The organism is Segatella copri DSM 18205, from assembly GCF_025151535.1.
Lineage (GTDB): Bacteria > Bacteroidota > Bacteroidia > Bacteroidales > Bacteroidaceae > Prevotella > Prevotella copri.
On sequence record NZ_CP102288.1, the window covers coordinates 3,190,001 to 3,245,676 of the forward strand.

Consider the following 55,676-nt stretch of genomic DNA (forward strand, 5'->3'; position numbering starts at 1 on the left):
CTACGATAAATCTAGGTGAGACCAACGAATTGAAAATAGATGCCACATATTATTTGACAGGTGGATACAATATTCGACTGAGAAATCCGTTCTTAACAATAAAGCCGTCTGTTCTTGTTACAACAGATGGTACCACATGGCGAGGCGACCTGACAGGAAGATTGGTTTACCAATATGAAAAACGGATGTTGTATGGTGGAGTAACCTATAGTCCGGACAGATCGGTAACCGTGCTGGTAGGCGGTAGTTTCCATGGGGTAGTGCTTGGTTACAGTTACGAGGCATACACCTCTAAACTCAGTGCCGGAAATGGCAGTCATGAACTCTTTGTAGGGTATCAGACCGATATCAACCTGACCAAGAAAGGCAGAAACCGTCATCAGAGCGTCAGAATATTATAATGTAAATAGAAATAAGAACATAGTAGAATCATAAAACAATGAAGAAAAGTATATTGCTCCTTAGTGCATTCGCTATATTGCTCACCTTGAGCGGCTGCTTCGGTGCCAAGCAAGCTTCTGTTGCAGGCAGAGGTGGCGAGGTGGTTGGCGTGAGCGGTAGAAGCTTTGTAGAGCCAGCCCCTTATGGTATGGTAAAGATAAACCGTGGCTTCCTGAAAATGGGATTGGAGACCCAAGATTCACTCTGGGGAATAAAAACACCACGCAAGGATGTGTCGGTGGATGGATTCTGGATGGATGATACCGAAATCACCAATTCTGAATATAAGCAGTTTGTGGCTTATGTGCGCGATTCTATTCTTCGTACCCGTCTGGCTGATCCTGCTTATGGAGGCGACGAGACTTACATGATTACTGAAGATAAGAATGGCAATCCGGTTACGCCTCATGTAAACTGGAAGAAAGCACTTCCTAAGAAACCTAATGAGGATGAGCAGAGAGCTTTTGAAAGTTTGTATGAAACCAATCCGGTTACAGGAGAAAAACTCATCGACTGGCGCCAGCTCAACTATAAATACGAAATCTATGATTATACAGCTGCGGCTCAGCGTAAGTTCCGTCTGAATCCCCAGGAACGTACCTTCAACACCGATGTGAAGATAAATCCGGACGAGGTGGTGATGATTTCGAAAGATACCGCTTATTACGATGATGAGGGTAGAGTGGTGCGTGAGACTATCAACCGTCCGCTTTCAGGACCTTGGGATTTCCTGAATACCTATATCGTGAATGTTTATCCTGACACTACCTGTTGGGTAAACGACTTCAGAAATGCAGAGAATGAAACCTATCTGAGAAGTTATTTCAGCAATCCTGCGTATAATGACTATCCGGTAGTCGGTGTTACCTGGGAACAGGCAAATGCCTTCTGCGCCTGGAGAACAGACTATCTGTTGAAGGGCTTAGGTCCTGAAGCAAGATATGTGCAGCGTTACCGTCTGCCAACCGAGGCAGAATGGGAATATGCTGCAAGAGGCAAGAACCAGAATGAATTTCCTTGGGACAATGCGGATGTGAAGAATGGGGATGGCTGTTTTTATGCCAATTTCAAACCAGACAGGGGCAACTATACCAAAGACGGCAACCTGATAACCAGCAAGGTGGCTATCTATTCGCCAAATTCTAATGGTCTTTTCGATATGGCTGGTAATGTGGCAGAGTGGACAAGTACCGTTTATACAGAGGCGGGTGTTGACGCTATGAGCGATTTTAACCCAACTTTACAGTATAATGCTGCCATAGAAGATCCTTACCGTTTGAAGAAGAAGAGTGTAAGAGGTGGTTCCTGGAAAGACCCTGAGTCGTTTATCCGTTCGGCATGGCGCACTTTCGAGTACCAGAATCAGCCTCGCTCATACATCGGATTCCGTTGCGTGAGAAGTCTTGCTACTACGGCAAGCGGAAAACAGAAACCATTGAAGAATAAGAATAGGAGATAAATAATATGAGCTATTATAGCAAATTCAATATCGTATACCGCTTGCAGAAGTGGATGGATAGTGTGCCGGGTCAGACATTCCTTAACTATGCTTACAGCTGGGGTGCCTCTATCGTAATCGCTGGTACCCTCTTTAAGTTGACCCATCTTCCTGGTGCCAATCTCATGCTTTTCTTAGGTATGGGAACCGAGATTCTCGTGTTCTTCCTTTCTGCTTTCGACCGTCCTTTCGACAAGACTGCCGAAGGTAGAGACTTGCCTACCCATGCTACAGAGGAGTATTTGGAAGGAAAGGTGTCGGCTGAAGAAATGATGACTGCCAAGAATCGTTCTGAAACCATTCAACCTCAGGTTGCTTCTCCTGTCTCTCCTGTAATGACTGCTGCGCCAGAACTGACTCCACTTAATCCTGAGGTGGTGGAAGTTCAGAACAGCTACGTAGAACAGTTGAAGAGCCTGGTTGAAACCTTGAGTAAGGTAAACGAACAGAGTAGCCGACTGACTCGTGACAGCGAGGAGATGGAGAATCTGAACCGTACCTTGACAGGTATCAGCAGGGTATACGAGATGCAGCTGAAAAGTGCCAGCCAGCAGATTGGTACCATTGACCAGATCAATGAGCAGACCAAGATGATGGCAAAGCAGATAGAACAGTTGAACAAAATTTATACCCGTATGATTGATGCCATGACCATCAATATGCGTGTGGCGGCTCCTCATGTAACAAGTGAAGAGTAAAGACGAAGAAAATAAATAGAATCAAGCAAATTTATATCCATGGCAATCAAGAAAAGACCGGTTTCGCCTCGCCAGAAGATGATTAACCTGATGTATGTCATCCTGATGGCTATGTTGGCGCTGAATACTCCTACAGATGAGGAATTCGGTGTCAAAGGCAAGTCTGTTGTCGAGAAAATCAAGAAAAGTCTTGCCGATGATGGGAAGAAATCGGATGAGGAGAAGAAAAATATAGATCTGGTAGAACTGAATGTGAATGAACTCGATGCATTCGTTATTCCGGAGAAAACAACCCTCTATGCCGGTGAACGTTTCAATTCGCATGTGGTGATGGCTGCAATAGACAGTACACAGCGCCCGGAAATCTATGTGAATGGTAGCAGGCTGAATGCCGAGAATGGCAGATACAGTTTTGTGGCAGGTGGCGTAGGTGAGCATCAGTTTGGCGGTTATATCCTGATGAAAGGCAAGAATGGCGAGATGATGCGACGCAATTTCGTTCAGAAATACACCGTATTGCCTGTTCCAAATACAGCTACCGTTGCTGCAGACCTGATGAATGTGCTCTATGCAGGCTATGCCAATCCTATCAGCATCAGCGTTCCTGGTGTTCCGGCAAATGCTATCTCTGCAACCATGACAGGCGGTTCTTTCGTGGCTAAGGGCAATGGTCATTTCGTGGCTACACCTTCAGCGGTGGGTAAGGATGTTACCATCCATGTGACAGCCCGCGATAAGGGACAGGTGAGAAGTCTGCCTCCATTCGTATTCCATGTAAGAAAACTTCCTGACCCAACAGCTTATATTGCGATGGGTACAGATAGATTTAGAGGTGGTGCTCTATCGAAAGGTGCTCTGATGGGTGCTCCAGGCATTCATGCAGCCATAGATGACGGACTCCTTGATATTCCGTTTAAGGTGCTGGGCTTCGAAACCGTATTCTTCGATAATATGGGAAATGCCATACCTTTGGCTTCGGCGGGTTCCAATTTCTCAGAACGACAGCGCGAAGAGTTCAGAAAACTGTCAAGAAACCGACGCTTCTATATCTCGCATATCAAGGCTGTAGGTCCTGATGGAATTACCCGAAATCTGCCGGCAGCAATGGAAGTTATCGTCAGGTAAGTGAAGAGTGAAGACGAAGAGTGAAGAAACAACGTTCGGCGTCCGAAGGAAAAGCCAATTCAACGGCTTTACTTATCATAAAGTTCAAAGTTCAATGTTCAAAGTTCAATGTAATGAAAAAGATATTATTCATATTCATGCTTTTGGGAATGGTGCAGAGCATCATGGCACAGCCAGCGGCTCGCAGAAAGCAGGCTCAGCAAAAGGCACAACAGTCGAATGCTGACAATATTACCTTGCGTGCCAAACTTTATTTCCCTACAGCCATCCCGATGGATGAGGACGTGGTTTGGAGAAGAGACATCTATCGTGAACTCAATCTCACAGATGATGCCAATGCTGCCTTGTATTATCCTGTAGAGCCAACAGATGGTAAGATGAATCTCTTTACCTATATCTTTAAACTGATGTTTACGGGTAGAGTGCCTGTTTATCAGTATCGTATGGATGGTAATGAAGATTTTTCTGCCGCCAACCGTCTTACTCCGAAAGCATTCGTAGATAATTATCATATCTACTACGAGAAGACTGATAATGGAAAGGTGCATATTGATGACAGCGATATTCCATCAGCAGAAGTGAAGGCGTACTATGTGAAGGAGACTTCTTATTATGACCAGAAAACAGCTTCTTTCCATACCAAGGTATTGGCTTTGTGCCCTATCATGACCCGTAATGATGACTTTGGAGATGTAGGAAACAAGTATCCGCTCTTCTGGGTGAAGTATGATGATCTGGCTCCTTTCCTGGCTAAGCAGCAGCTGATGACCAGTAATGTGAACAATGCTGCTGTGATGAGTGCAGAAGATTATTTTACCAAGAATCTGTATCAGGGTAAAATCTACAAGACCAATAATATGCAGGGCAATACCCTGGCACAATACTGTCCTTCGGATACAGCTATGGCGAAGGAACAGAAACGCATAGAAGCTGAGTTGGCTGCCTTTGAGAAGAATATCTGGGGTAATCAGGCTCGGAAGGATTCTCTTGACAGTATTGCCAAGGCAGAAAAGAATATGGATGCCAAGACTCTGAAGAAAAGCCGTAACAGAAGAAGTGGTTCTGCATCTAAACCAGCTAAGACTTCTACTGTTAAAAAACGCAGATCAGGAGGAAGCAATGTTTCTTCTGGTGGCTCAGCTAGGGTAACGGTTCGTAGAGAGCGTCATTAGTTTATATAAGAATTAAAGTAAATATAGAATGAAGAAAGTTTTATCAGTATTAATGGTTGTAGCAGCCATGATGTTTGCTACAAATGCTAATGCCCAGATTAAGTTTGGTTTGAAGGGCGGTTTGGATGTTACTAACATGTCTTTGAGTAACGATGTATTCGATGCATCTAACAAGACAGGTTTCTTTGTTGGTCCAATGGTAAAGGTTACTATCCCTATTGTTGGCTTGAGTTTTGATGCTGCTGCCTTGTACGATCAGAAGGAAGCTAAGGTGTCTGTAAAGGATGCAGAGACAACGATGACTCAGAAATCTCTTAATATTCCTGTAAACGTACGTTATGGCTTCGGCTTGAGCAGCTTGGCTAATGTTTTCGTCTTCGCTGGTCCACAGTGGGGTATCAATGTTGGTGACAAGAACTTCAAGTGGAATGATAATAGTTCTTATTCTTTGAAGAAATCTAACTTCAGCGTAAACGTAGGTTTGGGTGTTACCCTGCTGAGCCATCTCCAGCTCTCTGCAAACTATAACATCGCTTGCGGTAAGACTGCTGATGCAACCTGGAAGGATGTAAGCAGCAATGTTATTGAGAAGGGTAACAGTAAGAATAACTGTTGGCAGATTGCTTTGGGTTATTGGTTCTAATCTCGTAAAAGAACAGGACAGATTATGGGTGAGAACATCGTATGGTCTCGTCTAGTACATCTTAAAATATATAAAAGCAGGTATCCGATGATGGGTATCTGCTTTTTTTTTGCTAACTTTGCAAGTCGAAAGCCTGAATGATGGATATTTCAAGGTTAAAGAAGATTAGATATGAAATATGTAGATGTGATATTACCCCTTCCGCTCGACGGAACCTTTACTTATTCTGTCCCTGATGGGATGGAAGGGAAAGTTGTGCCTGGGGTACGCTTGCTGGTTCCTCTTGGTAAAAGTAAGAAATATATCGCAATGGCTACCCGGCTGCATGATGATAAGCCTGCATTCTCCTGCAAACCAGTCGAGGCGGTACTTGACAATACGCCTTCGCTGTTGCCTCAGCAGATGAGATTGTGGCAATGGATTGGCTATTATTATATGGCTCCGTTAGGCGATGTCTATAATGCTGCTATGCCCGGTGGACTGAAGTCTACAGAAAAATTCAAGCCCAAGATGGAACTCTATGTGGAACTTGCCAGTACGTACCGTAGTGAGCAGGCACTTCATGTAGCGCTCAACCTGGTGCAGAGAGCCTTGAAGCAAGCCAAAACTTTAACCACCTTTCTGAGTCTCTCGCATTGGGACAGTCTTGATGGCGATACGCCTAGGGAAGGCATAAAAAAAGTGACCAAGGAAGAACTGATGAACGAGAGCCATTGTACGGCTGCTGTTGTCAAGGCGCTTATCGACAGGGGAATTCTCTTTACTTATGAATTGGAAATAGGACGATTGAATACGAATGGAGAATCTCATCTTGACTTGATTAAACCTCTCTCCTTGGCTCAGCAAGATGCCTATAATGGTATCCTGATGCAAATGATGAAAAAGGATGTTGTATTGCTTCATGGTGTGACATCCAGCGGAAAGACGGAAATCTACATTCATCTTATCAGAAAAGCCATAGAGGAGCATAAGCAGGTGCTCTATCTTCTGCCGGAAATCGCTCTGACCGTACAAATCATGGAACGCCTTCATAGAGTTTTCGGTGACCGGCTGGGCATCTATCATTCTAAATATAGTGATGCTGAGCGTGTAGAAATCTGGCAGAAACAACTCTCTGATCATCCCTATGATGTAATCCTGGGTGCAAGAAGTGCAGTCTTCCTGCCTTTTAAGAATTTGGGACTTATCATCATAGACGAAGAGCACGAGACTTCCTTTAAACAACAGGATCCCGCTCCGCGCTATCATGCCAGAAGTGCTGCCATTGTGCTTGCCAAGATGTATGGGGCTAAGACTTTATTGGGTACGGCTACGCCTTCGATGGAGAGTTATTATAATGCGCAGCAAGGTAAGTATGGACTGGTAGAACTGAAAACAAGATACAAAGGTATTCAGTTGCCGGAAATTCAGGTGGTAGATGTAAAAGACTTGCGCCGCCGTAAGATGATGAGCGGTCCTTTCTCTCCACAGCTTTTGGCTGCAGTAAGAGAGGCTTTGAAGAATGGGCAACAGGCAATCCTCTTTCAGAATCGTCGTGGTTTTGCGCCGATGGTTGAATGTAAGGTATGTGGTTGGGTGCCGAAATGTAAAAACTGTGATGTCTCGCTTACGTTACACAAAAGCATTAACTTGCTGACTTGCCATTATTGTGGTTACACTTATCCGGTTCCTACGGAATGTCCTAACTGTGGCAGTACGGAAATCATGGGACGTGGTTTTGGTACCGAGAAGATAGAAGACCAGATAGCGGAAATCTTTCCGGAAGCCAAGATTGCCAGAATGGATTTGGATACAACACGTACACGAAATGCCTACGAACGTCTTATCGCAGACTTCTCTGAAGGCAGAACGAATCTTCTCATAGGCACGCAAATGGTTTCTAAGGGTCTCGATTTCGATAAGGTGAGTGTAGTAGGCATCCTGAATGCTGATTCTATGCTCAACTATCCCGATTTCCGCGCCTACGAGCATGCTTTCATGATGATGGCACAGGTGAGTGGTAGAGCTGGAAGAAAAGGTAAGCGTGGCTTGGTGATTCTACAGACCAAGAATCCTAACTTGCCTGTCATCGGACAGGTGGTGCATAATGATTATGAAGGTTTGTATCAGGGTATTCTGGAGGAGAGAAGAACTTTTCATTATCCACCTTTCTTCCACCTGATTAATGTGTATGTAAAACATAAATATGATAAGGTATGCGAACAGGCTAGCCATGAGCTCAGCAAAACGCTGAGAAGCTGGTTTGGCGAGCGTGTGTTGGGACCCGATAAACCTGCTGTGGCAAGGGTTAAGACGATGAACATCCGAAAGATTGTTATCAAACTGGAAAATGGTATTGATCAGCAGAAGGTGAGAGAATATCTGAAGTTTGCCCAGCAACAGATGGGAAAGGATCCGAGATATGGAGCTCTGCAGATTTATTATGATGTAGACCCATTGTAGTTTCCTGCCCATCCTTTTCTCTGGCAGAATAGAAGAAAATAAGATTGGTAAATAAAATGAAAAAGGCTATCCGTTACTTGTTGCAAGAACGGGTAGCCTTTTAATTATGATAATTGTAGTTATGTTTAGAAGTTGATGTCAAGACCTACTGCGAAAACGTTGTTGTTACGTGTGTAGTCTGAACTGTAGTTGATGCTCTTTTCAGCAGAAAGCTGAACCTTCTCAGAGGTCTTCTTGTGCTGATAGAAGGTGTGGAAGTAAGCCACGTTCAAATCCATCTTCTTATTGATGTGATAAACACCACCGACTGCTACAGAGTTTGAACTGACAACGAATGATTTGTCGTCCATGTATTCATCGCTTAAGCCATAGTTGGTATTCTGCCAACCTGTACTCAAGGTAATCTTCTTGTTGACATCCACTTCAACACCTGCGTTGTACTCCAAGGTACCGCGCTTCAACTTTTCCTGTCGGTTGTTGTAAGATGTAGCGTGCTTGTCATCGAACCAATGGAAACCTACGTTTACTCTAACTGCATCGACAGGGCTATAGCCAACACCGAGTGCCAGATAAGCAGGCATATCACCAGCAATCTTCTTGCCATCTTCGTATTCGCCGATAGCCTTTTCGAGCTTGGCGTCGAACTCGGTCTTCAAGCCAGCCATTGTCTTTACTACATCATCGTTAGTCAAAACAGCTTGAGTAGTATTTGCTGCTACAGCTTGAGCATTCTCTGGAGTCATACCCTTATTTGTGAACACCTGAGTCAATGTTCCAACCATCTGTCTGGACAAGTTGTCTGGGAGAGCACTGATACTAGGAGCCTGATTTACAGCCTTGTTCTTCAAACGTATGCGAGTCTTGAACTCATATTTTGCAGAGAAGTTCCACTTGCCTGTCTTGAAGTCTACACCGATGATAGGAGTAAAGCCGATGCCGCTCTGGTCACAGCTCAATTCAATGTTGGCTGCATTTTCCTTGTTAGGGTCGAGAACCTTGTACAGAGGCATGTTGCCTACCTTGATGTTTTCAACATATCCATAGTAGTTTGTTGATGCATAGACACCACGTACGCCTGCAAATGCGCTGAAATTGTCGCTGAATTTGTATGCAGCACCTACAGAGAGACCGTAATAGTACTGACGTCCATGCATATAGCTATTGTAACTATATTCGCCTCTCTGACCGAAAGCTTGGTCGGTTGTAAACATTTGCATTCCTGGCTGTCCAAGTGTATTGCCCAATACGTTGTCAACAGTTCTTGCCAAACCGCAAGCAGCCATTGCTGTCTCAGCTACGATCTTTTCGAAAGAGCCCAGACCATTATCGAAGGTACACTTGCCGCCGCCACCTGTGAGGGCGAAGCTAGCCTGAAGTGACCATCTACCTTTATTATAAGCATACTGGAATGAAGGGATGACAGGCGCAAAAGCCTCACCCTTGAATGTACGAGGAGTAATCGAATTGTTCACATTGTGTGTGAACAGAGCATAATCATTTTCTATGCTACGTGTCTGGTAAGCCAACTGCCAGTTGATGGCGAGATGGTGACCTTCATCCATGAATACAACTCCGGCTGGATTGTAATAAACGCCGTCGATACCAATTGAAGCCTCACGGCTCATCATTCTGTTGAATGCTACATGTTGATTGGTGTTGGTGAGCAAACCGCCTGCAAAAGATGGGGTTGCACAAGCCATCGCAATGGCTAAACTAACTAATTTTAGTTTCTTCATCTTAATAATATTAAATAAAAACGTCCGCAAAGGTAATTATAATGTTCTATTTCGCTATTGATTTTATTAAATATTTAAAGCATATTAACGCAAAAAGCCCTTTCTCTTGCACAGATTTTAAAAACTGTGCAAGAAAAAGGACTATTATTGGTTACGCTTTACGGCATAAGAACTTCACGTAGTGTATCTTTACTCTTGTTCTTTAGACTCCTGACTCGTCTTTTTGCCGGCATTCTGTTTTACGTTTAAGTGAGGATATGAAATGCGAGTATGGTAAATAGCCTTGAGTCGTTCGATGAGTACCTGCTTAGCGAGAGCGATGTCTCGGAACGTGATAGGGCACTCCTTGAAGAAACCATCTGCCACCTGTTCGTCGATGAGTTTATTGACGAGGTTACTGATGCTTTCTTCAGTATATTCGTTCAGAGAGCGCGAAGCCGCTTCAACCGTATCTGCCATCATCAGGATGGCCTGTTCGCGGGTAAATGGGTTCGGACCAGGATATTGGAACTGTGACTTGTCAATCACCTCTGTAGGGTGAGCATTACAGTAATTAATATAGAAATACTTGGTGATGCCCGTTCCGTGATGAGTAGTGATGAAATCCTTTATGATGCCTGGCAGACCCACCTTCTCTGCCATCTTCAGACCTTCTGAAACATGGCTTATGATAATCTGTGCACTCTCAAGGTCGCTTAACTGGTCGTGAGGATTAACGCCCGCCTGATTCTCTGTGAAGAAAACAGGGTTAGTCATCTTACCGATATCATGATAGAGTGCTCCGGTACGTACCAGAAGACTGTTGGCTCTGATGCGGTTGGCAATCTCTGCTGCCAGGTTACCTACGGTGATAGAATGCTGGAAGGTGCCTGGAGCAATCTCACTCAGGTTGCGAAGTAATCCCTTGTTGGTATTTGACAACTCGAAAAGTGTAACATTAGATGTAAATCCAAACATCTTTTCTATAATGTACATGAGCGGATAAGAGAGTAGCAGGAAGATGCCGTTTACGGTAAAGTAGGTATACATGCTGGCATCTACGTTGAACACCTGGTTGTCCTGCATCAGCTGAAGGGCAAGATATACTACACCGCTGGCTATAGTTACCAACAGGGCTGTGATGAATATCTGTGAGCGCTTGCTGAGTTCACGCAAACTGTAAATAGCAACAAGACCAGCTACCAGCTGTACGATGATAAACTCGTATTGGTACTTTACTGCTGCTGCACAAATGAGAATCATCGTAACGTGGCTGATAAAGGCTGTACGCGAGTCCATAAACACACGTACGAAGATAGGCGCCATGGCAAATGGGATGATATAGACACTGAAGAAATTGTGTTTCATCATGAGTGACACAAAGATTGGGAACAGCGTAATCATCGCATAAAGCATGGTAATGCTGCGCGGCTTATCAAAATAGTCTTTTCTGAAAAGTGAGAGATAAGAGGTAAACAGCATGACAAGAATGAAGATAAACAGTACCTGTCCGATGATAGTGGTTGTCAGCTCTTCCTGGGTAGAACTGCGGCGCTTCATCTCCTTATCGAATGAATTGAGCACCCGATAGGTGTTGTTCGTAATCACTTCGCCACGATCCACAATCTTCTGTCCGCTCATCACCATTCCGCTTGCCAGTGGAATGCTGCTCATCATGTCGGCTTTCTCGGCCTCGCTTCTTTCCTTATCATATATGACGTTAGCTTCAACATAATTGTTAAGGTTGCAACGGGATAAAAGCTGTCGCTGGGTTGCCAGTTTCTCATCGTAGAAGATGCGTTCGTAAGCGGCAATAGTAGAGTAGAACGAACCGATAGGTACGCTCTTCACATTCTTTCCGTTGATTATTCGTATCATACTGGTAGAATCTTTGTAGATACGATTATATTCCGTGGTAGCGATGATGCCGGTCTGATAAAGGCGCTGAAGCTGGTGGGCTATGAGTCCCACATATTCTTTTGGCAAACCTGGTACACCTTGGCTGAAGTCGTGCAGGAAACGGCTCACCTGTTCGCTGCCGATGGATTCATTGACAGAATAATAAGGTTGGAATTGCTTCATCAGCGAATCCTGTTCACGCTTGATGGCTTCATCGGTCTTATAGATCGGAAAGTCAAATTTTGCGATGACGGAACCATACATCCATGGCTTTCCAACATCGTACCGGAACATCCTTCCTTCGTTGCGAGGAAGGAACCAAACAATGATAGCAACGGTAATTAATATCAAAACCGTTTTTGTGGCGAAATTGCGCCAATAGTTCTCTTCTGGGTTGTTAAATATGCTCATTTTCCTACTTTTTTCTTACTTATTTCGTTTTACAGTGCGAAAATACGAAAAAAAACGGCTAAAATCGCAAAAAAAGATGTAAATTTGCAGAAAAATTTGAAAATAGCTATAAAAAGACATGGCAGATAGAAAAGTAAGGGTGCGTTTTGCCCCTAGTCCAACGGGTGCATTGCACATTGGCGGTGTTCGTACCGCTCTGTATAATTATTTGTTTGCTCGCCAACATGGAGGTGAGCTGGTGTTCCGTATTGAGGATACAGATTCTCATCGTTTCGTGCCTGGAGCCGAAGAATATATCCTGGAATCTTTCAAGTGGCTGGGTATCCAGTTTGACGAGGGTGTAAGTTTCGGTGGAGAGCATGGACCTTATCGCCAGAGTGAACGTCGTGATATCTATAAGCAGTATGTTCAGCAGCTCCTGGATAATGATAAGGCGTATATTGCTTTTGATACTCCTGAGGAGTTGGAAGCGAAACGTGCCGAAATCCAGAATTTCCAGTATGATGCTCATACTCGTATGCAGATGCGCAACTCTCTGACTCTTTCTAAGGAAGAGGTTGATAAACTGATTGCTGACGGAAAACAGTATACTGTACGTTTCAAGATTGAACCGGGACAGGAAATTCACGTGAACGATATGATTCGTGGTGATGTGAAGGTAATGAGTGATATCCTGGATGATAAGGTACTTTATAAGAGTGCTGATGAATTGCCAACTTATCACCTGGCAAATATCGTAGACGACCACCTGATGGAAATCTCTCATGTAATCCGTGGTGAGGAGTGGTTGCCTAGTGCGCCTTTGCACGTACTTCTTTATAAGGCTTTCGGTTGGGAAGATACCATGCCTCGTTTTGCGCATCTTCCTTTGCTTCTTAAGCCTGAAGGTAAAGGTAAGCTGAGTAAGCGTGATGGCGACCGCCTCGGTTTCCCGGTATTCCCGTTGGAGTGGCATGATCCTAAGACTGGCGAGGTTTCTTCCGGTTATCGTGAGAGTGGCTACTTCCCAGAGGCTGTAGTCAACTTCCTGGCGCTCCTCGGCTGGAATCCTGGTACAGAACAGGAAATCTTCTCTCTTGATGAACTGGTGAAGGCTTTTGATATTTCACGTTGCTCTAAGGCTGGTGCCAAGTTCGACTTCAAGAAGGGAATCTGGTTCAACCACGAATACATTCTCATGAAGAGCGATGATGAAATAGCTAACCTCTTTGCCCCTATTGTTGCCAACAATGGTGTAGAGGAACCTCTGGACCGCGTAAAGCAGGTGGTACACATGATGAAGGATCGTGTGAACTTTGTCTATGAACTGTGGCCATTGTGTTCTTTCTTCTTCATTGCTCCTACAGAGTATGATGCTAAGACAGCCAAGAAGCGCTGGAAGGAATATTCTGCACAGCAGATGACAGAACTTGCTGATGTGCTTGAAGGTATTGAGGATTTCTCTATCGAAGGTCAGGAACCTGTCGTGATGAAATGGGTAGAGGATAAGGGCTATAAGCTGGGTGATGTGATGAACGCCTTCCGTCTGACTCTCGTAGGTGAGGGTAAGGGCCCGGGTATGTTCGATATCTCAGCCTTCCTTGGCAAGGAGGAAACTCTGCGCCGTCTTCGCAAGGCAATCGAAGTTTTGGGTTAATTCACAATAATTTCTCTCTGAATGGCTTTCTGCAGAATATTGCTGGAGGCTATTCAGAGAGTTCACGTATTTATAGATAGTAACCAATATAAAGAAATATCATGATCTATAATATCGTAATATATTTCGTCCTTTGGGGCATAGCCATTGCAAGTCTGTTTAATGAAAAGGTGCGCAAGATGTGGCGTGGTGAGCGTGAGGCTTTCAAAATATTGAAGCAGAAGGTGGATCCTAACGCTAAGTACATTTGGTTTCATGCTGCATCGCTCGGTGAGTTTGAACAGGGACGACCTTTGATGGAACGTATCCGCAAGGACTATCCTCAGTATAAGATTCTGCTTACCTTCTATTCTCCTTCAGGTTATGAGGTGCGCAAGAACTATGAGGGAGCTGACATCATCTGTTATATGCCGGTGGATACTAGGTTGAACGCCATCCGTTTCCTTAGACTGGTACGTCCTGTGATGGCTTTCTTCATCAAGTATGAGTTCTGGTCTAATTTCCTTCATATTCTGAAGCATCGCAACATTCCTACTTATAGCGTGAGCAGTATCTTCCGCGAGGATCAGGTGTTCTTCAAATGGTACGGCAGAAGCTATGCTGGAGTGCTGAAGTGCTTTACCCGTTTCTTCGTGCAGAACGAGGAGAGTAAGCGATTGCTCGAAGGTATCGGCATCACGGCTGTGGATGTGGTAGGAGATACCCGTTTCGACCGTGTTCTCCAGATAAAGGAGGCTGCCAAGCACTTGCCGATTTGCGAGGCTTTCAGAACAGGAGTAGCTTCATCTCAGTCTGCGGATGTACCTCATCATGATTTCAAGGTATTTGTTGCCGGTAGCTCTTGGCCACCAGATGAGAATATCTTTATACCTTTCTTTAATGAGCACAAGGATTGGCGCCTGCTGATTGCTCCTCATGTCATCGCTGAAGAGCATCTGAAGTTGATTCTTTCTCTGATAAAGGGCAAGAAGGTGGTGCGCTATACGCAAACAACTCCTGAAGAAGCTGCGGAGGCTGATGTCTTGATCATCGATTGTTTCGGATTGTTGAGCAGTATGTACAACTATGGTGATGTGGCTTATATCGGTGGTGGCTTTGGTGTAGGTATTCATAATACCTTGGAGGCTGCCGTATGGAATATGCCGGTTATCTTTGGTCCGAACAACAAAAAGTTTCAGGAGGCTCAGGGCTTGCTGAAGTCGGGTGGAGGTTTTGAAATCAATACCTATGAAGATTTCTCAGGTTTGATGAGTTCTCTGATGAATGATGAGACCTTCCTGAAACAGGCTGGCGATAAGGCTGGCACCTACGTGGCTCATTTGGCTGGAGCTACTGATAAGGTCTTGGCAAGTGTAAAGTTGTAATAGCTTCATTATATACATATACAAGAAAAGGTCTCATGAATGTTTTTCTTCATGAGACCTTTTCTTGTAAATGTATGTGCCGTAAACCAGGCATCCTGCCTTTATTTGATAATGCGGTAGTAATCCTCTTTTCTTGGTTTTACGGTATGAGGATGCGAAGAAGCATAACCCAAGGCTAAGGCTCCTACTCCCATCAAACCTTCTGGAAGATTCCAGTCTTTCATCAACTTCTTGCCTTCTTCTGATGCAAACATGCCGTCTTCACGGTTAATCCAGCAAGATGCAAGGCCGATAGAGTGGGCAGCAAGCATCATATTGCCTAAGATAAGGCTGCCATCTTTCACACCGTTAACGTTGCTTTCTGGTGCCAGAACGATAACGATGGTTGGCGCTCCATAGTAAGGATCGCTTTCTACACCCATGATTTCTGCGTTCATCTTGCGAAGCTGGGCGCAAATCTCAGGATTCTGAACGGCAATGATGAAAGGCTCCTGGGTTCCATGACCTGTTGCTGCCCATGTGCCGGCTTCCAATACCGTCTTCAACTCTTCGTCGGTAATCTGATCTGCCTTGAAGCGACGAATGCTTCTTCTCTCCTTAATGGCTTTCAAAACTTCATTTTCCATCTTATCTTGTTTTAAACATTTTATTTAGAAATCTTTTCTCTTTCTTCGCTCTTTTATGCAGGGCATCCGCTTAAATCCTCTTCATCCATATACTGGCTGAGAACCCGAGCAATGCGAATCAGACCCTGCATCAGGGTCTTGCGAGGACAGGCGATGTTGAGGCGTAGGTAGCCCTGACCAGCCTTTCTGCCATACATCGTACCACTGTTGACGAATACCTTACCATCGTTCATCAGCTTTTCATAAGCCTCGTCGCTTGACAGTTCGAATGGCAGGATATCGAGCCATACCAGGTAGGTGCCTTCAAGGCGGGTAACGCGAACTTGTGGCAATTCGGTATTGAAGAATTCCTTTACTGCCTGATAGTTCTCGTAGAGATATTGGTTCAATTCATCCAACCATTCTTCTCCCTCATTGTAAGCTGCCTGGAGAGCGATAACGCCGAATGGGTTTACGTCACAAACCTCGTTGATGTTGACGGCACGGTTGATGCGGCGGCGCAATGTTGCATCCGGACAGATTATGTTGGCTATCTGAAGGCCTGCAATATTGAATGACTTTGATGGTGAATTCAATACTACGCAGTTGTCACGGCAAGCTTCGCTGATGCCGGCAAATGGAGTATACTGATAGCCTGGCATGATGAGCTCGCAATGAATTTCATCTGCGATGACCTTTACCCCGTGCTTGAGACAGATGTCGTTCATTCGCTCAAGTTCCTCTTTCTTCCACACTCTTCCGGCTGGATTGTGAGGATTGCAGAGGATGAAGGCTGTGGTCTTCTCATCGGCACATTTGCGCTCGAAGTCTTCGAAATCAATCTCATAAGTGCAGTTGCCCACACGTTTCAGTTCGTTTTCTACTACTTCGCAGCCGCTGTTTGTAATGCAGGAGAAGAAGCAGTTGTAGACAGGTGTCTGTACCAATACCTTTTCGCCAGGCATGCAGATGGCTTTCAGACAGCAGGAAATGGCTGGTACAACGCCTGAAGTATAGAGAATCCAGTCTTTCTCTATCTTCCACTGGTGGCGGCGGGAAAACCAGCTGATGATAGCCTCGTAATAAGAATCAGGTACGAGGGTATAGCCGAAGATGCCATGAGCTACGCGCTTCTGCAGAGCTTCGATGATGCAGGGAGCAGTCTGGAAGTCCATATCTGCTACCCACATCGGAATAACGCCGTCTTCCTTCACCAGATCCCATTTGTATGAGTTGGTTCCACGACGTTCGATGATTTCATCAAAATTGTATTTCATATTTGTTTTCTATCTATGTTGTTTCTTCTATCTATATAGGATAAATCTCTTATTTATATAGGATGATTCTCTTTTTCTCCTAATTGAGATCTTCGTTCATAGACTTTGAATCTCCGTTCAAAGACATTGAACGTACATTCAAAGCTTTTGAACGGCCGTTCAGTGTCTATGAACGGAGATTTCAGTTAAGTGTAAGAATAATTAGTTATGGGAACAATAAGTAATTTACTTGATTGTTGTCATTTCTGTAATTACCTCTTAAACTATTTCGATTTATCTGTGATTTTACATGCACCCTTTGGCGCTTTGGCAAACTCAGTATATGTTACGCTTCCCACTTCGTTTGCCTCGATTCTTCCGGAGATAGGGTTCTTGATATTGGTGATACTTCCCTTAATCTGTGCATCGATGTTGGTGCAATCCTCGAAGGCACGGTCGCATTCCTTATCAAAGGTGCAATCCTCCAGAGTTACATGGTCCATGTAGCAGAGAGGCTGCTCGCCGCTGATGTGGCAACGTACGAACTTGATGTTCTTGCTGTGCCAGGCCAGATACTCACCATTCAGTTCCGAATCATAGACGGTTACATTCTCGCATTCCCAGAAACTGTCCTTAGTTGTAATCTTTGCGTTGTGAATCTCCACATTTCGGCAGTATTGGAATACATATTTAGAGTCGCTCTCAAGTCCGTCTACATAGATGTTCTTGGAAAACATGAATGGATAAGTTCCATCGTGGAGTTTTACGTTCTTCAGTTTCAAGCCATCTACCTTCCAAAAAGTCTCATCAGCATCTGTGATGTTTACGTTCTCCAAATCCAGATTCTTCATTTCGCGGAAGAACTTAGGCCCATCGATGGTGCAGTCTTTCATCACCATATTATCACTATACCAGATGGCAGAACGGCTTTCTGGGGCGAAGTAGCAGTCTGTGATAAGGGATCCGTCCACATGCCACCAAGGGTATTTGCCATAAAACTTGGAATGGTGGCATTCTATGTTTTGGCAGCACTTGATGCCCGATTCGCCATCTGTAATCGTAATATCTTCTAAACGCACATCGTGGGCACCGAAAAGAGGGCGCTCGCCCCCGAATGATTTGTTCTTTATCAATTCCATAATTTTCTATTATCCTTTTTTATTTGTTATTTCTGTGTGCAAAATTACAAAAATAATACCAAACTCGTATAACCTGATTTACAGAAAAATGTAACGATATGGCGTATTTGGGGATAAATGGTCGCTATAGGGGAAAAATAAATGAAAAAAGGCTGAATCATGAAGCATTTTCACGATTCAGCCCTTATCGAGTTAACTTCTAAAAATCCGAAGCGGAGAATTACAAGTTAGGGTTCATCTCTTTCCACTCAGCTACTGGAGGAACGATGCCGAGCTCTACGATCTCATCGCGCATCTTGCAAAGGTGCTCGTAAGACTTCTGGAGGCTAGCGAGCTCTTCCTCAGTACCTGTAGGCTCTGTGAAGTGAACACCAGTCTTGTCGATAGTAGTAGGCATAGCCATCATTACGTTCTTGAAACCGCACTTGTCGCAGTTTACATAGCAACCTGCTGGCAAAGTGAACTTCTCACCACCCATAGCAGCCTCGATCATCTTAACTGCGTTGTAAGCTGGGCTCTGGAATGAAGAACGGCCACGGAGCTTGATGATGTTAGAACCACCCTGTACTGTGTGGTGCTTGATCTCCTCCCAACGCTCGTCAGAAAGACCCATCTCTGCCAATGGCTTGCCGTCAACCTTAACCTGAGAAGCAAATACAGCCATCTGCTCGCCGTGACCACCATAAGTGTGAGCGCCAGTAACCTTATCCTGCTGTACACCGAACTCGAGGGCCAAAGCCTGCTGCAGACGAGTAGAATCGAGAGCTGCGAGTGATGTCAACTGGTTTGGCTTCAAACCTGAGTGGATAAGTGCTGTAAGAGCTGTAACGTCAGCTGGGTTGAAGATAACAACTACGTGCTCAACCTCTGGGCAGTACTTCTTGATGTTGTCACCAAATTCTGCAGCAATCTTGCAGTTACCCTTAAGAAGATCCTCACGAGTCATACCCTCCTTACGAGGAGCACCACCAGAAGAAATAATATATTTAGCACCAGTGAAAGCCTCCTCTGGGTTAACAGTATAAGTTACGTTAACACCTGGGAATGCGCACTGCTGAATCTCATCGAAAACACCATGTACACCTGGCTCGAAGATATCATAAAGACAGATGTTTGGAGTAAGACCGAGCATCAAAGCGCTCTGTACCATGTTAGAACCGATCATACCGCCTGCACCGACGATAACGAGTTTGTCATTTGTTAAAAAATTCATAACTACAATTCTTATTTAAATGTTTATAATCTTTTTCTCCTGAAAAATAGCGGAATGTATCTGGAATAAAGTTTGTAAAACTCCTTCTTTTTACTTTCCGACCGCAAAATTAATAAAAAGTAATGTAAATCGAGCATGTTTTTGCGCTTAAATTTGTTGTTAATTCTTAAAAATGTTATCTTTGTAATCTCTAATTAGCAAAATGCATTATTTTGAGTTAAGTTAAACATTAAATTGCATAACAATTATGAATGAAATCGAATTACGTTTAGCTAGATTGAGGGAGTTGATGAAGCGTGAACATCTTTCTGCTTTCATCTTCCCTAGTACAGATGCTCATCAGAGCGAGTATGTTGCCGACCATTGGCGAGGAAGAGAGTGGATCTCTGGTTTTAATGGGTCGGCTGGTACTGCTGTCGTTACAATGAAATCGGCTGCTTTATGGACTGATTCCCGCTACTTCCTGGCTGCGGAAGAACAGTTGGAAGGTACTGAATATCAGCTGATGAGGCTGAAAATGGAAGGTACGCCTACTATCGCAGAATGGTTGGGAAAAGAATTGCAGAATGTACAATCTCCTGAGGTTGGACTTGATGGCATGGTCAACTCTTATAATTATGTTAAAGATTTAATCTATTCTCTCCGTAAACTCGGTGGAATTACGCTTAGGACTAATTTGGACCCTTTGGAACAGATTTGGGAGAATCGTCCTTCGCTTCCTGCAAATCCTGTAGAAATTCAACCATTGGAATATGCTGGAGAGACGCTAGCCTCTAAAGTGGCCCGTATCCGTAAGTCTTTGAGAGAACTTCATGCAGATGGTATGCTCGTTTCTGCTTTGGATGATATTGCTTGGGCTTTGAATCTTCGTGGTACAGATGTTCATTGCAATCCTGTATTTGTAAGTTATTTGTTGATTGAGAGCGATAAAGTTTCTCTTTTCGTGGATGATAATAAATTATCTCCTGAAGTAAAACAGTATCTTCAAGACAATCAGGTTTCTCTCTATAATTATAATAAGGTGGAAAAATGCCTTGAATCATATTCGGAATATAATATCCTGTTAGATGGAGATGAAACGAGCTATTATCTGTGGAAAGCTGTAAAATGCCAGGAAATTGTTGCTGCAGGTTCTCCTATTCCGGCTATGAAGGCTGTGAAAAATAAAGCAGAAATAGAGGGCTACCGTAGTGCGATGCTTAAAGATGGTGTTGCTATGGTTAAGTTCTTGAAGTGGCTGAAACCTGCTGTTGAGGCTGGCGGACAAACTGAGATTTCCATTGATGAGAAATTAACATCGCTACGTGCCGAACAGAAACTGTTCAGAGATATTTCTTTTGATACGATTGCCGGCTATGCGCAGCATGGAGCAATTGTTCATTATGAGGCAACTCCTGAAACAGATGTCGTTCTGAAACCGGAAGGCTTGATCCTGATAGACTCTGGGGCTCAATACCAGGATGGTACTACAGATATTACCCGTACCATAGCCTTGGGGGCCGTATCTGAAGAGATGAAGCATATTTATACCTTGGTTCTGAAAGCGCATATTCAGTTGGAATTGGTTAAATTCCCCGATGGTGCATCAGGAACACAGTTGGATGCTGTAGGAAGAGAGTGTATGTGGCGTGAAGGATATAATTTCTTGCATGGTACAGGCCATGGAGTAGGTTCGTATCTCTGTGTGCACGAAGGCCCTCATCAAATAAGAATGGAGTGGATGCCTACACCTTTGAGAGCAGGAATGACCTTGACTGATGAGCCTGGTTTGTATCTGGCAGGTAAGTTCGGCGTAAGAATAGAAAATACGGTGCTGATTTCAGACTACATGTCTACTGAGTTCGGTAAATTCCTGCAGATAGAGCCTCTTACACTTTGCCCTATAGATACAACTCCTATAGATGTTGATATGTTGTTGCCTGAAGAGATTGACTGGCTCAATGCTTATCATCATTCAGTTTATGAAAAATTGTCTCCTTTCCTTGATGAAGAGGAGAAAATATGGCTTGAAAATGCTACAAAACCCATAAAATGAACATTTTAGAGTAAAAAGTTGAAGAAAAACTTGGTAGTTTGATAAAATAGATGTAATTTTGCACCCGCAAATTGTGGCATTGCCATATTTCGCATTGAATAACATAAGTTTAACATAATAAATTAAAAGCAAAAAAATGATTATTGTACCAGTTAAAGACGGTGAGAACATCGAGAGAGCTCTCAAGAAGTTTAAGAGAAAATTCGAAAAGACAGGTGTTGTAAAGGAGCTTCGTGCTCGTCAGCAGTATGACAAGCCTTCTGTTTTGAAGCGTCTCAAGATGGAACACGCCATCTATGTACAGCAGTTGCGTGCAAACGAGGAATAAAAGTAAAAAATCCTCAAAAAATTTGGTAGTTTAAAATAATTTTCGTAACTTCGTTGCCGAAATGAAAAAGGTACGACGTTATGTTGAGTATAGATAAGTTCTTGGAATATTTGCGCTCTGAACTGAACAGGTCGCAGAGGACGGTAGAAAACTATCGCGAAGATTTGAAACTCTTTGAGCAGTATGCTAGGAACTTGTCTGAATCCTTCACTTGGGAATCTGTTGATTCTGATATGATTCGCAACTGGATGGAGCATATGATAGATGCAGGAAATAAGGCAACCTCGGTTAATCGCCGGTTGAGTGCTTTGAAAATGTTCTATCGGTTTGCTTTAGTCAGACATTATGTGGAGTCAGATCCCGCTCATAGCCTCAAAGGGCCTAAGGAAAGTAAACCGCTACCTCAATTCTTGAAAGAAAATGAGATGGATGAGTTGCTTGATAGGAAAATGTGGGGCGATGATTATGATAATGTACGCGCACGTACTATTATAATATTGTTCTATGAGACGGGGATGCGATTGTCAGAGTTGATAGGACTTGATGTTGACGATGTGAACTTTATCAAAAAAGAGATAAAGATTACGGGTAAGGGAAACAAACAACGTATAGTTCCTTTTGGTGACGAGCTTAAAAATGCTCTTTCAGAATATTTGACTCTAAGAGCACAAAGGGTGATGGTTAAGTCTGGAGCTCTTTTGCTTGCGGATAAGGGCGGACGGATGAGTCCGGTTCAAGTCAGAGAAATCGTGAAGGAGAACCTCGCAAGGGTTTGCTCGTTGAAAAAGAAAAGTCCGCACGTGTTGAGGCATACGTTTGCTACTGCAATGTTGAATCATGGTGCAGGAATTGAAAGTTTGAAAAGACTGTTAGGACATGCGAAACTCTCGACGACCGAGATTTATACGCATACAACGTTTGAACAGTTGAAACGAGTTTATATTGAAGCCCATCCTCGGGCGTAACCTTTTAAAAAATGGAGGTAACTATGGAAATTAAGATTCAGTCGATTCACTTCGACGCTACCGAGAAGTTACAGGCGTTTATCGAAAAGAAAGTCGCCAAGTTAGAAAAAACTTTTGAAGATATACAGAAAGTAGAGGTGCAATTAAAGGTCGTGAAGCCTGCTACTGCCTTGAATAAGGAAGTTCATCTGGAAGTTGCTGTCCCTGGAACTAAGTTGTTCGTTGAAAAGACATGTGACACTTTTGAAGAAGGAATTGACCAGGCAGTGGACTCTATGAAGGTTCAATTGACCAAATTTAAAGAAAAATCAAGGAATCGATAAAAAAAAACTCGAAAAAATTTTGTTGATTCAAAAAATAGTTGTATCTTTGCAGCCGTTTTCCGGTAGATGGAAATTTAGCCGTATTGCGGCTGTAAAGATTGCCTCTTTAGCTCAGTTGGCCAGAGCACGTGATTTGTAATCTCGGGGTCGTTGGTTCGAATCCGACAAGAGGCTCAGGAAAAGAAATTTGGGTAGTTACCAGAGTGGCCAAATGGGGCAGACTGTAAATCTGCTGGCTATGCCTTCGGTGGTTCGAATCCATCACTACCCACTTTCTTTGATAAGCGGAAATAGCTCAGTTGATAGAGCACTAGCCTTCCAAGCTGGGGGTCGCGGGTTTGAGCCCCGTTTTCCGCTCAATTTATTAACTTGCTGTAATAGCTCAGTGGTAGAGCACTTCCTTGGTAAGGAAGAGGTCCTGAGTTCAACTCTCAGTTACAGCTCTATCGTTCTAGATGCTTAGGATGGTAGAGGAACAGATTATTCATTTATATAAATAAAAAGAAAAGCTATGGCTAAAGAAGAATTCGTGCGTACCAAACCGCATGTTAACATTGGTACAATTGGTCATGTTGACCATGGTAAGACTACTCTGACCGCTGCTATCTCTAAGGTATTGAACGAGAAGCTCGGTACAACTGAGGAAGTTAAGTCATTCGATCAGATTGATAATGCTCCTGAGGAGAAAGAGCGTGGTATCACTATCAACTCTGCTCACATCGAGTATGAGACAGAAAAGCGTCACTATGCACACGTTGACTGTCCTGGACATGCTGACTATGTAAAGAACATGGTTACTGGTGCTGCTCAGATGGATGGTGCAATCTTGGTTTGTGCTGCTACTGATGGTCCTATGCCACAGACACGTGAGCACGTACTTCTTGCACGTCAGGTAAACGTACCTCGTTTGGTTGTTTTCTTGAACAAGTGCGATATGGTTGATGATGAGGAGATGCTTGAGCTCGTTGAGATGGAGCTCCGTGAGATCCTCGAGCAGTATGGTTACGAGGAGGATACTCCAATTGTACGTGGTTCTGCTCTCGGTGCTTTGAACGGTGTTGAGAAGTGGGTTAAGTCTGTTGAGACTTTGATGGATACAGTTGATGAGTGGATTCAGGAGCCAGAGCGCGAGATTGATAAGCCATTCTTGATGCCTATCGAGGATGTATTCTCAATTACAGGTCGTGGTACTGTTGCTACAGGTCGTATTGAGACAGGTCGTTGCAAGGTAGGTGACGAAGTTCAGTTGCTCGGTCTTGGTGAGGACAAGAAGTCAGTTATTACTGGTGTTGAGATGTTCCGTAAGATCCTTGCTGAGGGTGAAGCTGGTGATAACGTAGGTTTGCTTCTCCGTGGTATTGATAAGGCTGAGGTTAAGCGTGGTATGGTAGTTGTACACCCAGGTGCTATTACTCCTCACGATCACTTCAAGGCTTCTATCTATGTATTGAAGAAGGAAGAGGGTGGTCGTCACACTCCATTCGGTAACAAGTATCGTCCTCAGTTCTATCTCCGTACTATGGACTGTACAGGTGAAATCAAGCTTCCAGAGGGAGTTGAGATGGTAATGCCTGGTGATAACGTAGAGATTGAAGTAGCGTTGATCTACAAGGTTGCTTTGAACGAGGGTCTTCGTTTCGCTATCCGCGAGGGTGGTCGTACAGTAGGTTCTGGTCAGATTACAACTATTCTCGACGACATCAAGTAATTTAGATTTATCTAATTTGCTATATATATCAGACTCCCCTCCTAAGGGAGTGGGAGTCTTTCTACGGGTTTAGCTCAGTTGGTAGAGCACTGGTCTCCAAAACCAGGTGTCGAGGGTTCGAGCCCTTCAACCCGTGCTAAAGAGAAGATAATATGAATAAAATAGTAAATTATTGCAAGGCATGTTACGATGAACTTGCGCATAAGACTACTTGGCCATCACGTGCCGAACTTACTCATAGTGCAATGGTTGTATTATCTGCTTCCCTAGTCATTGCACTTGTTGTGTTCGCGATGGATTCTATTTTCAAAGCCTTTATGGGTGTAGTTTATCCAGGTTAATTTTTTTAAGGAAATGGCAGACGCAGGAAATAAATGGTATGTGCTTAAAGCCGTAAGTGGTAAAGAGGCTAAGGTGAAAGAATACATCGAAGCTGAAATGAAGCACAATGACTTACTAGCAGCAAATGTTTCTCAGGTGTTGATTCCAGTTGAGAAGCATGCAACTGTGCGTAATGGAAAGAGAGTCGTTAAAGAAAAGGTTTCTCTTCCAGGTTATGTTTTTGTGGAGGCCAAACTGAAGGGTGATGTAGCGCATACGTTGCGTTTCCTCCCTAATGTTTTGGGTTTCCTTGGAGGTTTGGATGAACCAACACCAGTTCCACAGCGCGATATCAATCGTATGCTGGGTTCTGCTGAGGAGACTGAGTTTGAGGAGAATCTTGATTGTCCTTACTTGGTTAATGATACCGTTAAGGTTATGGAAGGTCCATTCAGTGGTTTCAGCGGAATCGTTGAAGAGGTTAATGCTGAAAAGCATAAGCTGAAAGTTACGGTTAAGATCTTCGGACGTAAAACTCCGTTGGAATTAGGTTTTATGCAAGTAGAAAAGGAATAGGATTCTGTTACGAGATTGTTATTCCTTATAAGTTTCAATTTTAAATATTAACAAAGAAATGGCTAAAGAAGTTGCTGGATTAATCAAATTACAGATTAAAGGTGGCGCTGCGAATCCTTCACCTCCAGTAGGACCTGCATTGGGTTCTAAGGGTATTAATATTATGGGATTCTGCAAGGAATTCAACGCCCGTACCCAGGACAAAGCAGGTAAAGTGTTGCCAGTAGTTATTACTTATTATACTGACAAGTCTTTTGATTTTATTATCAAGACTCCACCTGCTGCAGTTCAATTGAAAGAGGCTGCCAAAATCAAGTCAGGTTCTGCTCAGCCTAATCGTCAGAAGGTTGCTTCTCTTACTTGGGATCAGGTAAAGGTAATCGCTGAGGATAAGATGAAAGACTTGAACTGCTTTACTGTAGAATCAGCTATGAAGCTCATCGCTGGTACTGCAAGAAGTATGGGTATTACTGTAAAAGGGGACTTCCCTGGTAAATAATTTAAAACTTCAATTAGAAAAATGAGTAAACTGACAAAAAATCAAAAATCAGTAGCTGATAAGGTTGAAGCAGGGAAGGCATACACATTGAAGGAGGCTTCAGAGTTGGTAAAGGAAATTACCACTACCAAGTTTGATGCATCTCTTGATATTGATGTACGCTTAGGTGTTGATCCACGTAAGGCTAACCAGATGGTTCGTGGCGTTGTTTCATTACCAAACGGAACAGGCAAGGTTACTCGCGTGCTCGCACTCTGTACTCCTGATCAGGAAGCTGCTGCTAAGGAAGCAGGCGCTGATTATGTAGGTCTTGACGAATACGTTGAGAAGATTAAGGGTGGTTGGACAGATATTGATGTCATCATCACAATGCCTTCTTGTATGGGTAAGATTGGTCCTTTGGGTCGTGTACTCGGTCCTCGTGGTTTGATGCCTAACCCTAAGAGTGGCACTGTAACTATGGATGTTGCTAAGGCAGTAAAGGAAGTTAAGCAAGGTAAGATTGACTTTAAGGTTGATAAGGCTGGTATTATCCATACTTCAATCGGTAAGGTTGGCATGACTCCTGAGCAGATCTATGAAAATGCTAAGGAATTCATCAACACAGTTATCAAGCTGAAGCCTGCTGCTGCTAAAGGTACATATATCAAGAGTATCTTTATTTCTAGCACTATGAGTAAGGGTATCAAGATTGATCCTAAATCAGTTGAATAACTCTAAAAGTTTTGTAAAATGAAGAAAGAAGTTAAAGATACTATTATCGCTGAACTTGGACAGAAGTTGCAGGAGTTTCCTCATTTCTATCTTGTAGATGTTACAGGATTGAATGCAGAGAAGACAAGCGCACTCCGTCGCAAGTGCTTCCAGCGCGAGATTAAGATGGTTGTTGTTAAGAATTCCTTGCTTCACAAGGCGTTCGAGGCTTCAGATATCGATTTCTCTGAGCTCTATGGCTACTTGAAGGGTACTACTGCTGTGTTGTTTGCTAATACAGCTAATGTACCAGCTAAGTTGTTGAAGGAATATGACAAGGAAGATGTTCCAACATTGAAGGCTGCTTATGCAGAGGAAAGCTTCTACGTTGGCGCAGACAAACTTGCAGAGCTTTCAGCTCTCAAGAGCAAGAACGAAGTTATCGCAGAGATTGTTGCTTTGCTCCAGTCACCTGCAAAGAACGTTGTTTCAGCTCTTCAATCAGGAAGCAACACTATTCATGGTGTGCTTAAGACATTGGGCGAGCGTCCTGAGTAATCAATCACAATGTTATCATTAATTATAGTATAAACAAAAATAAAATTTAGAATAAAATGGCAGATATCAAAGCTATTGCAGAAGAGTTAGTAAATCTTACTGTTAAGGAAGTTAATGAGTTGGCAACAGTCCTCAAGGACGAGTATGGTATTGAGCCTGCTGCTGCAGCTGTAGCTGTAGCTGCTGGTCCTGCTGCTGGTGGTGCAGCTGCAGCTGAGGAGAAGTCTACATTCGACGTAGTCCTCGCTGAGGTTGGTGGCGCTAAGCTCCAGGTTGTAAAGGCTGTTAAGGAGGCTTGTGGTCTCGGTTTGAAAGAGGCTAAGGATCTCGTAGACGGTGCTCCTTCTACAATCAAGGAAGGTGTAGCTAAGGACGAGGCTGAGAACCTTAAGAAGGCTATCGAAGAGGCCGGTGCTAAGGTAGAGCTCAAGTAATTAGAGTAATACATTTTTTTATATAAATGGTTAGGATTCTCCAAGTAGGTGAGTCCTAACCTTTTTGTGTCTTTTATTATATTATTAATAAAACCCATTTAATAACTTCTAATGGCTACAAAAATTGTTGATAACAGAGTAAATTTTGCCAGCGTGCATAATCCGTATCCATATCCGGATTTCCTCGATGTGCAGTTAAAGTCTTTCAAGGACTTCTTACAGTTGGATACTCCGCCTGAGGAACGCAAGAATGACGGTCTGTATAAGGTGTTCTCTGAGAACTTCCCTATTACCGATACACGTAACAATTTCGTTCTTGAGTTCTTGGATTACTATATCGACCCTCCTCGCTATTCTATTGATGAGTGTTTGGAGCGTGGTCTTACATATAGTGTACCTTTGAAGGCTAAGATGAAACTGTATTGTACTGATCCTGATCATGAGGATTTCGGTACATTTATTCAGGATGTGTTCCTTGGTACTATCCCATATATGACCGATAATGGTACTTTTGTGATTAACGGTGCTGAGCGTGTTGTTGTTTCTCAGCTTCATCGCTCTCCTGGTGTGTTCTTTAGCCAGGGTGTTCATGCAAATGGTACCATGCTTTATTCTGCTCGCATCATTCCTTTCAAGGGAAGCTGGATTGAATTTGCAACTGACATTAACAATGTAATGTATGCATATATCGATCGTAAGAAGAAGTTGCCTGTAACCACATTGTTGCGTGCTATTGGTTACGAACAGGATAAGGATATTCTTCAGATTTTTGATCTCGCCGAGGAGGTGAAGGTTAACAAGAAGAATATGAAGGCTGCTATTGGTCGTAAACTTGCTGCTCGTGTTTTGAAGAGTTGGAATGAGGACTTCGTTGATGAGGATACTGGTGAAGTAGTATCTATCGAGCGTAATGAAGTAATCATGGAGCGTGAGACTGAACTTACTGCTGATAATATTGAGGAGATTGTTGAGAGTGGTGCGCAGACTATTCTTCTTCATAAGGATGAGGAAGCTGCCAACAAGTTTACTATTATCTTCAATACTTTGGCAAAGGATCCAAGTAACTCTGAGAAGGAAGCTGTTAACTATATCTATCGCCAGTTGCGTAATGCTGATCCTGCAGATGACGCAAGTGCACGTGAGGTTTTCCAAAACCTGTTCTTCTCCGATAAGCGTTATGATTTGGGTGAGGTAGGTCGTTATCGTATCAATAAGAAATTGAATCTTGATACTGACATTGATGTTCGTGTCTTGACTAAGGAAGATATTATTGAGATCATTAAATATCTTATTCAGCTGATCAACTCTAGTGCAACAGTTGACGATATCGACCACTTGTCTAATCGTCGTGTTCGTACAGTAGGTGAGCAGTTGGCTAACCAGTTCTCTATTGGTTTGGCACGTATGACCCGTACTATCCGTGAACGTATGAATGTTCGCGACAATGAGGTGTTTACTCCAACAGATTTGATTAATGCTAAGACAATCTCTAGTGTTATCAATTCTTTCTTTGGAACTAACCCATTGTCACAGTTCATGGACCAGACTAATCCTCTGGCTGAGGTAACCCATAAGCGTCGTCTTTCTGCCTTAGGTCCTGGTGGTTTGTCTCGTGAGCGTGCCGGTTTCGAGGTTCGTGATGTACATTATACACACTATGGTCGTCTTTGCCCTATTGAGAGTCCTGAAGGTCCAAACATCGGTTTGATTTCTTCTCTCTGTATGTATGCAAAGATAAACGATCTTGGTTTTATTGTAACACCTTATCGTAAGGTGAATGATAGCAAGGTCGATATGGCTAATGAGGATGTTGTATACTTGACTGCTGAAGATGAAGAGTCTAAGATTATCGGTCAGGGTAATGCTCCTTTAACTGTTGATGGTTCTTTCATTCGCGATGTAGTAAAGTGTCGTCAGGATGCAGATTATCCAGTTGTTGGTCCAGACCAAGTTGACTATGTTGACGTTTCTCCACAGCAGATTGCTTCTGTATCCGCTGGTTTGATTCCTTTCTTGGAGCATGATGATGGTCACCGTGCGTTAATGGGATGTAATATGATGCGTCAGGCTGTACCATTGCTTCATAATGATGCTCCAATCGTAGGTACTGGTCTTGAGAAGCAAGTTTGTGAGGATTCACGTACTATGGTTACTGCAGAAGGTGAGGGTGTTATTGAATATGTTGATGCTACAACTATCCGTATCCTTTACGATCGTACAGAAGACGATGAGTTCGTAAGTTTCGAACCTGCTTTGAAGGAGTATCGTATTCCTAAGTTCCGTCGTACAAACCAGAATATGACCATCGACTTGCGTCCTATCTGTAATAAGGGACAGCGTGTAAAGAAGGGTGATATCCTGACAGAGGGTTATGCAACAGAAAAAGGTGAGTTGGCTTTGGGTCGTAACCTGCTTGTTGCTTATATTCCTTGGAAGGGTTACAACTATGAGGATGCTGTTGTTATTTCTGAACGTATGGTTCGTGATGACGTATTGACATCTGTACATGTTGACGAATACTCTCTTGATGTGCGTGAAACTAAGCGTGGCGTAGAGGAATTCACATCTGATATCCCTAATGTCAGCGAGGAAGCTACAAAGGATCTTGACGATAATGGTATCGTGCGTGTTGGCGCAAGAATTGAGCCAGGTGATATCATGATTGGTAAGATTTCGCCTAAGGGTGAAAGTGATCCTTCACCAGAAGAGAAGTTGCTTCGTGCTATCTTTGGTGATAAGGCTGGTGATGTGAAGGATTCTTCATTGAAGGCAAATCCATCATTGAGCGGTGTAGTTATTGACAAGAAGTTGTTCTCTCGTGCTATCAAGACCCGTGAGTCAAAGAAGCAGGATAAGATTATTCTTGCTAAGATTGATGAGGAGTATGAGGCAAAGGGTAATGATTTGAAGGATATCCTCGTAGACAAGTTACTTACACTTACAGAAGGTATGACTTCTGAGGGTGTTAAGGATTATACAGGTGCTGAGATTATCACCAAGGGCAGTACCTTTACTGCTACAGCCTTGAAGAATTTGGAGTATGATGGTGTTCAGTCTAATAAGTGGACTAAGGATGAGCATACCAATGGCTTGATTCAGAGACTTATTATGAACTATATCCGCAAGTATAAGCAACTTGATGCTGAATTAAAGCGCCGTAAGTTTGCTATCACTATTGGTGATGAACTTCCATCAGGTATTCTTCAGATGGCTAAGGTATATATTGCAAAGAAGCGTAAGATTCAGGTTGGTGATAAACTTGCCGGTCGTCATGGTAATAAGGGTATTGTGTCTAAGGTCGTTCGTTTGGAGGATATGCCATTTATGGCTGACGGTCGTCCTGTTGATATGGTATTGAACCCATTGGGTGTGCCTTCTCGTATGAACCTTGGTCAGATCTTCGAGTGTATCTTGGGTGCTGCAGGTAAAAAGTTGGGTGTAAAGTTTGCTACTCCTATCTTTGATGGTGCTAAATTGGATGATCTCTCTGAATGGACAGATAAGGCAGGCTTGCCACGTTTCTGCTCAACTTACCTTTATGATGGTGAGACTGGAGAGCAGTTTGACCAGCCAGCTACTGTTGGTATGACTTACTTCTTGAAGTTAGGTCATATGGTTGAGGATAAGATGCACGCTCGTTCTATTGGTCCATACTCTTTGATTACGCAACAGCCACTTGGTGGTAAAGCACAGTTTGGTGGTCAGCGATTCGGAGAGATGGAGGTCTGGGCTATCGAGGCATTCGGTGCAAGCCACGTTTTGCAGGAGATCCTGACTGTTAAGTCAGATGATGTTGTAGGACGTAGCAAGGCATACGAAGCAATCGTAAAGGGCGATCCAATGCCAACTCCTGGTATTCCTGAGTCACTTAACGTATTGCTCCATGAGCTTCGTGGCCTTGGTTTGAGCATCAAACTTGATTAATTTTGAGAACCCCTAATTTATATATAGAAACATGGCTTTCAAAAAAGATACAAAGGTAAAGAATAATTTTACGAAGATTACCATCGGTCTCGCTTCGCCAGAGGAGATCTTGGAAAATTCGTATGGTGAGGTTACTAAACCGGAAACCATTAATTATCGTACATATAAGCCGGAGCGTGATGGCTTGTTCTGCGAGCGTATTTTTGGTCCTACTAAGGACTATGAATGCGCCTGCGGCAAGTACAAGCGTATCCGTTATAAGGGAATCGTCTGCGACCGATGCGGTGTAGAGGTTACAGAGAAGAAAGTTCGTCGTGAACGCTCTGGTCACATTGAGCTTGTCGTACCTGTTGCTCATATTTGGTATTTCCGTTCTCTTCCAAATAAGATTGGTTACCTTTTGGGTATGCCGACCAAGAAACTTGATGCTGTCATTTACTACGAGAAGTATGTAGTTATCCAGCCTGGTATTCTTGAGGGAAAGACTGATGCTGATGGTCTTGAATTGAACGGTTCTCACAAACTCGATCTCTTGTCAGAAGATGAATATATGGCTCTTCTTGACCAGTATGATCCTAATGGTGACAATGAACTTTTGGATGATACGGACCCTAATAAGTTTATCGCAAAAATGGGTGCTGAAGCAATTTATCAGTTGCTCCAGAATGTAGACCTTGACTCTTTGTCATACGAACTCCGCGATCGCGCAAATAACGATTTAAGTCAGCAGCGTAAAACTGAGGCTCTGAAGCGTCTGCAAGTTGTAGAAGGTTTCCGTGCTAGTAAAGGTATTAACAAGCCTGAATGGATGATCATGAAGATTATTCCTGTTACTCCACCTGAGCTGCGTCCGTTGGTACCATTGGATGGTGGTCGTTTTGCAACATCAGACTTGAATGACCTCTATCGTCGTGTGATTATCCGTAACAACCGTTTGAAGAGATTGGTTGAAATCAAGGCTCCTGAGGTTATTCTCCGTAACGAGAAGCGTATGTTGCAGGAGGCTGTTGACAGCTTGTTCGACAACTCACGCAAGAGTTCTGCTGTAAAGAGTGAGAGCAATCGTCCTTTGAAGTCACTCTCTGACTCTTTAAAGGGTAAGCAGGGTCGTTTCCGTCAGAACTTGCTGGGTAAGCGTGTTGACTATTCTGCCCGTTCTGTAATCGTTGTAGGTCCAGAATTGAAGATGGGTGAGTGTGGTCTTCCAAAACTGATGGCTGCAGAGCTTTACAAACCATTTATCATCCGTAAGTTGATAGAGCGTGGTATCGTTAAGACTGTTAAGAGTGCCAAGAAGATTGTTGATCGTCGCGAGCCAGTTATTTGGGATATTCTTGAGAATGTAATGAAGGGTCATCCGGTTATGTTGAACCGTGCCCCTACGCTTCACCGACTCGGTATCCAGGCATTCCAGCCTAAGATGATTGAAGGTAAGGCTATTCAGTTGCATCCATTGGCATGTACAGCGTTCAACGCCGACTTCGATGGTGACCAGATGGCTGTTCACCTTCCATTGAGCAATGAGGCTGTTTTGGAGGCTCAAATCCTGATGCTTCAGAGTCATAACATTCTTAACCCAGCTAATGGTGCGCCTATCACCGTTCCTTCTCAGGATATGGTGCTTGGTCTTTACTATATTACTAAGATTCGTCCAGGTGCAAAGGGTGAGGGCTTGACATTCTATGGTCCTGAAGAGGCATTGATTGCTCGTAACGAGGGCCGATGTGATCTTCATGCTTCGATTAAGGTTGTAGTTGACGACTTGGTTGATGGTACAATCCAGAAACGAATGGTAGAAACTTCTGTTGGACGTGTCATCGTTAATGGTATCATTCCTGATGAAGTTGGCTTCTTCAATGATGTGATTTCCAAGAAAACCCTCCGTGGTTTGATTTCTAATGTTATCAAGGCTGTTGGTATGGCTAAGGCTTGTGAATTCCTTGATGGAATCAAGAACTTAGGTTATCGTATGGCTTATGTCGCAGGATTGTCATTCAACCTTGGTGATATTATTATTCCACCAGAGAAGGAAGCTATTGTAGAGCGCGGTCGCAAGGAGGTTGAGGAAATTACCAATAACTATAATATGGGTTTCATCACCAATAAGGAACGATACAACCAGGTTATTGATGCGTGGACTCACGTAAATACAGATTTGGGTAATATCTTGATGAAGGAGATGACCGAAGCTGACCAGGGATTCAACGCCGTATACATGATGCTTGATTCCGGAGCCCGTGGTTCTAAGGATCAGATTAAGCAGTTGTCTGGTATGCGTGGTTTGATGGCTAAACCTCAGAAGGCTGGTGCAGAGGGCGCGCAGATCATCGAGAACCCTATCCTTTCTAACTTTAAGGAGGGTATGTCTGTATTGGAGTACTTTATCGCTTCTCACGGTGCCCGTAAGGGTCTTGCTGATACCGCTATGAAGACTGCCGATGCCGGTTACTTGACTCGTCGTCTTGTAGACGTTTCTCACGATGTTATTATCACCGAAGAGGATTGTGGTACATTGCGTGGCTTGGTTTGTACAGCTTTAAAGAATGGTGATGAGATTATTTCATCTCTTTATGAGCGTATTTTGGGTCGTGTTTCTGTGCATGATGTTATTCATCCAACAACTGGTGAACTGATTGTCAAATCTGGTGAAGAAATCACCGAGGCTAAGGCAAAGGCTATTGATGAATCTCCTATCGAGAGTGTTGAAATTCGTTCGGTTCTCACCTGTGAGAGCAAAAAGGGTGTCTGCATGAAGTGCTATGGCCGTAACTTGGCAACAGCCCGTATGGTACAGTTGGGTGAAGCCGTTGGTGTCATCGCTGCTCAAGCTATCGGTGAGCCAGGTACTCAGTTGACTCTCCGTACATTCCACGCCGGTGGTATTGCATCTAACGCTGCTGCCAATGCTAAGATTGCTGCGAAGAATAAGTCTCGTATTGAGTTTGACGAGTTGAGCACAGTACCATTCGTAGAGGAAGACGAGGAAGGCAACGATATCAAGTGCGAAAAGGTAGTAAGCCACTTGGCTGAAATCCGTTTCGTGGATCCTAATACAAACATCGTTCTTGCAACTTTGAATGTTCCTTACGGTTCTTCATTGTATCACAAGGAGGGTGAAATCGTAGAAAAGGATACTGTTATCGCCCGTTGGGATCCATTCAACGCCGTTATCGTCAGCCAGTATGCCGGTACATTGAAGTTCAATGACGTTCAGAAGGATCAGACTTATCGTGCTGAGGTCGATGAGACTACAGGTTTGGAGGAGAAGATTATCACCGATTCCAAGAATAAGGCAATGGTTCCATCTTGTGATGTTATCGATGCTAATGGTGAAATCCTTGGTACATACAACTTCCCTGTAGGTGGTCACTTGGCTGTTGAGGATGGACAGACAATTAATACCGGTGAGGTTTTGGTTAAGATTCCTCGTGCTGTAGGTGGTGCAGGTGATATCACTGGTGGTCTCCCTCGTGTAACTGAGCTTCTTGAGGCTCGCAACCCTTCTAACCCTGCTGTTGTATCTGAAATCGATGGTGAGGTAACGATGGGTAAGGTAAAGCGTGGTAACCGTGAGATCATCGTAACATCTAAGACTGGCGATCAGAAGAAGTATCTTGTATCTCTTTCTAAGCAGATCTTGGTACAGGAACATGATGCTGTACGTGCTGGTACTCCTCTTTCTGATGGTAGTGTAACTCCTGGCGATATTCTCGCCATCATGGGTCCTACCGCTGTTCAGGAGTATATTGTTAACCAGATCCAGGACGTTTACCGTCTTCAGGGTGTGGCTATTAATGATAAGCATTTTGAGGTTGTGGTACGTCAGATGATGCGTAAGGTTCGTATTGACGATCCAGGTGATACTACCTTCTTGGAGCAAGAGTTGGTTGATAAACTTGACTTTGCAGAAGAGAATGATCGTATCTGGGGTAAGAAGGTTGTTACTGACGCTGGTGATAGTGAAAGTCTCAAACCAGGTCAGATCATAACGGCTCGTAGATTGCGTGATGAGAATTCTGCATTGAAGCGTCGCGACTTGAAACTTGTACAGGTTCGTGATGCCGTATCTGCAACTTCTACACAGATCCTCCAGGGTATTACTCGTGCTGCTCTTGGTACTAAGAGCTTTATGAGTGCAGCATCATTCCAGGAAACTACTAAGGTTTTGAATGAGGCTGCTATCCGTGGTAAGGTTGATTACCTTGAGGGTATGAAGGAGAATGTAATCTGTGGTCACTTGATTCCTGCAGGTACTGGTCTTCGTCAGTGGGATAAGCTCATCGTAGGCTCTAAAGAAGAATATGAGCGTATGCAGGCTAATAAGAAAAATGTGCTTGACTATGCTGATTCTCCAATAGGAGAATAATCGTAGAATAGAGTACTATATATAAAATAGGTATAATGAGGGTGCGTCATAAGTCTATGGCGCACCCTTTTATTATCTGTAACTGATGAATAAAAGCAAAGAATCAGAATTCCATCTTCTGTTTTCTTATGATGTTTTTTTAAAAATAAGTGGCAGATTATTCGTTTTTTTCAGATATTATGTGTAAATTTGCAATACCATTTAAAGTTTAATCCTATTAACTTAGTAAAATTATGGAAGAAAATAAGAATAATCAACAGCAGCAGAATCAGTTCCAGATGGGCATCAGCCCTGAAGTTGCAGAGGGTACATACTCAAACTTGGCACTGATTACTCATTCTAGTTCAGACTTCATCTTGGATTTTGCATGTGCACTTCCTGGCATGCCTGCACCTCAGATCAAGAGTCGTGTTATCATGGCACCTGAACATGCTAAGCGATTGCTCCAGGCATTGCAGAGCAATATTTATAACTACGAGCAGTCCTTCGGTAAAATTAAGTTGTCTGATGAGCAAGAACGTACAATCGCTCCATTCGGCACACCAAAGGGTGAGGCATAATGTACTACAGCATACATACTAAGACTAAATTCTCTGCTAAATTCCGCTTTTTCTTTATAATATTTGTTTTTAATAGTTATATAAAGTTAAAACTAGCCTTCGTTTTTCTAAAGTCTCCTTAATATTTAGGTAGTTTGCCGAAAAAATCGTACCTTTGCACCCCGAAAAGGCTCTATAAAGTAGTGGCTTACATCGAAATAAGACAATAAATAAAAATAAATATATAAATTAAAAAGTAAAATTATGCCTACTATTTCACAGTTAGTAAGAAAAGGCAGACGAGTTCTTGTAGACAAGAGCAAGTCACCAGCTTTGGATTCTTGTCCTCAGCGTCGTGGTGTTTGTGTTCGTGTTTATACAACAACTCCTAAGAAGCCTAATTCAGCAATGCGTAAAGTTGCACGTGTACGTTTGACAAACTCAAAGGAAGTAAACTCTTATATTCCAGGAGAGGGTCACAACTTGCAGGAGCACTCAATTGTTTTGGTTCGCGGTGGTCGTGTAAAGGACCTTCCTGGTGTACGTTATCACATTGTCCGTGGTACACTTGATACTGCAGGTGTTGCGAATCGTACACAGCGTCGTTCTAAGTACGGAGCTAAGCGTCCTAAGGCAAAGAAGTAATATAGCTTCTTAAATTTTAGACAAAACCGCAGACTCACGGTCGGAGAAGGTCGGGAGTTGGGGTTAAAATATTTAATATAAGTTTTGCTGGAGAAGTAATCAGGTTGAGTAAATGCTCGGGTGCGAGCATTGAAGGACATTATACAGCCCCATGCAGAATTAAAAAAAAGTTTTATTTAAAATGAGAAAAGCAAAACCAAAGAAGAGAGTGATCCTTCCAGATCCTGTCTTCAATGACCAGAAGGTCTCAAAGTTCGTAAATCATTTGATGTATGATGGAAAGAAGAATACATCTTATGAGATTTTCTACAATGCACTTGACATTGTAAAGGCTAAGATGTCTAATGAGGAAAAGTCTGCTCTTGAAATCTGGAAGCAGGCACTTGATAATATTACTCCTCAGGTAGAGGTTAAGAGCCGTCGTATCGGTGGTGCAACCTTCCAGGTTCCTACAGAGATTCGTCCTGATCGTAAGGAGAGTATTTCTATGAAGAATCTTATTCTTTTTGCACGTAAGCGCGGTGGTAAGACTATGGCTGATAAGCTTGCAGCAGAGATTATGGATGCTTTTAATAATCAGGGTGGTGCATTTAAGCGTAAGGAGGATATGCATCGTATGGCTGAGGCTAACCGTGCGTTCGCTCACTTTAGATTCTAATTTAATATATAATATAGTTAAAAGAAAATGGCAAATCGCGATTTACATTTGACTCGTAACATCGGTATCATGGCGCATATCGATGCCGGTAAGACAACAACTTCTGAGCGTATTTTGTTCTATACAGGTAAGACTCATAAGATTGGTGAGGTACACGATGGCGCTGCTACAATGGACTGGATGGTTCAGGAGCAGGAGCGTGGTATTACTATCACTTCTGCGGCTACAACTTGTAACTGGAATTATCTCGGTAAGTCTTATAAGATCAACTTGATCGATACTCCGGGACACGTTGACTTCACTGCTGAGGTTGAGCGTTCTCTCCGTGTACTTGATGGTGCTGTTGCTACATATTCTGCAGCTGATGGTGTTCAGCCACAGTCTGAGACAGTATGGCGTCAGGCTGATAAGTATAATGTACCTCGTATCGGTTATGTAAACAAGATGGACCGTTCTGGTGCTAACTTCTTCGAGACAGTTCAGCAGATGAAGGATATCTTGGGCGCTAATCCAATTGCTATTCAGATTCCTATTGGTGCAGAGGAGAACTTCAAGGGTGTAGTTGATCTCATTAAGATGAAGGCTATTCTTTGGCACGATGAGACTATGGGCGCTGAGTATGATGTAGAAGATATCCCTGCAGACTTGGCTGACGAGGCTGCTGAGTGGCGTGATAAGCTCCTTGAGGGTGCTGCAAACTTCGATGATGAGGTTATGGAACTTTATCTCGATGGTAAGGATATTCCAGAAGAAAAGCTTCTTGCTGCTATCCGTAAGGGTTGCTGTGCTATGGAGTGCTGCCCAATGTTGCTCGGTTCTTCATACAAGAACAAGGGTGTTCAGCCATTGCTCGACTATGTATGTGCATTCTTGCCTTCACCAATGGATACTCCAAATATCACCGGTACTAACCCTGATACAGAGGAGGAAGAGGATCGTAAACCATCTGAGGATGAACCAACATCTGCTCTCGCATTTAAGATTGCTACTGACCCATTCATGGGCCGCTTGGTATTCTTCCGCGTTTACTCAGGTAAGGTCGTTGCTGGTTCTTATGTTTACAACCCGCGTTCTGGCAAGCGCGAGCGTATCAGCCGTCTGTTCCAGATGAACTCTAAGCAGGAAATCCCAATGGAGTCTATCGATGCTGGTGACATCGGTGCAGGTGTAGGTTTCAAGGATATCCGTACAGGTGATACACTCTGTGATGAGGACCACCCAATCGTATTGGAGTCTATGACATTCCCTGATACTGTGATTTCTATCGCAGTAGAGCCAAAGAGCCAGGCGGACATCGCTAAGTTGGATAATGGTCTCGCTAAGTTGGCTGAGGAGGATCCAACCTTCACAGTCCGTACAGACGAGCAGAGCGGTCAGACAATTATCTCTGGTATGGGTGAGCTTCACTTGGATATCATCATCGACCGTTTGAAGCGTGAGTTCAAGGTTGAGTGTAATCAGGGTAAGCCTCAGGTTAACTACAAGGAGGCTATCACTAAGACAGCTCAGAGCCGTGAAACTTATAAGAAGCAGTCTGGTGGTCGTGGTAAGTTTGCTTGTATCGATGTAACCATCGGTCCTAAGGACGAGGATTACAAGGAAGGCGACTTGCAGTTCATCAACGAGGTTAAGGGTGGTAACGTTCCTAAGGAATTCATCCCATCTGTACAGAAGGGTTTCGCTGATTGCTTGTCAAATGGTGTACTCGGTGGCTTCCCAATGACAGGTTTGAAGGTGACTTTGACCGATGGTAGCTTCCACCCAGTTGACTCTGACCAGTTGTCATTCGAGTTGGTAGCACATCAGGCATTCAAGGTACTTTGCCCTAAGGCTGGTCCTGTTTTGATGGAGCCTATCATGAAGGTAGAGGTTGTTACTCCAGAAGAGAACATGGGTGACGTAATCGGTGACTTGAACAAGCGCCGTGGTCTCGTTCAGGGTATGGAAGAAGGTCGTAGCGGTGCTCGCATCGTAAAGGCAATGGTTCCATTGGCTGAGATGTTCGGTTATGTAACAGCTTTGCGTACTATCACTTCTGGTCGTGCAACAAGTTCTATGGAGTACGATCATCATGCACCTCTTTCTTCAACAATTGCTAAGGCTGTGTTGGAGGAGGTTAAGGGTCACGCAGATCTTCTTTAATAACAAAGACATAACGGTAAGATGAGGCGCTGCTTAGCGAATGACTCTTAAGCAGCGTACCTCTTCTTCCATTAGACTAAATAATTCATATAATAATAACTTAATTTTAAAAATGAGTCAGAAAATCAGAATTAAGCTGAAGTCTTACGACCACCAGTTGGTTGACAAGTCAGCTGAGAAGATTGTGAAGGCTGTAAAGGCTACAGGCGCTATCGTTAGTGGTCCTATTCCATTGCCAACACACAAGCGTATTTTTACTGTAAACCGCAGTACTTTCGTTAACAAGAAGTCTCGCGAGCAGTTCCAGCTCTCAGATTTCAAGCGTCTCATTGACATCTACAGCTCAACAGCTAAGACAGTTGATGCCTTGATGAAGCTTGAATTGCCAAGTGGTGTAGAAGTAGAAATTAAAGTCTAATTATTTAAATTAAATTGAAATGCCAGGATTAATTGGAAAGAAAATCGGAATGACATCCGTTTTCAGTGCCGACGGTAAGAATATTCCGTGCACTGTTATCGAAGTAGGTCCTTGTGTTGTAACCCAGGTGAAAACTGTAGAAAAGGATGGTTACAAGGCTTATCAGTTAGGTTTCGAAGAGGCAAAGGAGAAGCGTACTTCTCAGCCTATGATGGGAATCTTCAAGAAGGCAGGCACAACACCTAAGAAGCACTTGGCCGAGTTCAAGTTTGATGAGGAGTACAACCTCGGTGACACAATTACAGTTGAAATCTTCAACGATTGCAAGTTCGTTGATGTAATTGGTACATCAAAGGGTAAAGGCTTCCAGGGCGTTGTTAAGCGTCACGGATTCGGTGGTGTAGGTCAGTCTACTCACGGTCAGGATGACCGCGCTCGTAAGCCGGGATCTATTGGTGCTTGTTCTTACCCTGCAAAGGTATTCAAGGGTATGCGCATGGGCGGCCAAATGGGAGGTGACAGAGTTACAACTCAGAACCTTCAGGTGTTAAAGATAATTCCAGAGCAGAATCTTCTTATTGTTAAGGGTTCTTTCGCTGGATGCAAAGGTTCAACTGTTTTAATTGAGAAATAATGGAAGTTAGCGTATTAGATATCAAAGGTCAGGAGACCGGCCGCAAGGTAGCTCTTAATGATGCAGTCTTCGGCATTGAGCCTAACGATCACGTTCTCTATCTTGACGTAAAGCAGTATCTCGCTAACCAGCGTCAGGGTACAGCTAAGTCTAAGGAGAGAAGCGAGATTAGCGGTTCTACTCGTAAGCTTGGTCGTCAGAAGGGCGGCGGCGGTGCTCGCCGTGGTGATATTAACTCACCTGTACTCGTAGGTGGTGCTCGCGTTTTTGGTCCTAAACCACGTGATTACCGCTTCAAGCTCAACAAAAAAGTAAAGATTCTTGCTCGTAAGTCTGCTCTGTCTTATAAGGCACAGGAAAGCGCAATTGTAATGTTGGAAGACTTTACATTTGAGGCTCCAAAGACTAAAGAATTCTTAAGTATTATTAAGAATCTCAAAATTGAGGGCAAAAAAGTGCTCTTTGTTTTGCCAGAATCAAATAAAAACGTATATTTGTCTGCTCGTAACTTGCAGCGTGCTGAAGTTATCCTCGCATCAAACGTCAATTCGTATAAAGTTTTGAATGCTGATGTTGTAGTGATTACAGAAAAGTCGCTCGAGACTATCGACCAAATCTTAACAAAGTAAAAAGGAGATATTAGAATATGGCATTTATTATCAAACCATTGGTTACTGAGAAGATGACCAAGATTACAGACAAGCAGCCTAACCGCTATGGCTTCGTTGTTCGTCCTGAGGCTAATAAGCTCGAGATTAAGAAGGAAGTTGAGAGTCTGTATAATGTTACAGTAGTTGACGTGAACACTATTCGTTACGCAGGCAAGCGCTCTGCCCGTTATACAAAGGCAGGTCTTGTTAAGGGTCAGAAGAATGCGTTCAAGAAGGCAATCGTTACTCTTAAGGAGGGCGATACAATTGATTTTTACAGCAATATTTAAAATAAAAAATGGCAGTACGTAAATTAAAACCGGTTACTCCGGGTCAAAGACACAAAGTTATTGGCACGTTCGAGGATATTACTGCATCCGTGCCAGAGAAGTCTCTCGTTTACGGTAAACGTTCTACCGGCGGTCGAAACAACACCGGTAAGATGACCGTTCGCTACATTGGCGGTGGTCACAAGCAGAAGTATCGTTTAATCGACTTCAAACGTGAGAAAGATGGTGTTCCAGCAGTTGTTAAGACAATCGAGTACGATCCAAACCGTTCGGCTCGTATCGCATTGCTTTACTATGCTGATGGTGAAAAACGTTACATTATTGCTCCTAACGGACTTCAGGTAGGCGCTACTTTGATGTCAGGTGCAGATGCTGCTCCTGAGATTGGTAACTGTCTTCCTTTGGCAAACATCCCTGTAGGTACAGTGATCCACAACATCGAGCTGCGTCCTGGTCAGGGGGCTTTGTTGGTTCGTTCGGCTGGTAATTTTGCTCAGTTGACTTCTCGTGAGGGCAGTTATTGTGTAATTAAGCTCCCTTCTGGTGAAACACGCCAGATTTTGAGTGCTTGTAAAGCTACAGTTGGTAGTGTTGGTAACTCTGACCACGCTCTTGAACAGTCTGGTAAGGCTGGACGTTCTCGCTGGTTGGGTCGTCGTCCACACAACCGTGGTGTTGTTATGAACCCTGTTGATCACCCAATGGGTGGTGGTGAAGGTCGCCAGAGTGGTGGTCACCCACGTTCACGTAAGGGCTTGTACGCTAAGGGTCTTAAGACTCGTGCACCTAAGAAGCTTTCTAACAAGTATATTATCGAAAGAGCTAACAAAAAATAAAGAGTAAATTATGAGTCGTTCACTTAAAAAAGGTCCATATATCAACGTTTCTCTCGAGAAGAAGATTCTCGCTATGAACGAGAGTGGCAAGAAGAATGTTGTTAAGACATGGGCTAGAGCTTCAATGATATCTCCTGATTTCGTAGGACATACTGTTGCAGTTCATAACGGTAACAAATTTATCCCTGTTTATGTTACAGAGAATATGGTTGGCCACAAGCTTGGAGAGTTTGCTCCAACACGTCGCTTTGGCGGTCACTCTGGTAACAGAAAGTAAGCTAAGGGTTAAACCATTTAAAATTTAAGTAAATAATGGGAGCAAGAAAACATATTGCGGCTGAGAAATTGAAAGAAGCCCGTAAAAACTTGTACTTCGCAAAGTTGGTAGGCGTTCCTTCTTCTCCACGTAAGATGCGCTATGTAGTAGACATGATTCGTGGTATGGAGGTTAACCGTGCACTCGGAGTACTTCGCTTCTCTAAGAAGCAGGCATCAGCTGATGTAGAGAAATTACTTCGTTCAGCTATCGCTAACTGGGAAGCTAAGAATAATCGCAAGGCTGAAGACGGTGAGCTTTATATCAGTAAGGTCTTCGTTGACGAAGGCGTTACAATGAAACGTATGAGACCTGCGCCACAGGGTCGTGGTTATAGAATTCGTAAGCGTTCTAACCATGTAACTCTTTTTGTTGATGCAAAAACTAATGACGAAAAATAATTAAGTAGAATGGGACAGAAAGTTAATCCGATTAGTAACCGACTTGGTGTTATCCGTGGTTGGGATTCAAATTGGTTCGGTGGTAAGAACTTCGGTGATAACCTCGTTGAGGATCAGAAAATCCGTAAGTATCTTAACGAGCGTCTTGCTAAAGCAAGCATTTCTCGTATTATTATCGAACGTACATTGAAACTTGTTACCATTACTATTTGTACAGCCCGTCCAGGTATTGTCATTGGTAAAGGTGGTCAGGATGTAGATAAGTTGAAGGAAGAGTTGAAGAAGCTTTATAAGAAAGATATTCAGATCAACATCTTCGAGGTTAAAAAGCCTGAACTTGATGCTACTATCGTTGGTAAGAATATTGCGACTCAGATTGAGCACATGATTGCTTATCGTCGCGCTATCAAGATGGCAGTTGCTAACACCATGCGTGCAGGCGCTGAGGGTATCAAGGTACAGATTACAGGTCGTCTGAATGGTGCTGAAATGGCACGTAAAGAAATGTACAAAGAGGGTCGTACTCCTCTTCATACATTCCGCGCAGACATCGACTACTGCCAGTGCGAGGCACTTACAAAGGTAGGTTTGCTTGGTATTAAGGTTTGGATTTGCCGTGGTGAGGTTTATGGTAAGGCTGATCTTACTCCAAACTTCTCACAGGACAATAAGAGCAACAACCGTGGTAACGGTCGCTCTAACAACCGTGGTGGTAATCGTAAAAGAAACAATAACCGTTAAATTTTAGAAAGCTATCATGTTACAGCCAAAAAGAGTTAAATATAGAAGACCTCAAGATGGTCGTGGCAACAAAGGCAACGCTCACAGAGGTACACAATTGGCTTTCGGTTCTTTTGGTATCAAAACTCTTGAATCAAAGTGGATCGATAGTCGTCAGATTGAGGCAGCTCGTGTAGCATTGAACCGCTATATGAACCGTCAAGGTCAGGTCTGGATTAGAATTTTCCCTGATAAGCCAATCACTCGCAAGCCTGCTGATGTCCGTATGGGTAAAGGTAAGGGTGATCCAGCAGGATGGGTTGCACCTGTTACACCAGGTAGAATTCTCTTCGAAGTTGAAGGAGTTAGTTTCGATATTGCAAAAGAAGGTCTTCGCCTTTGCGCTCAGAAACTTCCTGTTAAGACTAAGTTTATTGTTAGACGTGATTACGATAAAAACGCTTAATTATGAAGATTGCAGAAATTAAAAATATCGAGACCAAAGAATTGGTTGAGAAGTTGGAGGCAGCTGTTGATGCTTTGAACAAGAAGAAGATCAATCATAATGTAACTCCACTTGAGAATCCATCAGAGATTAAGGTTGCTCGTCGTGATATTGCACGTATGAAAACTGAACTTCGTCAGAGAGAACTTAACAAATAATAATGGTCCAGATGGAAACAAGAAATTTAAGAAAAGTAAGACAGGGTGTTGTTATTAGCAACAAGATGGATAAAACCATTGTTATTGCAGCTAAGTTCAAGGAGATGCACCCTATTTATGGTAAATTTGTCCAGAAGACAAAGAAGTACCATGCACATGACGAGAATAATGAGGCTAACGTAGGTGATACAGTTATGATCATGGAGACTCGTCCTCTGTCTAAGACAAAGAGATGGAGATTAGTACAAATTGTTGAAAAAGCTAAGTAATTATGATACAGACTGAATCAAGACTTACAGTATGTGATAACAGCGGTGCTCGTGAGGCTCTTTGCATTCGAGTTCTCGGTGGTACAGGCCGTCGTTACGCTAGCGTTGGTGACGTTATTGTTGTTGCAGTCAAGAACGTTATCCCATCAAGTGATTTGAAGAAGGGTGCAGTATCAAAGGCTTTGATTGTTCGCACAAAGAAGGAAATTCGTCGTGCAGATGGTTCTTACATCCGTTTCGATGACAACGCTTGTGTATTGCTTAACAATGCAGGTGAGCTTCGTGGTAGCCGTATCTTCGGTCCTGTTGCTCGTGAGCTTCGTGCAGTAAATATGAAAGTCGTTTCTTTGGCACCTGAGGTTCTTTAATATTTAAAAAGTAAGAAGTAATGAGTAAGTTACATATTAAGAAAGACGATACCGTTATCGTTATTGCCGGTGCAGATAAGGGCAAGACTGGTAAGGTGCTTAAGGTCCTCGTTGAGGAGAACCGTGCTATCGTAGAAGGTGTGCACATGGTTTCTAAGAGCACTAAGCCATCTGCTAAGAATCCTCAGGGAGGTATTGTTAAGCAGGAGGCTCCTATTCATATCTCAAATTTGAGTTTGATTGATCCTAAGAGTGGCAAGGCTACTCGTGTTGCTATCAAGCATGAGGGTAAAAACGTTGTTCGCATCGCTAAAAAGTCAGGGGAGGAAATCAAGTAATGGATACAGCACAGTTAAAGAAAGTATATAAGGAGACAATCGCTCCTGCTCTTCAGAAGCAGTTCAACTACTCTTCTGCTATGGAGATTCCAGTATTGAAGAAGATTGTCATCAATCAGGGTCTTGGTGATGCTACTCAGGACAAGAAAATTGTTGATGTAGCAATCAATGAGATTACTGCTATCACCGGTCAGAAGGCTGTTGCTACATATTCTAAAAAGGATATTGCAAACTTCAAGCTTCGTAAGAAGATGCCTATCGGTGTTATGGTAACATTGCGTCGTGAGCGTATGTACGAGTTCTTGGAGAAGCTCGTTCGTGTTTCTCTTCCTCGTATTCGCGACTTCAAGGGTATTGAGAGCAAGTTTGATGGTCGTGGTAACTATACATTAGGTATCACAGAGCAGATTATCTTCCCTGAGATTAATATCGATGAGGTCGATCGTATTCAGGGTATGAATATAACCTTCGTAACAACAGCTAAGACTGATGAAGAAGGTTTTGCTCTTTTGAAGGCTTTTGGTCTTCCATTCAAGAACGCAAATAAAGATTAAGAGATATGGCAAAAGAATCAATGAAAGCTCGCGAGGTTAAGCGTGCAAAGCTTGTAGCTCGTTACGCTGAAAAGCGCGAAGCACTGAAAAAGATTATTGCAACTTCTAATGATCCAGCCGAAGCATACGAGGCAGCTCGTAAGCTTCAGGCTATCCCTAAGAATGCAAACCCAATCCGTCTTCACAATCGTTGCAAGATTACTGGTCGTCCAAAGGGTTATATCCGTCAGTTCGGTATTTCTCGTATCCAGTTCCGTGAGATGGCTTCTGCTGGTTTGATTCCAGGTGTAAAGAAGGCTAGCTGGTAATCCTTTCAAAGGTAAGAATATTTTTTTATTTAATATTGTCGGGGTAGTCCCGATTAATTAAACATTTATATTTTATGACAGATCCAATAGCAGATTATCTGACAAGACTCAGAAATGCAATCATGGCTCATCACCGTGTTGTAGAAGTTCCTGCGTCTAACTTGAAGAAAGAGATCACTAAGATCCTCTTCGAGAAAGGTTACATCCTCAATTACAAGTTTGTAGAGGATGGTCCTCAGGGCTCAATTAAGGTTGCCTTGAAGTACAACCCAACTACAAAGCAAAACGCTATCAAGTGTTTGAAGCGTGTGTCAACTCCAGGTTTGCGTAAGTATACCGGTTACAAGGACATGCCAAGAGTTATTAACGGATTAGGTATTGCTATCTTATCTACATCCAAAGGTGTAATGACAGACAAAGAAGCTTCTGATCTTAAGATCGGTGGCGAGGTTCTTTGCTATATTTATTAATTGGAGGCTTTTATATGTCTAGAATAGGAAAATTGCCAATTAGTATCCCTGCAGGTGTTACTGTAAATTATGATGAGGCTTCTCATATTTGTACAGTAAAGGGCCCTAAGGGTGAACTTTCTCAGTGGATTGATCCATCTATCAAGTTTAATAATGCAGATGGTCAGATTAGCTTTGAAATCGATGAAAATAGTCCTGTAAATATTAAGCAGAAGCAGGCTTTCCACGGTTTGTATCGCTCTCTCGTTAACAACATGGTTGTTGGTGTAAGCGCTGGTTATACAAAGGTTTTGGAATTGGTAGGTGTTGGTTATCGTGTTTCTAACCAGGGTAATATCATAGAGTTTGCTTTGGGTTACACTCACCCTATTTTCATCCAGTTGCCTAAGGAGATTAAGGTTGAGACTAAGTCTGAAAGAAACCAGAACCCAATCTTGACATTGGAGTCTTGCGACAAGCAGTTGTTGGGACTCGTTTGTGCAAAAATTCGTTCTTTCCGCAAGCCTGAGCCTTATAAAGGTAAGGGTATTCTCTTTAAGGGTGAAGTTATTCGCAGAAAGTCTGGTAAGAGTGCTTCAGCTAAGTAATTTTAATTATTTACGATTATGACAACAAAGAAAGTAGAAAGACGAATTAAGATAAAGTTCCGCATTCGTAAGAGTGTGAACGGTACAGCTGAGCGTCCACGTCTTAGTGTATTCCGCTCTAACAAGCAGATTTACGCTCAGGTTATTAACGATTTGACAGGCAATACACTTGCATCAGCTTCTTCACTCGGTTTGGAGAAGATGCCTAAGCAGGAGCAGGCAACTAAGGTTGGCGAGCTCATCGCTCAGAAGGCTAAGGCTGCTGGCGTTGAGGCAGTAGTTTTCGATCGTAATGGTTACCTTTACCATGGTCGTGTAAAGCAGTTGGCTGAAGGTGCTCGTAATGGTGGTCTTAAATTTTAAACGATTATGGCAATGGATAAAGTAAAAGTAAATAACGAAGAAGTACTTAAGGATCGCTTGGTTGCTATCAACCGTGTAACTAAGGTTACAAAGGGTGGTCGTACTTTCACATTCGCTGCTATCGTCGTTGTAGGTGACGGTAATGGCGTAATCGGCTACGGCCTTGGTAAGGCAGGTGAGGTTACTGCTGCTATCGCAAAGGGTACTGAAGCTGCTAAGAAGAACTTGGTAAAGGTTCCTGTACTCAAGGGTACTGTTCCTCATGAGGTTGAAACTTCATTTGGTGGTGCTAAGGTTCTTATTAAGCCAGCTGCAGCCGGTACTGGTTTGAAGGCCGGTGGTGCTATGCGTGCAGTACTTGAGAGCGTAGGTATCAAGGATGTCATCGCTAAGTCTAAGGGTTCTTCAAATGCCCATAACCTTGTGAAGGCTACTATCGCTGCTCTTGCAGAGATGCGTGATGCTTATACTGTAGCAGGTGAGCGTGGTATCAGTATGGATAAAGTATTTAACGGTTAATTAGGAAAAATCGAATATGGCAACAATTAAAATCAAGCAGATTAAGAGTAAAATCGGTGCTCCAGTAGATCAGAAGCGTACTCTCGCTTGTCTTGGTCTCCACAAGATTTCTCAGGTTGTTGAGGTAGAGGATACTCCTAGCAACCGTGGTATGATCCGTAAGGTTCATCACCTCGTAAGTGTAGTTGATTAATTAATCTTTTTAAATTAGGAACGATTATGAAATTAAATAATTTGAAACCTGCTGCAGGTTCTACCCATTCACGTCGTCGTATTGGTCGTGGTCCAGGTTCTGGTCTCGGTGGTACTTCTACACGTGGTCATAAGGGTGCCAAGGCTCGTTCTGGTTATAAGAGAAAGATTGGTTTCGAAGGTGGTCAGATGCCATTGCAGCGTCGTGTTCCAAAGGCTGGTTTTAAGAATATCAACCATAAGGAGTACTTCGCAGTAAACCTTTCAACTCTTCAGGCTCTTGCTGAAGCAAAGAACCTTACTAAAATCGGTATTGAGGAACTTAAGGCTGCTGGCCTCACAAACGGCAAGGAGCTTGTAAAGGTTCTCGGTAACGGTGAACTTAAAGCAAAATTGGAAGTTGAAGCTAATGCTTTCTCAAAGACTGCCGAAGAAGCAATCAAGGCAGTAGGTGGTAACGCAACTATAATCTAAGTAAATGAAAAAGTTTATTGAGACACTAAAGAACTGTTGGAAGATAGAGGATCTCCGTCAGAGACTCCTCATTACCCTTCTGTTTACGGCTATTTACCGTTTTGGCTCGTTTGTGGTACTTCCAGGTATCAATCCGGGCATGTTGGAAAAACTTCAGTCGCAGACCTCTGGCGGTCTTATGTCGCTATTGGACATGTTCTCTGGTGGTGCATTTTCCAATGCATCTATCTTTGCACTCGGAATTATGCCTTATATCTCAGCTTCAATCGTTATGCAGCTTCTTGCTGTTGCTGTACCTTATTTCCAGAAGATGCAGCGCGAGGGCGAGAGCGGCCGCAAAAAAATACAATGGTATACTAGAGTCCTGACTGTGGCCATTTTGGTCTTTCAGGCTCCTAGTTACCTTTTGAATTTGAAAATGCAGGCTGCCAATGCTCTAGCCACCGGTATTAGTTGGACGGTATTCATGATACCGGCAACCATTATCTTGGCTGCAGGAAGTATGTTTATCCTTTGGTTAGGTGAGCGTATCACTGACAAGGGAGTAGGTAATGGTATCTCTCTTATTATTATGATTGGTATTATCGCCCGTTTGCCACAGGCTTTCGTTCAGGAGGTAACTTCTCGTTTGCAGGCAATTTCTGGTGGTGGTCTTATTATGTTCATTGTAGAGATTCTTATCCTTTATGCTGTAGTTTGTGCTTCAATACTTTTGGTACAAGGTACACGTAAGATCCCTGTTCAGTATGCTAAACGCTTGGTTGGAAATAAGCAATATGGTGGTGCACGTCAGTACATTCCTTTGAAGCTTTTTGCAGCTAACGTAATGCCTATCATCTTTGCACAGGCTTTAATGTTTATTCCATTGGCGATAGTTCGCTATCAGTCTGAAAATGCTAGTAGTGTTGTTCAGCAGTTGATGGATAATCGTAGTTTGCTATATAATGTTGTTTATGTAATCTTGGTTATTGCATTTACTTATTTCTATACAGCTATTACATTGAATCCTACTCAGATGGCTGAGGATATGAAACGTAACAATGGTTTTATTCCTGGCGTAAAACCAGGAAAGGATACAGCTGAGTACATTGATACCGTAATGTCTCGTATTACTTTACCAGGTTCGTTATTTATTGCGTTTATTGCAATCATGCCTGCATTAGCAGGACTTCTCGATGTACAGCAAGCTTTCTCTCAATTCTTTGGAGGTACATCTCTATTGATTTTGGTTGGTGTTGTCATTGACACATTACAACAAATCGAGAGTCATTTGCTTATGCGCCACTATGATGGTCTTTTGAATTCAGGCCATACGCGTCAGGGTGGTGTTGCTGCATATTAATCTTTTTCTTTTGAAATGAGAAATTTCTGAAGACAGAAGATGAAATTATTCAGAGTGCGTTTTACTTCATCTTCAAGTAAAGCTGACTTGAATTTACTATATTATGTGAGACGACTCTCCATTTGGATAGGTAATTCCTCATCCACTTGGAGAGCCTTTTCCCGCTAATATGTCATCTAATTATGATTTTTATCTGATAGTGATGGCACAAAGTTGCTCGAAAAGATAAAGCACAATTTTATCTTCATTCGTAGAAGTTTAACATTAAGAAGGACAAATATTTATATTATGGCAAAACAAGCCGCTATTGAGCAAGATGGAACAATTGTAGAAGCATTGTCAAATGCGATGTTCCGAGTAGAATTAGAGAATGGAGTTGACATCACAGCTCATATCTCTGGTAAGATGAGAATGCATTACATCAAGATTTTACCTGGTGATAAGGTAAAGGTGGAGATGAGTCCATATGACCTTACCAAAGGTAGAATTGTTTTTAGATACAAATAAAAATCATATATAAGGTTATGAAGACAAGAGCATCATTAAAGAAGCGTTCAGCTGACTGTAAGATCGTTCGTCGTAAAGGTCGTCTGTTCGTTATCAACAAGAAGAACCCTAAGATGAAATTACGTCAGGGCTAATGTTAAAGTATTGTAAAAGTACCGTTATTTAAAAAAATAGTTGTACTTTTGCACCGCTTTAAACGAAAGGTATTAATTTTTTAATTATTTATTTAAACAATGGCAATAAGAATTGTTGGAGTAGATTTGCCCCAGAATAAGCGTGGCGAAATCGCATTGACCTATATCTACGGTATTGGTCGAAGTAGTTCAGCAAAGATATTGGATAAGGCCGGTGTAAACCGTGACCTGAAGGTTAGCGAGTGGTCTGATGACCAGGCAGCTAAGATCCGTGAAATTATCGGCGCTGAGTTCAAAGTTGAAGGTGATCTCCGTTCAGAGATCCAGATGAACATTAAGCGACTGATGGATATTGGTTGCTATCGTGGAGTTAGACATCGTAATGGTCTTCCAGTTCGCGGTCAGAGCACAAAGAATAATGCTCGTACACGTAAGGGTAAGAAGAAGACTGTTGCTAATAAGAAGAAGGCTACTAAGTAATTCTGAAGGAGGAAATTAATTATGGCAAAGCAAAAAGCAACATCTAAGAAGAGAAATGTACGCGTTGACGCTATCGGTCAGCTTCACGTTCATAGCTCATTCAATAACATTATTGTATCTCTTGCTAACAATGAGGGTCAGATCATTTCTTGGTCTTCTGCTGGTAAGATGGGTTTCCGTGGTTCTAAGAAGAACACTCCTTATGCTGCTCAAATGGCTGCTGAGGATTGTGCAAAGGTCGCTTTTGATCTTGGTCTTCGTAAGGTTAAGGCTTATGTTAAGGGTCCAGGTAATGGTCGTGAGTCTGCTATCCGTGCTATTCACGGTGCAGGTATCGAGGTTACTGAAATCATTGACGTAACTCCATTACCACACAATGGTTGCCGTCCTCCAAAGCGTCGTCGTGTTTAACGCTTGAGGTTAGCATTATTAATTAAGATACAAACAATATAGCATTTATATAATATTATGGCTAGATATATAGGTCCGAAATCTAAAATTGCGCGTCGTTTTGGTGAGCCAATCTTCGGCGCTGACAAAGTTTTGTCCAAGAGAAACTTCCCTCCTGGACAGCATGGCAACAACCGTCGTCGTAAGATGTCTGAGTACGGTGTCATGTTGGCAGAGAAGCAGAAAGCTAAGTACACTTATGGTGTATTAGAGCGTCAGTTCCGTAATATGTTTGATAAGGCTGCTAAGGCTGATGGCATTACTGGTGAGGTTCTTCTTCAGAATCTCGAGTGCCGTCTTGATAACGTTGTATTCCGTCTTGGTATCGCTCCAACACGTGCTGCTGCGCGTCAGTTGGTTGGTCACAAGCACATCGTTGTTGATGGTAAGGTAGTTAATATCCCTTCATTCGCAGTTAAGCCTGGTATGGTTGTTGGTGTTCGTGAGAAGTCTAAGTCTCTCGAGGTTATCGAAGCAGCTCTTGCAGGTTTCAATCATAGCAAGTACCCATGGATTGAGTGGGACGATAATTCAAAGAGCGGTAAGTTCTTGCACAAGCCAGAGCGTGCCGACATTCCTGAGAATATTAAGGAGCAGTTAATCGTTGAGTTGTACTCTAAATAAATCATTACATTAATGGCGATATTAGCATTTCAAAAACCTGATAAAGTAGTAATGTTAGAGGCTGATAACAAGTTCGGAAAGTTTGAATTCCGTCCTTTGGAGCCTGGCTTCGGTGTTACCATTGGTAACGCCTTGCGCCGCATTCTCCTTTCATCATTGGAGGGTTATGCTGTTAACACGATCCGCATTGCGGGTGTTGAGCATGAGTTCTCTTCAGTTCCTGGTGTAAAGGAAGATGTTACTAACATTATCTTGAATCTCAAACAAGTTCGATTCAAGCAAGTAGTAGAAGAATTCGAGAATGAGAAAGTTAGTATCACCGTTGAGAATTCTACAGAATTCAAAGCAGGTGATATCGGTAAGTATCTGACTGGATTTGAAGTGTTAAACCCTGATTTGGTGATTTGTCATTTAGATGCCAAAGCTTCGATGCAGATCGATTTGACTATTAATAAGGGACGCGGTTATGTTCCTGCTGATGAGAATCGTCAATTCTGCACTGACGTTAACGTTCTCCCAATCGATTCCATCTACACCCCTATTCGTAATGTAAAGTACGCTGTAGAACCATATCGTGTTGAGCAAAAGACCGACTATGATAAGCTCGTACTTGAAATTACAACAGATGGTTCCATTAGTCCAAAGGATGCACTGAAAGAGGCTGCGAAGATCCTTATTTATCACTTCATGCTCTTCTCTGATGAGAAGATTACTCTTGAGACTCAGGATCAGGAGAGCAATCAGGAGTTTGATGAAGAGGTTCTTCATATGCGCCAGTTGCTTAAGACTCGTCTCGTAGACATGAATCTTAGTGTTCGTGCCCTCAACTGCTTGAAGGCAGCTGATGTTGAGACTCTTGGTGATTTGGTTCAGTTTAACAAGACTGACCTCTTGAAGTTCCGCAACTTTGGTAAGAAATCGCTCTCAGAGCTTGATGATTTGCTCGAGAGTCTGAATCTGTCTTTTGGAACTGATATTTCAAAGTATAAATTAGACAAGGAATCTTAAAGGTTCGTAGTCCAAAAAGCAAAAACAAAAAATGAGACATAATAAGAAATTCAACCATTTAGGTCGTACTGCTTCTCATCGTAACGCGATGTTGGCTAACATGGCTTCATCACTTATCTTGAGCGAGCACAAAAGAATCACTACGACCCTCGCAAAGGCAAAGGCTCTTAAGAAGTATGTTGAGCCATTGATTACTCGTTCTAAGAACGATACAACAACTTCACGTCGTGTAGTTTTCCGTTATCTTCAGAATAAGTATGCTGTTAAGGCTCTCTTCGGTGAGGTAGCTGAGAAGGTAGCTAACCGTCCAGGTGGTTACACTCGTGTAATCAAGTTGGGTACCCGTCAGGGTGATGCAGCTGAGATTGCTTTCATCGAGCTCGTTGACTTTGATGAGAATATGGCTAAGACTCAGAAGGCTGCTAAGAAGACTCGTCGTAGTCGTAAGGCAACAAAGGCTGAAGAGGCTCCTGTAGCTGAGACTGAGGCTCCTGCAACTGAGGAGGCTCCAAAGGCTGAATAATTTTCAATCATCTCAGATAAATTTAGCGTCCTTGTCTTGACAAGGACGCTTTTTTTGTCCCCTTTTCAAAACTATCTGCTCTTTTAGGGTTTTTCCTAATCATTATTAGGGATTTTTTTGCTTTTGTTCTTTTAGTTCTTTGTATCTTTGCAGCAGAAATTTAAAGCTTAATGAAGATGAAAAAGATTATGCTTTTTGTAGCTTGCTCTTCTTTGCTGTTGAGTAGCTGCGATACTTATACAGGAAGTGGTGCTTATGCTGGTGCCACATTTGGTTCTATTCTTGGTTCTGCCATCGGTGGTTTGTCTGGTGGTCCTAGAGGTTCAGATATGGGTACTATTATTGGCATGGCTGGCGGTGCTGCCGTTGGAGCGGCAATTGGTAGTCAGGCTGACCAGAAATCCCAGCAGCAAAGAGAATCTGTTTATCGGGATAGATCACACCGTGATCATCATTCTCATCAGGATGGAGTTTATCAGCAATCTTCACCTGTTTATTCCAATGACGAAATCTTTGATTCAACTAATTCGGGGGATGATAGGATTTATGATTTCAATGATAGGGATTATACCGGAAGTTATAGTGCTCAGCAGCCTGTAGCTACTATTTCTAGTTCTACTCTGGAAGAACTTGGTCAGAATTATGCTTATTCATCCTCTTTGGAAATAATGAATGCTCGTTTTGTCGATTCAAATGAGGACAATACTTTGAATCGGAATGAAACAGCCAAAGTTATTTTTGAAATCCGAAATAACGGAGCTCACACGTTGTATGATGTAGTTCCAACCGTTATTGAGACTACCGGCAATAAGCATATTTTCATATCCCCAAGAGTTCATGTAGAAAGTATTGCTCCTGGCCATGTGATTCGATATACGGCAATGGTCAAGGCTGATAACCGTTTGAAGAATGGTACTGCTTGTTTCTGTGTCTCAGTGATACAAGGCGGTAAGACGATTTCCAAGGTTAATCAGTTTGATATTCCGACAAAATCCAGATAAGATTCCGGTAAGATCATGAATTTGTATGATAGTATCTTATTGTAGGATTCTGTTATATATAAAAAGGTAAAGGCGAGAATCAATGATGATTCTCGCCTTTACTTTTTGCTATATCTGTATTGTGCTTTTTTAGATCTGCCTTGGTTACTCTTTGCTTTTATGGTGCTCTGTTTTATTTATTACCTTTGAAGTAATTTTATTTGTTTCTTTTTTACTGCTGTGATGTTTTACCTTTTTCCTGTCAGTAGTTCCCCACTTGTTTGGAA

At 42.9% G+C, this 55,676-nt stretch carries 62 protein-coding genes, 5 tRNA genes and 1 pseudogene (2 of these 68 running past the window's edge); 61 read left to right on the forward strand and 7 right to left on the reverse strand.

Annotated features, from left to right (window positions below; translation table 11 throughout):
* From NQ544_RS13330 to priA, 7 genes and pseudogenes are all read left to right on the forward strand, one after another.
* Window positions 1–401 carry the 3' portion of a PorP/SprF family type IX secretion system membrane protein gene (locus NQ544_RS13330; RefSeq protein ID WP_006848868.1) on the forward strand. The gene continues 562 nt to the left of window position 1, outside the view, so the window shows 401 of its 963 coding nt (coding positions 563–963); the start codon falls outside the window, past its left edge; it ends in the stop codon at window positions 399–401.
* A gap of 38 nt (window positions 402–439) precedes the next feature.
* The gene (gene porK / locus NQ544_RS13335) at window positions 440–1,900 is read left to right on the forward strand and encodes a T9SS ring complex lipoprotein PorK/GldK (RefSeq protein ID WP_006848867.1); all 1,461 of its coding nucleotides are present in this window, start codon (window positions 440–442) and stop codon (window positions 1,898–1,900) included.
* Window positions 1,901–1,905: 5 nt separating this feature from the next.
* Window positions 1,906–2,637: a type IX secretion system motor protein PorL/GldL gene (porL, locus tag NQ544_RS13340; protein WP_006848866.1), complete on the forward strand. Its 732-nt coding sequence runs from the start codon at window positions 1,906–1,908 to the stop codon at window positions 2,635–2,637.
* A gap of 252 nt (window positions 2,638–2,889) precedes the next feature.
* Window positions 2,890–3,762: pseudogene (gene porM, locus NQ544_RS13345) on the forward strand (type IX secretion system motor protein PorM/GldM); the annotation flags it as partial.
* A 113-nt stretch (window positions 3,763–3,875) separates the two neighbouring features.
* The gene (gene porN, locus NQ544_RS13350; protein ID WP_040553606.1) at window positions 3,876–4,934 is read left to right on the forward strand and encodes a type IX secretion system ring subunit PorN/GldN; all 1,059 of its coding nucleotides are present in this window, start codon (window positions 3,876–3,878) and stop codon (window positions 4,932–4,934) included.
* Window positions 4,935–4,962: 28 nt separating this feature from the next.
* On the forward strand, window positions 4,963–5,577 hold the full coding sequence (locus tag NQ544_RS13355; RefSeq protein WP_006848863.1) for a porin family protein: 615 nt from the start codon (window positions 4,963–4,965) through the stop codon (window positions 5,575–5,577).
* Window positions 5,578–5,748: 171 nt separating this feature from the next.
* Window positions 5,749–8,019, forward strand: coding sequence for a replication restart helicase PriA (gene priA, locus NQ544_RS13360; protein WP_006848862.1), 2,271 nt, complete (start codon window positions 5,749–5,751; stop codon window positions 8,017–8,019).
* A gap of 125 nt (window positions 8,020–8,144) precedes the next feature.
* Here the strand turns inward: priA and NQ544_RS13365 are convergent, their stop codons facing one another.
* On the reverse strand, window positions 8,145–9,755 hold the full coding sequence (locus NQ544_RS13365; RefSeq protein WP_006848861.1) for an OmpP1/FadL family transporter: 1,611 nt from the start codon (window positions 9,753–9,755) through the stop codon (window positions 8,145–8,147).
* A 189-nt stretch (window positions 9,756–9,944) separates the two neighbouring features.
* Window positions 9,945–12,044, reverse strand: coding sequence for an HD family phosphohydrolase (locus tag NQ544_RS13370; protein WP_006848860.1), 2,100 nt, complete (start codon window positions 12,042–12,044; stop codon window positions 9,945–9,947).
* Between the two features lie 118 nt (window positions 12,045–12,162).
* On the opposite strand from NQ544_RS13370, the gene gltX reads away from it, so the two are divergent.
* Together gltX and NQ544_RS13380 are read left to right on the forward strand one after the other, a co-directional pair.
* Window positions 12,163–13,680, forward strand: coding sequence for a glutamate--tRNA ligase (gene gltX, locus NQ544_RS13375; RefSeq protein WP_006848859.1), 1,518 nt, complete (start codon window positions 12,163–12,165; stop codon window positions 13,678–13,680).
* Window positions 13,681–13,784: 104 nt separating this feature from the next.
* Entirely contained in the window at window positions 13,785–15,044 is a 1,260-nt protein-coding gene (locus NQ544_RS13380) for a 3-deoxy-D-manno-octulosonic acid transferase (RefSeq protein ID WP_040553634.1), read from the forward strand.
* Between the two features lie 101 nt (window positions 15,045–15,145).
* Here the strand turns inward: NQ544_RS13380 and NQ544_RS13385 are convergent, their stop codons facing one another.
* The 4 genes from NQ544_RS13385 to NQ544_RS13400 all read right to left on the reverse strand — a co-directional run bounded on the left by NQ544_RS13385 (window position 15,146) and on the right by NQ544_RS13400 (window position 19,257).
* Window positions 15,146–15,670: a nitroreductase family protein gene (locus NQ544_RS13385; RefSeq protein WP_153085988.1), complete on the reverse strand. Its 525-nt coding sequence runs from the start codon at window positions 15,668–15,670 to the stop codon at window positions 15,146–15,148.
* A 53-nt stretch (window positions 15,671–15,723) separates the two neighbouring features.
* A complete protein-coding gene (locus tag NQ544_RS13390; protein ID WP_006848856.1) occupies window positions 15,724–16,926 on the reverse strand; it encodes a MalY/PatB family protein in 1,203 nt (400 codons plus the stop codon).
* Between the two features lie 263 nt (window positions 16,927–17,189).
* Entirely contained in the window at window positions 17,190–18,044 is an 855-nt protein-coding gene (locus NQ544_RS13395) for a DUF3737 family protein (protein WP_006848855.1), read from the reverse strand.
* 220 nt (window positions 18,045–18,264) lie between these two features.
* Window positions 18,265–19,257, reverse strand: a complete 993-nt coding sequence (locus NQ544_RS13400; RefSeq protein WP_006848854.1) for a malate dehydrogenase — start codon at window positions 19,255–19,257, stop codon at window positions 18,265–18,267.
* Window positions 19,258–19,504: 247 nt separating this feature from the next.
* Here NQ544_RS13400 and NQ544_RS13405 point away from each other — a divergent pair, with 247 nt between their 5' ends.
* From NQ544_RS13405 to NQ544_RS13660, 52 genes are all read left to right on the forward strand, one after another.
* Complete coding sequence (locus NQ544_RS13405) at window positions 19,505–21,292, forward strand: aminopeptidase P family protein (RefSeq protein ID WP_006848853.1); 1,788 nt, start codon at window positions 19,505–19,507, stop codon at window positions 21,290–21,292.
* A 136-nt stretch (window positions 21,293–21,428) separates the two neighbouring features.
* Window positions 21,429–21,620 (forward strand): 30S ribosomal protein S21, encoded by a 192-nt coding sequence (gene rpsU, locus NQ544_RS13410; protein ID WP_006848852.1) that lies wholly within the window; start codon window positions 21,429–21,431, stop codon window positions 21,618–21,620.
* Between the two features lie 80 nt (window positions 21,621–21,700).
* Entirely contained in the window at window positions 21,701–22,585 is an 885-nt protein-coding gene (gene xerA, locus NQ544_RS13415) for a site-specific tyrosine recombinase/integron integrase (protein WP_006848851.1), read from the forward strand.
* Window positions 22,586–22,608: 23 nt separating this feature from the next.
* On the forward strand, window positions 22,609–22,908 hold the full coding sequence (gene hpf / locus NQ544_RS13420; protein WP_022122138.1) for a ribosome hibernation-promoting factor, HPF/YfiA family: 300 nt from the start codon (window positions 22,609–22,611) through the stop codon (window positions 22,906–22,908).
* Between the two features lie 100 nt (window positions 22,909–23,008).
* A tRNA-Thr gene (locus tag NQ544_RS13425) sits at window positions 23,009–23,082 on the forward strand.
* Between the two features lie 15 nt (window positions 23,083–23,097).
* A tRNA-Tyr gene (locus NQ544_RS13430) sits at window positions 23,098–23,179 on the forward strand.
* Window positions 23,180–23,192: 13 nt separating this feature from the next.
* Window positions 23,193–23,265: transfer RNA gene (locus NQ544_RS13435), tRNA-Gly, on the forward strand.
* Window positions 23,266–23,279: 14 nt separating this feature from the next.
* A tRNA-Thr gene (locus NQ544_RS13440) sits at window positions 23,280–23,351 on the forward strand.
* Between the two features lie 68 nt (window positions 23,352–23,419).
* Entirely contained in the window at window positions 23,420–24,616 is a 1,197-nt protein-coding gene (gene tuf / locus NQ544_RS13445) for an elongation factor Tu (RefSeq protein ID WP_006848849.1), read from the forward strand.
* 63 nt (window positions 24,617–24,679) lie between these two features.
* Window positions 24,680–24,752 (forward strand) — tRNA-Trp (locus NQ544_RS13450).
* 16 nt (window positions 24,753–24,768) lie between these two features.
* The gene (gene secE, locus NQ544_RS13455; protein ID WP_006848848.1) at window positions 24,769–24,957 is read left to right on the forward strand and encodes a preprotein translocase subunit SecE; all 189 of its coding nucleotides are present in this window, start codon (window positions 24,769–24,771) and stop codon (window positions 24,955–24,957) included.
* A 13-nt stretch (window positions 24,958–24,970) separates the two neighbouring features.
* Window positions 24,971–25,513 carry a transcription termination/antitermination protein NusG gene (gene nusG / locus NQ544_RS13460; RefSeq protein ID WP_006848847.1) on the forward strand — a complete coding sequence of 181 codons (543 nt, stop codon included), beginning with the start codon at window positions 24,971–24,973 and terminating at the stop codon, window positions 25,511–25,513.
* Between the two features lie 58 nt (window positions 25,514–25,571).
* Window positions 25,572–26,012, forward strand: coding sequence for a 50S ribosomal protein L11 (rplK, locus tag NQ544_RS13465; RefSeq protein WP_006848846.1), 441 nt, complete (start codon window positions 25,572–25,574; stop codon window positions 26,010–26,012).
* A gap of 21 nt (window positions 26,013–26,033) precedes the next feature.
* On the forward strand, window positions 26,034–26,726 hold the full coding sequence (gene rplA / locus NQ544_RS13470) for a 50S ribosomal protein L1 (RefSeq protein ID WP_006848845.1): 693 nt from the start codon (window positions 26,034–26,036) through the stop codon (window positions 26,724–26,726).
* An 18-nt stretch (window positions 26,727–26,744) separates the two neighbouring features.
* On the forward strand, window positions 26,745–27,263 hold the full coding sequence (rplJ, locus tag NQ544_RS13475) for a 50S ribosomal protein L10 (RefSeq protein WP_006848844.1): 519 nt from the start codon (window positions 26,745–26,747) through the stop codon (window positions 27,261–27,263).
* 56 nt (window positions 27,264–27,319) lie between these two features.
* A complete protein-coding gene (rplL, locus tag NQ544_RS13480) occupies window positions 27,320–27,697 on the forward strand; it encodes a 50S ribosomal protein L7/L12 (RefSeq protein WP_006848843.1) in 378 nt (125 codons plus the stop codon).
* Window positions 27,698–27,808: 111 nt separating this feature from the next.
* Window positions 27,809–31,621, forward strand: coding sequence for a DNA-directed RNA polymerase subunit beta (rpoB, locus tag NQ544_RS13485; protein WP_006848842.1), 3,813 nt, complete (start codon window positions 27,809–27,811; stop codon window positions 31,619–31,621).
* A gap of 31 nt (window positions 31,622–31,652) precedes the next feature.
* Window positions 31,653–35,987 carry a DNA-directed RNA polymerase subunit beta' gene (rpoC, locus tag NQ544_RS13490; protein WP_006848841.1) on the forward strand — a complete coding sequence of 1,445 codons (4,335 nt, stop codon included), beginning with the start codon at window positions 31,653–31,655 and terminating at the stop codon, window positions 35,985–35,987.
* Window positions 35,988–36,220: 233 nt separating this feature from the next.
* Entirely contained in the window at window positions 36,221–36,547 is a 327-nt protein-coding gene (locus NQ544_RS13495) for a DUF3467 domain-containing protein (RefSeq protein WP_006848840.1), read from the forward strand.
* Window positions 36,548–36,790: 243 nt separating this feature from the next.
* A complete protein-coding gene (gene rpsL / locus NQ544_RS13500; protein WP_006848839.1) occupies window positions 36,791–37,171 on the forward strand; it encodes a 30S ribosomal protein S12 in 381 nt (126 codons plus the stop codon).
* 181 nt (window positions 37,172–37,352) lie between these two features.
* Window positions 37,353–37,829, forward strand: a complete 477-nt coding sequence (rpsG, locus tag NQ544_RS13505) for a 30S ribosomal protein S7 (protein ID WP_006848838.1) — start codon at window positions 37,353–37,355, stop codon at window positions 37,827–37,829.
* 27 nt (window positions 37,830–37,856) lie between these two features.
* A complete protein-coding gene (gene fusA, locus NQ544_RS13510) occupies window positions 37,857–39,971 on the forward strand; it encodes an elongation factor G (protein ID WP_006848837.1) in 2,115 nt (704 codons plus the stop codon).
* Window positions 39,972–40,083: 112 nt separating this feature from the next.
* Window positions 40,084–40,389 carry a 30S ribosomal protein S10 gene (rpsJ, locus tag NQ544_RS13515; RefSeq protein WP_006283658.1) on the forward strand — a complete coding sequence of 102 codons (306 nt, stop codon included), beginning with the start codon at window positions 40,084–40,086 and terminating at the stop codon, window positions 40,387–40,389.
* Window positions 40,390–40,408: 19 nt separating this feature from the next.
* Complete coding sequence (gene rplC / locus NQ544_RS13520) at window positions 40,409–41,023, forward strand: 50S ribosomal protein L3 (protein WP_006848836.1); 615 nt, start codon at window positions 40,409–40,411, stop codon at window positions 41,021–41,023.
* On the forward strand, window positions 41,023–41,652 hold the full coding sequence (gene rplD, locus NQ544_RS13525) for a 50S ribosomal protein L4 (RefSeq protein WP_006848835.1): 630 nt from the start codon (window positions 41,023–41,025) through the stop codon (window positions 41,650–41,652). The genes rplC and rplD overlap by 1 nt, the downstream gene beginning before the upstream one ends.
* A 17-nt stretch (window positions 41,653–41,669) precedes the next feature.
* Complete coding sequence (gene rplW / locus NQ544_RS13530) at window positions 41,670–41,963, forward strand: 50S ribosomal protein L23 (protein ID WP_006848834.1); 294 nt, start codon at window positions 41,670–41,672, stop codon at window positions 41,961–41,963.
* An 8-nt stretch (window positions 41,964–41,971) separates the two neighbouring features.
* Complete coding sequence (gene rplB, locus NQ544_RS13535; protein ID WP_006848833.1) at window positions 41,972–42,799, forward strand: 50S ribosomal protein L2; 828 nt, start codon at window positions 41,972–41,974, stop codon at window positions 42,797–42,799.
* A gap of 10 nt (window positions 42,800–42,809) precedes the next feature.
* On the forward strand, window positions 42,810–43,076 hold the full coding sequence (gene rpsS, locus NQ544_RS13540; protein WP_006848832.1) for a 30S ribosomal protein S19: 267 nt from the start codon (window positions 42,810–42,812) through the stop codon (window positions 43,074–43,076).
* A gap of 35 nt (window positions 43,077–43,111) precedes the next feature.
* Complete coding sequence (gene rplV, locus NQ544_RS13545) at window positions 43,112–43,516, forward strand: 50S ribosomal protein L22 (protein WP_006848831.1); 405 nt, start codon at window positions 43,112–43,114, stop codon at window positions 43,514–43,516.
* A gap of 9 nt (window positions 43,517–43,525) precedes the next feature.
* A complete protein-coding gene (gene rpsC / locus NQ544_RS13550; protein ID WP_006848830.1) occupies window positions 43,526–44,257 on the forward strand; it encodes a 30S ribosomal protein S3 in 732 nt (243 codons plus the stop codon).
* A gap of 16 nt (window positions 44,258–44,273) precedes the next feature.
* Window positions 44,274–44,702, forward strand: coding sequence for a 50S ribosomal protein L16 (rplP, locus tag NQ544_RS13555; protein ID WP_006848829.1), 429 nt, complete (start codon window positions 44,274–44,276; stop codon window positions 44,700–44,702).
* A 2-nt stretch (window positions 44,703–44,704) separates the two neighbouring features.
* Window positions 44,705–44,899 (forward strand): 50S ribosomal protein L29, encoded by a 195-nt coding sequence (gene rpmC / locus NQ544_RS13560; RefSeq protein WP_006848828.1) that lies wholly within the window; start codon window positions 44,705–44,707, stop codon window positions 44,897–44,899.
* 2 nt (window positions 44,900–44,901) lie between these two features.
* The gene (rpsQ, locus tag NQ544_RS13565; RefSeq protein WP_006848827.1) at window positions 44,902–45,168 is read left to right on the forward strand and encodes a 30S ribosomal protein S17; all 267 of its coding nucleotides are present in this window, start codon (window positions 44,902–44,904) and stop codon (window positions 45,166–45,168) included.
* A gap of 2 nt (window positions 45,169–45,170) precedes the next feature.
* A complete protein-coding gene (gene rplN / locus NQ544_RS13570) occupies window positions 45,171–45,536 on the forward strand; it encodes a 50S ribosomal protein L14 (protein ID WP_006848826.1) in 366 nt (121 codons plus the stop codon).
* A gap of 20 nt (window positions 45,537–45,556) precedes the next feature.
* Window positions 45,557–45,874, forward strand: coding sequence for a 50S ribosomal protein L24 (gene rplX, locus NQ544_RS13575; RefSeq protein ID WP_006848825.1), 318 nt, complete (start codon window positions 45,557–45,559; stop codon window positions 45,872–45,874).
* Window positions 45,874–46,428 carry a 50S ribosomal protein L5 gene (gene rplE, locus NQ544_RS13580; RefSeq protein ID WP_006848824.1) on the forward strand — a complete coding sequence of 185 codons (555 nt, stop codon included), beginning with the start codon at window positions 45,874–45,876 and terminating at the stop codon, window positions 46,426–46,428. Before rplX ends, rplE begins: the two co-directional genes overlap by 1 nt.
* Before the next feature lie 5 nt (window positions 46,429–46,433).
* Entirely contained in the window at window positions 46,434–46,736 is a 303-nt protein-coding gene (gene rpsN / locus NQ544_RS13585) for a 30S ribosomal protein S14 (RefSeq protein WP_006848823.1), read from the forward strand.
* A gap of 74 nt (window positions 46,737–46,810) precedes the next feature.
* Window positions 46,811–47,206 (forward strand): 30S ribosomal protein S8, encoded by a 396-nt coding sequence (rpsH, locus tag NQ544_RS13590; RefSeq protein ID WP_006848822.1) that lies wholly within the window; start codon window positions 46,811–46,813, stop codon window positions 47,204–47,206.
* A gap of 14 nt (window positions 47,207–47,220) precedes the next feature.
* Entirely contained in the window at window positions 47,221–47,793 is a 573-nt protein-coding gene (rplF, locus tag NQ544_RS13595; RefSeq protein ID WP_006848821.1) for a 50S ribosomal protein L6, read from the forward strand.
* Window positions 47,794–47,811: 18 nt separating this feature from the next.
* On the forward strand, window positions 47,812–48,156 hold the full coding sequence (gene rplR / locus NQ544_RS13600; RefSeq protein ID WP_006848820.1) for a 50S ribosomal protein L18: 345 nt from the start codon (window positions 47,812–47,814) through the stop codon (window positions 48,154–48,156).
* Window positions 48,157–48,162: 6 nt separating this feature from the next.
* Window positions 48,163–48,675, forward strand: coding sequence for a 30S ribosomal protein S5 (gene rpsE / locus NQ544_RS13605; RefSeq protein ID WP_006848819.1), 513 nt, complete (start codon window positions 48,163–48,165; stop codon window positions 48,673–48,675).
* A gap of 16 nt (window positions 48,676–48,691) precedes the next feature.
* A complete protein-coding gene (rpmD, locus tag NQ544_RS13610; RefSeq protein ID WP_006848818.1) occupies window positions 48,692–48,868 on the forward strand; it encodes a 50S ribosomal protein L30 in 177 nt (58 codons plus the stop codon).
* Between the two features lie 26 nt (window positions 48,869–48,894).
* A complete protein-coding gene (gene rplO, locus NQ544_RS13615) occupies window positions 48,895–49,341 on the forward strand; it encodes a 50S ribosomal protein L15 (protein WP_006848817.1) in 447 nt (148 codons plus the stop codon).
* A 4-nt stretch (window positions 49,342–49,345) separates the two neighbouring features.
* Entirely contained in the window at window positions 49,346–50,683 is a 1,338-nt protein-coding gene (secY, locus tag NQ544_RS13620; protein ID WP_006848816.1) for a preprotein translocase subunit SecY, read from the forward strand.
* Window positions 50,684–50,971: 288 nt separating this feature from the next.
* Window positions 50,972–51,190: a translation initiation factor IF-1 gene (gene infA / locus NQ544_RS13625; protein WP_006848815.1), complete on the forward strand. Its 219-nt coding sequence runs from the start codon at window positions 50,972–50,974 to the stop codon at window positions 51,188–51,190.
* Window positions 51,191–51,207: 17 nt separating this feature from the next.
* Window positions 51,208–51,324 carry a 50S ribosomal protein L36 gene (rpmJ, locus tag NQ544_RS13630; protein WP_006848814.1) on the forward strand — a complete coding sequence of 39 codons (117 nt, stop codon included), beginning with the start codon at window positions 51,208–51,210 and terminating at the stop codon, window positions 51,322–51,324.
* Window positions 51,325–51,423: 99 nt separating this feature from the next.
* The gene (gene rpsM / locus NQ544_RS13635) at window positions 51,424–51,804 is read left to right on the forward strand and encodes a 30S ribosomal protein S13 (protein WP_006848813.1); all 381 of its coding nucleotides are present in this window, start codon (window positions 51,424–51,426) and stop codon (window positions 51,802–51,804) included.
* 21 nt (window positions 51,805–51,825) lie between these two features.
* A complete protein-coding gene (rpsK, locus tag NQ544_RS13640; protein ID WP_006848812.1) occupies window positions 51,826–52,215 on the forward strand; it encodes a 30S ribosomal protein S11 in 390 nt (129 codons plus the stop codon).
* Window positions 52,216–52,272: 57 nt separating this feature from the next.
* Window positions 52,273–52,878 (forward strand): 30S ribosomal protein S4, encoded by a 606-nt coding sequence (gene rpsD / locus NQ544_RS13645; protein ID WP_006848811.1) that lies wholly within the window; start codon window positions 52,273–52,275, stop codon window positions 52,876–52,878.
* A 12-nt stretch (window positions 52,879–52,890) separates the two neighbouring features.
* Window positions 52,891–53,886 carry a DNA-directed RNA polymerase subunit alpha gene (locus NQ544_RS13650; protein WP_006848810.1) on the forward strand — a complete coding sequence of 332 codons (996 nt, stop codon included), beginning with the start codon at window positions 52,891–52,893 and terminating at the stop codon, window positions 53,884–53,886.
* A 31-nt stretch (window positions 53,887–53,917) separates the two neighbouring features.
* Window positions 53,918–54,409 carry a 50S ribosomal protein L17 gene (rplQ, locus tag NQ544_RS13655; protein ID WP_006848809.1) on the forward strand — a complete coding sequence of 164 codons (492 nt, stop codon included), beginning with the start codon at window positions 53,918–53,920 and terminating at the stop codon, window positions 54,407–54,409.
* Between the two features lie 176 nt (window positions 54,410–54,585).
* Entirely contained in the window at window positions 54,586–55,410 is an 825-nt protein-coding gene (locus tag NQ544_RS13660) for a YMGG-like glycine zipper-containing protein (RefSeq protein ID WP_040553627.1), read from the forward strand.
* Window positions 55,411–55,554: 144 nt separating this feature from the next.
* On the opposite strand, the gene NQ544_RS13665 is transcribed toward NQ544_RS13660, so the two are convergent.
* Window positions 55,555–55,676 carry the 3' portion of a hypothetical protein gene (locus NQ544_RS13665; RefSeq protein WP_006848807.1) on the reverse strand. 85 nt of this gene lie beyond the right edge of the window, so only the last 122 of its 207 coding nucleotides appear in the window; its start codon lies beyond the right edge, outside the window; its stop codon occupies window positions 55,555–55,557.

What these genes read in the sequence shown, in the direction of transcription:
- porK (WP_006848867.1), top strand. Translation starts at nt 440, where the DNA reads ATGAAGAAAAGTATATTGCTCCTTAGTGCATTCGCTATATTGCTCACC.
- porL (WP_006848866.1), top strand. Translation starts at nt 1,906, where the DNA reads ATGAGCTATTATAGCAAATTCAATATCGTATACCGCTTGCAGAAGTGG.
- porN (WP_040553606.1), top strand. Translation starts at nt 3,876, where the DNA reads ATGAAAAAGATATTATTCATATTCATGCTTTTGGGAATGGTGCAGAGC.
- NQ544_RS13355 (WP_006848863.1), top strand. Translation starts at nt 4,963, where the DNA reads ATGAAGAAAGTTTTATCAGTATTAATGGTTGTAGCAGCCATGATGTTT.
- priA (WP_006848862.1), top strand. Translation starts at nt 5,749, where the DNA reads ATGAAATATGTAGATGTGATATTACCCCTTCCGCTCGACGGAACCTTT.
- NQ544_RS13365 (WP_006848861.1), bottom strand. Translation starts at nt 9,755, where the DNA reads ATGAAGAAACTAAAATTAGTTAGTTTAGCCATTGCGATGGCTTGTGCA.
- NQ544_RS13370 (WP_006848860.1), bottom strand. Translation starts at nt 12,044, where the DNA reads ATGAGCATATTTAACAACCCAGAAGAGAACTATTGGCGCAATTTCGCC.
- gltX (WP_006848859.1), top strand. Translation starts at nt 12,163, where the DNA reads ATGGCAGATAGAAAAGTAAGGGTGCGTTTTGCCCCTAGTCCAACGGGT.
- NQ544_RS13385 (WP_153085988.1), bottom strand. Translation starts at nt 15,670, where the DNA reads ATGGAAAATGAAGTTTTGAAAGCCATTAAGGAGAGAAGAAGCATTCGT.
- NQ544_RS13390 (WP_006848856.1), bottom strand. Translation starts at nt 16,926, where the DNA reads ATGAAATACAATTTTGATGAAATCATCGAACGTCGTGGAACCAACTCA.
- NQ544_RS13395 (WP_006848855.1), bottom strand. Translation starts at nt 18,044, where the DNA reads ATGGAATTGATAAAGAACAAATCATTCGGGGGCGAGCGCCCTCTTTTC.
- NQ544_RS13400 (WP_006848854.1), bottom strand. Translation starts at nt 19,257, where the DNA reads ATGAATTTTTTAACAAATGACAAACTCGTTATCGTCGGTGCAGGCGGT.
- NQ544_RS13405 (WP_006848853.1), top strand. Translation starts at nt 19,505, where the DNA reads ATGAATGAAATCGAATTACGTTTAGCTAGATTGAGGGAGTTGATGAAG.
- rpsU (WP_006848852.1), top strand. Translation starts at nt 21,429, where the DNA reads ATGATTATTGTACCAGTTAAAGACGGTGAGAACATCGAGAGAGCTCTC.
- xerA (WP_006848851.1), top strand. Translation starts at nt 21,701, where the DNA reads ATGTTGAGTATAGATAAGTTCTTGGAATATTTGCGCTCTGAACTGAAC.
- hpf (WP_022122138.1), top strand. Translation starts at nt 22,609, where the DNA reads ATGGAAATTAAGATTCAGTCGATTCACTTCGACGCTACCGAGAAGTTA.
- tuf (WP_006848849.1), top strand. Translation starts at nt 23,420, where the DNA reads ATGGCTAAAGAAGAATTCGTGCGTACCAAACCGCATGTTAACATTGGT.
- secE (WP_006848848.1), top strand. Translation starts at nt 24,769, where the DNA reads ATGAATAAAATAGTAAATTATTGCAAGGCATGTTACGATGAACTTGCG.
- nusG (WP_006848847.1), top strand. Translation starts at nt 24,971, where the DNA reads ATGGCAGACGCAGGAAATAAATGGTATGTGCTTAAAGCCGTAAGTGGT.
- rplK (WP_006848846.1), top strand. Translation starts at nt 25,572, where the DNA reads ATGGCTAAAGAAGTTGCTGGATTAATCAAATTACAGATTAAAGGTGGC.
- rplA (WP_006848845.1), top strand. Translation starts at nt 26,034, where the DNA reads ATGAGTAAACTGACAAAAAATCAAAAATCAGTAGCTGATAAGGTTGAA.
- rplJ (WP_006848844.1), top strand. Translation starts at nt 26,745, where the DNA reads ATGAAGAAAGAAGTTAAAGATACTATTATCGCTGAACTTGGACAGAAG.
- rplL (WP_006848843.1), top strand. Translation starts at nt 27,320, where the DNA reads ATGGCAGATATCAAAGCTATTGCAGAAGAGTTAGTAAATCTTACTGTT.
- rpoB (WP_006848842.1), top strand. Translation starts at nt 27,809, where the DNA reads ATGGCTACAAAAATTGTTGATAACAGAGTAAATTTTGCCAGCGTGCAT.
- rpoC (WP_006848841.1), top strand. Translation starts at nt 31,653, where the DNA reads ATGGCTTTCAAAAAAGATACAAAGGTAAAGAATAATTTTACGAAGATT.
- NQ544_RS13495 (WP_006848840.1), top strand. Translation starts at nt 36,221, where the DNA reads ATGGAAGAAAATAAGAATAATCAACAGCAGCAGAATCAGTTCCAGATG.
- rpsL (WP_006848839.1), top strand. Translation starts at nt 36,791, where the DNA reads ATGCCTACTATTTCACAGTTAGTAAGAAAAGGCAGACGAGTTCTTGTA.
- rpsG (WP_006848838.1), top strand. Translation starts at nt 37,353, where the DNA reads ATGAGAAAAGCAAAACCAAAGAAGAGAGTGATCCTTCCAGATCCTGTC.
- fusA (WP_006848837.1), top strand. Translation starts at nt 37,857, where the DNA reads ATGGCAAATCGCGATTTACATTTGACTCGTAACATCGGTATCATGGCG.
- rpsJ (WP_006283658.1), top strand. Translation starts at nt 40,084, where the DNA reads ATGAGTCAGAAAATCAGAATTAAGCTGAAGTCTTACGACCACCAGTTG.
- rplC (WP_006848836.1), top strand. Translation starts at nt 40,409, where the DNA reads ATGCCAGGATTAATTGGAAAGAAAATCGGAATGACATCCGTTTTCAGT.
- rplD (WP_006848835.1), top strand. Translation starts at nt 41,023, where the DNA reads ATGGAAGTTAGCGTATTAGATATCAAAGGTCAGGAGACCGGCCGCAAG.
- rplW (WP_006848834.1), top strand. Translation starts at nt 41,670, where the DNA reads ATGGCATTTATTATCAAACCATTGGTTACTGAGAAGATGACCAAGATT.
- rplB (WP_006848833.1), top strand. Translation starts at nt 41,972, where the DNA reads ATGGCAGTACGTAAATTAAAACCGGTTACTCCGGGTCAAAGACACAAA.
- rpsS (WP_006848832.1), top strand. Translation starts at nt 42,810, where the DNA reads ATGAGTCGTTCACTTAAAAAAGGTCCATATATCAACGTTTCTCTCGAG.
- rplV (WP_006848831.1), top strand. Translation starts at nt 43,112, where the DNA reads ATGGGAGCAAGAAAACATATTGCGGCTGAGAAATTGAAAGAAGCCCGT.
- rpsC (WP_006848830.1), top strand. Translation starts at nt 43,526, where the DNA reads ATGGGACAGAAAGTTAATCCGATTAGTAACCGACTTGGTGTTATCCGT.
- rplP (WP_006848829.1), top strand. Translation starts at nt 44,274, where the DNA reads ATGTTACAGCCAAAAAGAGTTAAATATAGAAGACCTCAAGATGGTCGT.
- rpmC (WP_006848828.1), top strand. Translation starts at nt 44,705, where the DNA reads ATGAAGATTGCAGAAATTAAAAATATCGAGACCAAAGAATTGGTTGAG.
- rpsQ (WP_006848827.1), top strand. Translation starts at nt 44,902, where the DNA reads ATGGTCCAGATGGAAACAAGAAATTTAAGAAAAGTAAGACAGGGTGTT.
- rplN (WP_006848826.1), top strand. Translation starts at nt 45,171, where the DNA reads ATGATACAGACTGAATCAAGACTTACAGTATGTGATAACAGCGGTGCT.
- rplX (WP_006848825.1), top strand. Translation starts at nt 45,557, where the DNA reads ATGAGTAAGTTACATATTAAGAAAGACGATACCGTTATCGTTATTGCC.
- rplE (WP_006848824.1), top strand. Translation starts at nt 45,874, where the DNA reads ATGGATACAGCACAGTTAAAGAAAGTATATAAGGAGACAATCGCTCCT.
- rpsN (WP_006848823.1), top strand. Translation starts at nt 46,434, where the DNA reads ATGGCAAAAGAATCAATGAAAGCTCGCGAGGTTAAGCGTGCAAAGCTT.
- rpsH (WP_006848822.1), top strand. Translation starts at nt 46,811, where the DNA reads ATGACAGATCCAATAGCAGATTATCTGACAAGACTCAGAAATGCAATC.
- rplF (WP_006848821.1), top strand. Translation starts at nt 47,221, where the DNA reads ATGTCTAGAATAGGAAAATTGCCAATTAGTATCCCTGCAGGTGTTACT.
- rplR (WP_006848820.1), top strand. Translation starts at nt 47,812, where the DNA reads ATGACAACAAAGAAAGTAGAAAGACGAATTAAGATAAAGTTCCGCATT.
- rpsE (WP_006848819.1), top strand. Translation starts at nt 48,163, where the DNA reads ATGGCAATGGATAAAGTAAAAGTAAATAACGAAGAAGTACTTAAGGAT.
- rpmD (WP_006848818.1), top strand. Translation starts at nt 48,692, where the DNA reads ATGGCAACAATTAAAATCAAGCAGATTAAGAGTAAAATCGGTGCTCCA.
- rplO (WP_006848817.1), top strand. Translation starts at nt 48,895, where the DNA reads ATGAAATTAAATAATTTGAAACCTGCTGCAGGTTCTACCCATTCACGT.
- secY (WP_006848816.1), top strand. Translation starts at nt 49,346, where the DNA reads ATGAAAAAGTTTATTGAGACACTAAAGAACTGTTGGAAGATAGAGGAT.
- infA (WP_006848815.1), top strand. Translation starts at nt 50,972, where the DNA reads ATGGCAAAACAAGCCGCTATTGAGCAAGATGGAACAATTGTAGAAGCA.
- rpmJ (WP_006848814.1), top strand. Translation starts at nt 51,208, where the DNA reads ATGAAGACAAGAGCATCATTAAAGAAGCGTTCAGCTGACTGTAAGATC.
- rpsM (WP_006848813.1), top strand. Translation starts at nt 51,424, where the DNA reads ATGGCAATAAGAATTGTTGGAGTAGATTTGCCCCAGAATAAGCGTGGC.
- rpsK (WP_006848812.1), top strand. Translation starts at nt 51,826, where the DNA reads ATGGCAAAGCAAAAAGCAACATCTAAGAAGAGAAATGTACGCGTTGAC.
- rpsD (WP_006848811.1), top strand. Translation starts at nt 52,273, where the DNA reads ATGGCTAGATATATAGGTCCGAAATCTAAAATTGCGCGTCGTTTTGGT.
- NQ544_RS13650 (WP_006848810.1), top strand. Translation starts at nt 52,891, where the DNA reads ATGGCGATATTAGCATTTCAAAAACCTGATAAAGTAGTAATGTTAGAG.
- rplQ (WP_006848809.1), top strand. Translation starts at nt 53,918, where the DNA reads ATGAGACATAATAAGAAATTCAACCATTTAGGTCGTACTGCTTCTCAT.
- NQ544_RS13660 (WP_040553627.1), top strand. Translation starts at nt 54,586, where the DNA reads ATGAAAAAGATTATGCTTTTTGTAGCTTGCTCTTCTTTGCTGTTGAGT.